Genomic DNA, 57,671 nt, shown 5'->3' on the forward strand with positions numbered 1-57,671 from the left:
GTTGCTACAACAGTTGGAACTAGTGATAATGGAAGTTCTAATAATTCTTCTTCCGCAAGTTCTAATAAATCTAAAACAAGTTCTGACAAAACTACATCAGGCTCAAAGAAAACAGTAAAAGCAAGTGGTAGTAAATCAAAAGCTATTACAGCAGGATATAAATATATTGGTAATTCTACTTATAAATTTGGTGGAGGAAGAACAGCATCTGATGTAGCAAACGGATTATTTGATTGCTCTGGTTTTGTTAGCTGGGCTTATTCACAGGCTGGATATAGTATTCCTGCAAGTACAGATGCTTTGAAAAACGCTGGAACTCGCGTATCTACAAGTGATATGCAGCCAGGCGATCTAGTATTCTTTAACACATATAAAACGGATGGTCATGTTGGAATCTACATTGGTGGAGGCAAGTTCATCGGTTCTCAAAGCTCTACTGGTGTTGCAATAGCATCTATGGACAGTGGATATTGGAAAACTGTATTTAATGGAAGAGTTGTTCGATTCTAATATTTTAGTTTTTATAAAGCATTACTTGATGAAATTTCATCAAGTAATGCTTTTTATTCTGATTCATTATATTTAATATATACCCCAGTATTTAAAATTTATGCATCATATCATAATTTTATTATGAATATTAGCAGAATAATAATAAGGCTGATTAATCATTGGAATCCTTATAATAATGGGGGAAATCGGGTATATAAGAAGTAATTCTTGACCAATAAACAATTTTATTATAAAATTTTTAATCGGAATCGTTTGGATTTATATTGACACTCAACAAGGAAAAGTCTATTATTAAGTGTCATGTATTATAGAAGGAAAGAAATGAAAACTGTTTATCTAGTGTTTAAATTATAATTTTTTCTATTTGAACAAATATTTTAGCCTTTAAATCGTAATGAGTACGAAATGACTGTTTTTGCATGAAACATTCCGAGAATGAAATATATCAATAAATCAAGAATAGATTGCCACAAATCGCAAAAGTTATTAAAGCTAGATAAATGAAGAAATAACAAATAAGTGCTTTGATAAAAATATTTCAAAAAAACTAACCTATCTTTATTTAAAACAGAATTTAAAGAGAAACGATTATAGAGGCGTTATGGATAAGGAAGATTATAAATAAACAAATGGAGAGGAGTAATTACTATATGAAACTAGCGACAGTATCAAAAATTACATTTGGTTATGAACATGTTCCTGCTCTTGAGGATGTATCATTTGAATTAGAATATGGGGAGTTTGTTGGGATTACAGGACCTAATGGCGCAAGTAAATCTACCTTATTAAAGTTATTATTGGGTCTACTAAAGCCATGGTCAGGAGAAGTGAATATAAGTAAGTTAAATGCGAGTGGAAAAAAATTAACAGTAGGTTATGTTCCTCAACAAATTTCTTCTTTTAATGTTGGCTTCCCAAGTACTGTAATAGAACTTGTTCGATCAGGCAGATATCAACGTAAGAAATGGTATGAAAGATTAAAGGAAGTAGATCATGAAGCAGTCAAGAAATCATTAGAAATGGTTGGAATGTGGGATTATCGAAATAAGAAAATTGGAGAGTTATCAGGAGGACAAAAGCAAAAGATTGTAATTGCACGTATTCTAGCGTCTGAACCTGATTTGCTGGTTTTAGATGAACCGACTACAGGAATGGATGCAGATAGCAGGAAAGGCTTTTATGAATTTATGAAGCATCAAGTAAATGAGCATAATAGAACAGTTGTTATGGTAACACATGATCAAGATGAAGTAGAAGATTATTTAGATAAAATTATTCATATTGAGAAAGGAGAAAAAGGCGGATGGAGATGTTTGAGCTTGAATTCATGCAAAGAGCATTTTGGGCAGGTGGGCTCATTGCAATAATTGCACCAATCATTGGAATTTATTTAGTCCTGCGGAGACAAGCATTGATGGCAGATACATTGTCACATATATCATTAGCAGGTGTGGCAATTGGTTTTTTCTTTCAAACGAATGTAACAATTTCTAGTCTCCTCGTTGTAATGGCTGGAGCAATTGGAATTGAATATATGCGACGAGCATATCATACTTATTCAGAAGTATCGATTGCCATTCTAATGGCTGCTGGATTATCGTTCGCTTTATTTCTCATGAGTTTATCTAGTGGCGGAATGACGACAAGCATGGATCAGTATTTATTCGGAAGTATTATTACGATTAGCAAACAGCAAGTAAATATATTAGCAATTGTTACTGGAATTATTCTTCTATTTTTTGTTTTCTTTACGCGACAGATGTATATTATGACTTTTGATCAAGATACGGCAACAACTAGCGGCATTAATACCAATATGTTATCCATAGCATTTAGTATTTTAACTGGTATCGCTATTTCAGTAATTATCCCAACAATCGGCGTGCTATTGGTTTCTGCTTTGTTAGTATTACCATCTGCCTTTTCCATCAAATTAGTAAAAGGCTTTAAATGGGTATTTATCGTGGCTATTTTAGTAGCAGCTGTTAGTATCTTTACAGGATTGTTTTCATCTTATCATTTAGGAACGCCTCCTGGTGCAACCATTACTCTATTATTAGTAGTTATTTTGCTAGTAGGCTTTTTAAGTCAAAGGATTTATATGATGGTTCGCCGTGCGACAAGTCAGAAGAATTATAAAAAGGTTGGATGATAAAAAGAGGAGTGCTTTTTAAGCGAACTCCTCTTTTTATATTTAGGATTAATAACCTTTTTGGTAATCCACAACATTAATTGCTAGATCTTTTTCTTTTAAATAATGCTTTGCATTAAGAAGGAAAATGTCTTCTATTACTCTGCTATTGTAATGTTCTGTAGAGCCCGAAGTGTGGGGAGTTATAATAACATTTTCCAAATCCCATAGTGGACTTGTCTGCTGCAATGGTTCATTTTCAAAAACATCTAAGCCCGCACCTAAAATTTCTCCGTTTTTTAAAGCGATGACCAAATCATCCTCTTTGACTATTTCTCCACGTCCAATGTTAATAAAAAAGGCGGAGTTTTTCATGTGTTGAAATTGCTCTTTTTGGAATAGTTGATATGTATCGTCTGTTAACGGCAGTGTGACTACTACATAATCACAGAGAGGAAGGACGTCGTTTAGCTCTTCAGATGTATATAACGCATCTACATAATCGGTTGGCTTACGTGAATTTCTTACTCCGATAACATGCATATCAAATGCCTTGGCAATTTTAGCTGTTTCTAGCCCAATTGCTCCTAAACCGATAATACCGATCGTTTTTTTGTGTGCTTCCAATTTAATGTCGGTTCCATCCCATTTTCTTTCAAGCTGATTTCGTACATATGTATGAATATTTCTTGTTAGACCAAGTAGGAGCGCAAAAATTGTTTCTGAAATAGGGTAGCCATGTACGCCATTTGCACTTGTAATAACGATATTCTTTTTTCTTAACTGTTCTAAAGGAAGGGAATTCACACCTGCACTCCAAGTTTGAATCCATTTGAGCTGGTCGTTGTCCATAATAGTTTTTAAATCAAAACTACTTCTCCAACCAAGAATGATTTCAGAATCAATCAAATGCTTTTGCCAATCATCTTGTTTTAATGCTTGAATGATTTCCCATTCAGAAAATGTGGACTGTATCTTTTTCAGAAGGGAAGAATGGAGAGAATGGGTAAGTAATAATTTTCTTTTTTTCATTTTGGAGAACACTCCTTTATTTTTAAAATTTATTATTCTATTGTAACAAATATATTGATAATTTGTACTATTTTGTTATTTACTACAATAAACACACATCAAAGAATGCTGATGTGTGTTTATTTGAAATATACTTTTTTTTCTAGGCAATCTTTCTTCTTAGAAATCCACTTATTATATCAATTATGGTTACCATGACAATAATCCCTAATAGGATGATACCAACTCGATCCCAATCTCTTGTACTGAGTGCGAAAATAAGTGGTGTTCCAATCCCTCCTGCACCGATAACACCTAAAATGGCAGCAGAACGAATATTTATCTCAAATCGATATAAGGTATAGGATAAAAAACCAGGTAGAACCTGCGGCAATACTGCAAACCATAAGACTTGCAATCTTGTACCACCGGCTGCTAGCAAGCTCTCTGTTGGTCCCATATCTAGATTTTCAATTTCTTCTGAAAATAATTTTCCTAACATCCCTATGGAATGTAGCCCTAATGCTAGTATTCCAGCAAATGATCCAGGACCAACTGCTTTAATAAATAAAATAGCCATGATAATTTCAGGAAATGTCCGTACGAAACTTAATACAAACTTCCCTGTGCTCGCGATTGTTTTTCCTTTGCTCATATTATTAGCAGCCCAGAATGCAAAGGGAATACAAAGAAATGCTGATATAAAGGTACCTAATATGGCAATTGCTAATGTATCAAGCAGACCACGTAATAAATCCTCGCCATCTGGCAAATATACATATTCCCAATCTGGATGAAAAATGCCTGTGAAGATGGCCTGAGAAATCTGTGCTGAACTATCCTTAATGGAAGTAACCGGTATATCAGAAAAAGCCCATATATATATAAGGATTAACAAGACGAATAGGGTAATATTTCTAAAAGATTTCTTTTTTGGCTTTGTGATTGTTTTTATTGTTTCACTCATAACAGTTTCTCCCGTAGTTTTGTACTACAATAATCGATAATTAAAACAACTAGTAAAGTAAGAATGATAATAGAAGAAGCTCTATCATATTGTAAAAAATTAAGTGTGCGATCATAATATTCACCAATTCCACCGGCACCAACTAATCCTAGTATTGCTGCTGCACGTACATTTACCTCAAATGTATATAATACATAGGAAGTAAAAGAAGCAGTAACCTGAGGAACAATACCAAAAAAAATCCATTGTATTTTGTTAGCACCTACAGCAGTCATTCCTTCTAGGGGGCCAGAATCAATAGATTCAATCGCTTCATATAAAAGCTTTGCGATCAACCCAATAGAGAAAATAATTAGTGCGATAATTCCTGGCAATGATCCAATCCCGAATATAGCAACAAAGATGGAAGCAAGTAATAGGTCCGGAATAGTTCTAATCAAATTTAAGATCATTCGAAATGGATAAAAAATAAATGCGGAGCGTACAATATTACTAGCGCAAAAAATAGCAAGAGGAATGGCTATTATAGCGCCAAAAGTAGTTCCGATTACGGCCATTCGTATTGTCACTAATAATGGTTCCATAATTTTTTGGAAATATTTCCAATCTGGTGGAACCATTTGTAAGAGTACATCAAATATATTGGGAAAGCCTTGAATTAATTCGGTAAGGCTCGCATCTGTTTTATAAGCGCTCCACCATAATAAAACAAGAAGAAGCAAGATGGTTAGTATCAATTTGTTTTTCGCTGGAGGAGTGGGCCTATTTAATAAGGGTTGTTTTATTGCTTTCTCATTCATATCGATTCCCCTAGTAATTCATCTTTTTTTATTTCACGTCCATATATTATTTTAAACACTTCATCGGTCGCCTCTTCTACGGGGCCGTCAAATACTACCTCACCTGCACGAAGACCAATAATTCGTGTCGCATATTGCCGAGCAAGGTCAATGAAGTGCAAATTGACGATGGTTGTAATACCATCTTCTACATTAATTCGTTTCAAATCATCCATAACTTGTTTAGTAGTTAAAGGATCAAGAGAAGCTACTGGCTCGTCTGCTAAGATGATTTCTGCTTCTTGTGCTAATGCGCGTGCAATTGAAACACGCTGCTGCTGGCCTCCAGAGAGTTCATCTGCACGCGAATATACCTTTTCCAATATATTGACTCGATCTAATGCCAGAAGACAAAGATCTATATCCTGTTTCGGGAAAAAGCCTAGAATAGTTCTTAAGGTACCGTGATAACCAACCCGGCCGGATAGTACATTGCGAAGAACAGTTGAACGCTTGATAAGATTAAAATTTTGAAAAATCATTCCGATATTTCTACGTATTTTTCTTAATTCAGAACCCTTCGCTGCGGTAATAGATTGACCATTAATGACAATATTTCCTGCGCTTATTTCATGAAGCCGGTTAATGGAGCGGAGGAAAGTAGATTTTCCTGCGCCAGAAAGACCAACAATGACAACAAATTCTCCTTTGTTAATCGTAATATTAATGTCATTTAATCCTTTAGTTCCATTTGGATAAATTTTAGTTACTTTTTTAAACTCTATCAATTTTTTACCAACTTTCTAATAAAAATTGAAAAAGAAATCAGATTTATATAGAGAGACTTCTTTTTTCTAGTAAAAGTCGGAATAAAGATATAATAATCCGACACTTACTAGAAAAAAGTCAACCATTTAAAATTTAAATGGTTGGCAAAAAATATTATTCTGCTACTTTTTCGTTATATTCACGGACGATATCAAATTTACTATCATCTGATACGACATATCCTTCATGTGTATAGATATCTCGAATGATTTGATGTCCTTCCTCACTTTTTCCTATTGCAATGAAAGCTTCTTGAAGTTTCTTTCTCCATTTATCACTCATATCAGAGCGAACAGAGATTGTGTCATTTGGAATATCTTCTGTATACTCAAGTACTTTTGTATCTTCAAAAACAGTTGGGTAATCTGCTTTCACAATATTACGAGCATCTTGGAAGATGACAGCCGCATCAACATCACCATTTAATAGAGCAATAACGGCTTGGTCATGTCCTTTGACCGTAACTGTTTCAACATCTCCAGGAACATTAATATCATTTTCCATTAGTTTACCAACAGGCCAAACATAACCAGCAGATGAGGTAACATCTTGCGTTGCGATTTTTTTCCCTTTTAAATCAGCTACTGTTTTAATATCAGAATCTGCCTTCACAATAAAAAGGCTTTTATAAAAATCTACTAATTCATCATTTTCACTGCCATCGTCGTTAATTCCAAAGCGTTGTGCTTGCAGAATAACATCAGCAGAACCTTTATCATGGGCAAGGACATATGCTGTAGGAGGTAAAAAACCAACATCAATTTTCTGTGAATCCATTGCTTCGATAATCGTGTTATAGTTAGTAGAAACACTCACTTTAACAGGTATCCCTAGCTCTTTAGATAGTAAACCTTCCAACGGTTTAGCTTTTGCTTCTAAAGTATCTGCATTAGAAGATGGCACGAATTGTACTGTTAATTCCTTTGGGTCATATCCATCTGTATTGCTTGTAGTTTTTTCTTCCGATCCACAAGCTGATAGTATCCCTGCAGTTAAAGCAAGGGAAAGTCCGAGCGTAGCAAATTTTTTTAACATTTTTAGACCTCCGAAGTTATTAATGTGTTACTTGTAAAAATATATAATAGATTTGTCATAATTAAAGTGGGAATAATGTTAAGAATTGCAAATTTATTGTAAAGAAGTACTAAAAAACTTTTAATAGGTTTAAGAAAAAGAGAGTTAGAGGAGAAAGAAAAGAAATTATAGGTAGTTAAGGTAGAATGAACTTGTTATAATGAACTTGCTTAATGGAGGAATAAAACGCAGCTTCGATTATACTACTTTATTCGTAAAAATTGGAAATTTAGATACTGGAGATGAAATCTTGAATACAGAAGTAACTATATTATTAACAAGTGATGTACATGGAAATGTTTTTCCATTGAATTATGGGAATAATGCCCCTGCAGATGTTGGTCTTGGTAAAATTGCTTCTATAATAAGGAATGAAAGAGCAAAGAATGTACATACCATTGTAATTGATAATGGTGATTTAATACAGGGCACGCCGTTAACCTACCATTATGCGAATTTTTTAGCAGATAAAAAAAATCCAATGATAACGATATTAAATGAATTAAAGTATGATGCAGCTGTTATTGGAAATCATGAATTTAATTATGGCTTAGATATTTTAAAATCCGCAGTAAAGGAATCAAATTTCCCTTGGTTGTCTGCAAATATTGTCGATGTAAAAACGAAAACACCATTTTTAGGAATTCCTTATGTAATTAAGAGAATAAATGGTTTTAAGATTGCTATTCTAGGTATAACAACCCATTACATTCCCAATTGGGAAAATCCTCAGAATATCAGAGGACTGCAATTTAATGATGCATATGACAGTGCAAAAGAATGGGTAGAGCTGATTAAGAAGGAAGAGCAGCCAGATGTTCTTGTTATCTCTTATCATGGAGGATTTGAAAGGGATCCTGAAACTGGTGAGCCATCCGAAGTATTGACTAGAGAGAATCAAGGATATACCATTTGTAAACAAATTGACGGGGTAGATGTACTTTTAACAGGGCATCAACATAGAGAATTAACCGGTAATATCAATGGAACAGAAATTATTCAACCAAGCAATAATGGAAAGTATGTAGGAAAAATAACATTATTACTAGATGATAAAGGCGAAGTAATCGAGAAAAGCTCTGAACTATTATCTGTTGCTGAAGTAGAAGCTGATGAGGATATTCTATTATTAGTAAAGGAAAATGAGGAATGGACACAGGAATGGTTAGATACGCCGATTGGCTATATTGATGGGGAAATGTTAGTAACAGATCCGATGCAAATTCGCTTAAAGGACAGCGCGCTTATCGAATTTATTAATAAAGTACAAATGGATGCAGCGCAAGTGAAAATCAGTAATACTGCACTTTTTAATAACGAATCACCGGGATTTAAGCCCAATGTAACAATGAGAGATATTGTATCCAATTATATTTATCCTAATACATTTAAAGTGCTTGCTCTAACTGGAAAGGATATTCGTCGTGCGCTCGAACAAAGTGCAAAATATTTTGCTTTAAATGACGAGGGAGAGCCGATTGTCAATCCTTCGTTTGTTTATCCTAAACCCCAGCACTACAACTACGATATGTGGGAAGGAATTGAATACACACTCGATCTAACTAAGCCAATTGGACAGAGAGTTGTTCAGTTAGATTTTGAGGGGGCGCCAATAGACGAGGAAGGTGTATATGAAGTAGTAATGAATAATTATCGAGCAGGAGGCGGTGGAGATTTCTTTATGTTCAAAAATAAGCCTGTTATCCGTGAAATTCAATTTGACGCTTCTGAATTAATAGCTAATTATATTATGGAGAGAAAGGTCGTACCTGCGACTTGTAATCATAATTGGAAAGTCATTTGGTAAGAGGAAGATACTATTTACACTTATAACAATAACATAAACGATAAAAACAGCTAAAACGGTAGACCGATGATCGTTATGTAGCTGTTTTTTCTGCTTTTATTTATAGAAAGTTAATTGACAAGCTCTTTTATTTCCTTTTTAATATTGTTAATATTGAAAAAATTAAATAGTGTCAGGGGATGGAGAGCGTTGAGTAAACCGGTAATAGGGATAACAGGTGCATACGTATTTAAAAATAAATTTATGGAAGGCACATATGTGCATCATGATTATCAAAAATCCGTTGCAGTCAATGGAGGATTGCCAGTTATCTTGCCGTTTGTAGAGGAGGACCTGGCAAGAGAAATGGTGGATCTTTGTGATGCTGTGATTTTGAGTGGAGGAGAGGATGTAGATCCGAGTTTATTTGGAGAAGATCCACATCAAAATATAGGGGACACCATTATTTTGCGTGATAAAGTGGAAATACAAATAATTAAAAGGGCGATGGAAACGAATAAACCAATACTTGCAATTTGTAGAGGAATTCAAATTTTAAATGTTGCTTTAGGAGGAACATTAATACAAGATATTCCTTCGCAAATAAAAGATAGTATTAAACATACTCAATCTGTGAATAGAAATTTAGACACCCATTTTATTTCTATTGAAGAAAAAAGTAAGTTAGCAAATATAATTGGCGAAACAAAAACAAGAGTAAATAGCCTTCATCATCAAGCTATTGATGGTTTAGCAGCAGGCTTAGAAATAGTTGCCACTAGTAGCGATGGTGTAATAGAAGCTGTTGAGCATAAGAGCTATCCTAACTTTTTACTAGGGATTCAATGGCATCCAGAATCAATGGCGTCTACTAATGATAAAATGAATCAGATTTTTAGAGAATTCATAAAAAGTGTAAAAAAGCAGAGGGTAATGGGGTAGAAAATTTGTCTAATAAATGAAAAAATATCGAGAGTTACACAAATAGAAAGCTTAAAACTGAAAAAGATGAAAAAAAAAGTTAGTATTAAGTCCTAAAATCAGCTAAAATAGTAGGGTAAGACAATTTTTTCTTTGGAGGTATAACAATGAGCGAAAAAACATTTACAGTAATTGATGAAACTGGTATTCATGCAAGACCAGCAACATTATTAGTTAGCACTGCTAGCAAGTTCAAATCAGATATGCAAATCTCTTTCAAAGGGAAATCTGTGAACTTAAAGTCTATTATGGGCGTAATGTCACTAGGTGTACCTAAAGGTGGAGAAATTACTATTTCTGCAACTGGTGAAGATGAAGTAGAAGCAGTTGATGGTGTAGAAGCTGTCCTTAAAAAAGAAGGATTAGTTGGTTAATTTTTTACCTATGACCCTCATTTATGAGGGTCTATCTCCAGTTATTTTTTTGTCATCAAATTAAAGCGTTTACACCTTCGGTGGTAACTGAATATGGGGTTATTAATTTAATGTATGTACCACATAAAGATTTGACCCTTAATCAGAATGAAATCTATTTTGATTAAGGGTCAAGTCTTTTTCATTATCTTTCTTCTTTGTAATATGAGCAATGAAAAATACAAATTTCTTTGATTCCTCATTCTGTACAAATTATATGAATTTTTAGTAAAATGTAGAGGAGATAGGGGGATTAGTATGGTTGTTAAAATAGAAGAGGTTGGCTTAAAAAGAAATGGTCAGTGGATACTGAAAAATATTAATTGGGAGATTAAAAAAGGAGAAAATTGGATTCTGTATGGTCTAAATGGGGCCGGAAAGACAGCTTTGTTAAATATGATTTGTGCGTATTATCATCCGACAGTTGGGAAAATGGAAGTATTAGGAAAAGAGTTTGGGAAGTCAGAGTTAGGAGGAGCGCTAAGGCGAAAGATTGGACTAGTATCCAACCGGCTACAACAAAATTTATATGCGTCAGATAGCGCATTTGAAATTGTACTTAGCGGCGCATATGCTTCGATTGGATTATATGAGTCACCAACAACGGAAATTAGAAACAGGGCAATTGAAATAATGGAGAAGCTAGGTAGCTTGGATTATGCAGATAGACCATATAGTAGTTTATCACAAGGAGAGAGACAAAGAGTATTAATCGGAAGAGCGCTAATGGTAAATCCCGAACTAATTATTTTAGATGAACCTGCTACAGGCTTAGATTTTTTAGCAAGAGAACAATTATTAGATACCATTTCTAGTTTGGTATCTGAAAATAGTAGCATCATTTACGTTACACATCATGTTGAGGAAATATTACCAGTGTTTTCCCATACCTTTCTGTTGAAAAAGGGAGGGGAATTTATCTCAGGATATACAAAGGAAGTATTAACCAGCAAGAACATGAGCAGCTTTTTTTCGTTACCGGTAGAAGTCATTTGGAATAATGAAAGACCACTATTAGCCAGAAGTAGCTCATTAATAAAGAAATAATAAAGGAGAAAGAATTTTGGCATATAAAATTGTATTTATTGATATTGATGGTACATTAGTAAATGAAGAGAAACAAATTCCTAGTGACGCGAAAGCAGCCATTAAGGAATTAAAGAAGCGGAATATCCCAATTGTTTTAGCAACTGGAAGAGCACCTTATTTCTTTTCTCATATTTTAGAGGAGCTTGGTTTATCGTCTTTTATTTCTTTTAATGGCTCATATGTTGTCCATGAAAAAGAGGAAGTTTATAAAAAACCAATCCCAATGGAGACACTAGAAATGCTAGAAAATACTGCCTTAAAAAATAATCATCCAATCGTTTTTCAAGGGAGCAAGGAAGGCTGCGCTAATCATAAGGAGCATGCACATATTATTGAATCATTTCAATCATTAAAATTAAAGGCACCTTCTTATCGAAAAGATTTTTGGAAGGAAGCTGATATCTATCAATGCTTGCTTTTTTGTGAGGAAAGCGAAGAAAAGGTATATGAAGAAGCGTTTTCCAATATACATTTTGTTCGTTGGCATCCTTTATCCATGGATGTTATTCCAACAGGTGGGTCAAAAGCAGCTGGGATTGCACAAATTTTAAACATACTAAATATCGATCCAAAGGAAGCTGTAGCATTTGGAGATGGATTAAATGATAAAGAAATGCTTTCGTATGTAGGAATGGGAATAGCTATGGGGAATGCCCATAAAGATATTAAGCCATATGCAAAATTTGTTACAAAGCATGTAGATGATGGGGGACTAGCTTACGGATTACAAAAAATAAGCCTCCTTTAACTTTTGATCAGAAAAAAGAGAAGATACATATATAAAGAAGCTGCCAAATATTGATCATTTTTTTTGGCAGCTTTTTAGTACTATCCTATTTGGTTGTAAGAGAGAGATTGATGACGATATTCCATAAAAATAAGTTTGATTAGTCTTCCCAGTTTTCATAGACAACAACTCCTCCTGATAAATCGATTGTATTACGTTCTCCTTTATAAAGAAGTTTGCCATCCTCTTCTACAATTAGATTTTCATAAGTAAATACTTTTTTTCCGTTTGGCAAGGTAATGACTACTTTGTCTCCATATTCTTCTGTTCCTGTTTTGGGCTCACTAGCAAAATATCTATCTGAAAATATATAACCTCCGAAAATTGTGGTAAGCAGTAAGATAGAGCCTAAAAAATACATCACTTTTTTACCTATCCTATTTTTATTTTCAATTTCCTCATGTTTATCTGTACGTTTCATATGCTCTTCCACAATATCACCTTTTCATAAAGTTTTATTGCTCAAACGGTAACAATGGTATATACAAAATATTTCGTTGATATAGATGAAATTCCCCTTAAACTATGATATGAAACAAATTCTTAAAGATGACGAAATATTAATGGAAGAATGATTTTTTTGCATGCTTGATAAGCTGATGCTAAAAAAGGGTATTAGTTCTTTATTTCTGTATGCCAGTTCATACAATATAAGTATAATTTAGATTTTTTCTAAAAATTCCTGAAACCTTTCTTCGTCTAAGTCGTATGTATGGTAAGTACTAAAATGAAGGAGGTCTGATTTTAGTGAATACATAACAAAATTAAATTTTTAGAAAGTGAATGATGTGTATGGAATTATTCGGCTTTGATCTTCCCTCCATTTATTTAACTGTTTTAATTGGTTCGGGAATATGTGTCATATTAACCTTATTACTATCAGACTTATTTGGTGGAGACGTGGGTGTATTTAATCCTACTTTAATCCTTGCTTTTTTTACGATATTATCAGCAAGTGGTTATCTTATGGAGAAGTATTCTTCTATCAATAGCTTCATTATTCTTTCCATTTCAGCAATAATCGCACTTATTATTTCTAGCTGCTTACACTTTTTTGTTTTTATTCCTCTTGCTAATGCAGAAGAATCATTAGTTTATAGCGATGAATCACTTAAGGGAAGAATTGGCAAAGTCATTACAGCAATTCCGCAGGATGGCTATGGAGAAATATTGATCGAAAGCATCAGTGGAAATATCTCAAAAACTGCAGCAAGCTTTTATAACGAAGAAATTGGATTTGGCGAAGAAACGGTTATAGTAGAAATTAAAGAAAATGTTGCTTATGTTGTTCGCAAGGATGGCATATAGTAAAGCAAACAAAAGGAGGAAAAATGAATGGCAATTGAGATTTATATTGTAATAGGAATTGTAGCATTTTTATTAATCGCACTTATTAGTATTTTTATGGCGAAATATAAGACTGCAGGACCAGATGAAGCACTAATTGTAACAGGTAGTTATTTAGGTTCTAAAAATGTTCATGTCGATGAATCAGGAAATAAAATTAAAATTATTAGGGGCGGAGGGACATTTATTCTCCCGGTTTTCCAGCAATCAGAACCTCTGAGTTTATTATCTAGTAAATTAGATGTTTCAACACCAGAAGTATATACAGAACAAGGCGTTCCAGTTATGGCAGACGGCACAGCTATTATTAAAATTGGTGGTTCTATTGGTGAAATTGCCACTGCAGCTGAACAGTTTCTAGGAAAAACAAAACAAGATCGTGAAAATGAAGCAAGAGAAGTATTAGAAGGCCATTTACGCTCTATTTTAGGTAGTATGACAGTCGAAGAAATTTATAAAAATCGAGATAAGTTTTCGCAAGAGGTCCAAAGGGTTGCTTCTCATGACTTAGCAAAAATGGGTCTAGTCATTGTATCCTTCACGATTAAAGATGTCAGAGATAAAAACGGATACTTAGAATCGCTTGGTAAACCAAGAATTGCCCAAGTTAAACGCGATGCAGATATCGCAACAGCTGAGGCAGATAAAGAAACAAGAATCAAAAAAGCCGAAGCAGATAAAGATGCTAAAAAGGCAGAATTAGAAAGAGCAACAGAGATTGCCGAAGCAGAAAAAGAAAATCAAATGAAAATTGCTGATTATAGAAGAGAGCAAGATGTTGCAAAAGCACGTGCTGACCAAGCATATGATTTAGAAAGCGCTCGATCTAAGCAAGAAGTTACTGAGCAAGAAATGCAAATTAAGATCATTGAAAGACAGAAACAAATTGAGTTGGAAGAAAAAGAGATTTTAAGAAGAGAAAAGCAGTATGATTCAGAGGTTAAAAAGAAAGCAGATGCAGATCGTTATGCAATGGAGCAGGCTGCCGAAGCGAATAAACGCCGTGAAATTGCCGAAGCGGATGCGAACCAATATCGAATTGAATCACAAGCAAAAGCGGAAGCAGAAAAAGTGCGAGTAGATGGTTTAGCAAAAGCGGAAGCAGAAAAAGCAAAAGGGGAAACAGAAGCAGAAATTATCCGCTTAAAAGGTTTGGCTGAAGCGGAAGCAAAACGCAAAATTGCCGAAGCATATGCACAATATGGTCAAGCGGCAATCTTGGATATGGTACTTGATATGTTACCTGAATACGCAAAACAAGTGGCTAGTCCATTAGCTAATATCGATAAGATTACGGTTGTGGATACTGGAAGTGATGGCAGCAACGGTGGAGCAAATAAAGTGACAGGCTATGCAACAAACTTAATGTCAACAATGCAAGAATCATTAAAGGCATCTGCTGGAATCGATGTAAAAGAATTACTTGAAAATTTATCAGGCAAAGGAAATATTCGTCAGAGTATTAATGAGTTAAATGATAATTTAAGTAATAAAACAGAATAAAGAAAAAAAGACTCATCTGAAATAAATTTCAGATGAGTCTTTTGGTGTTACTCTTTTTCTTTTAAATCTTCAATTGAATTAATATCTTTCATATAGCTTGGTACAACAAGACCTAGTTTTGTTCCTTCTAAGTTAGGTCCTAGGTCTTCGAATTGACCTTTGAATTTGTTTGCATAATCTTCATGCGTAATTGGTAACCAACCTGCAATATGTGCATCTAGGCTGCCATCTGCTACACCAGTCCACATTGGACCTGCTTCAACTTGACTTAATGTTACCTTATAACCTAAATCTGTTAAAACTTTGCCGATAACATTGGTACTTGCAATTTCACTATCCCATGCTACATAACCGATTTTAATTTTGTCTCCGTCTACTTTGCTCACGCCTTTTGTCCATTCACTAACTTTATCAGCGTTATCTTTTATCCATTTTTCAGCGGCTTTTTCAGGATCTTCGCCATCATAGATATCCATCATAACAACACCCATGTCATCTGTTGTCCAGTGGAAATTATCTAGTACCTGATATGCTTCAGGCATATCTTCTTTTAATCCGTTACGCGCAATGGAATGAATATTCTCATTTTCACCAAAAGAGCCCTTTGGATCTTCCAAGTATTTTAAATCATATGCAGTGAACATCCAATGTGGAGTCCAGCCTGTTATGATAATTGGTTCTTTTTTGTCATACGCTTTTTTTAGAGTAGCCGTCATTGCTGCGCTTGAACCTTCTACCAATTTCCAATCCTTTAAGTCATAGTCGCTAATCGCCTTATTAGCTGCTTTCATTATACCTGCACCAGGATCGATACCGATAATTTCATAATCAACTTTTTCACCAATTGTGGCATTCGGATCGTCTGCGCTGTTAGAACCACAGGCAGCTAACCCTAAGGTAAGAGTGATTGCTCCTAATAAACTAGTCATTTTTTTCATATTATTTTGCCCCCTTTTTCTTTGTTCCCACATTTTGGGTAATTCTATCTAAAATGATCGCAAGTACTACAATAGATATACCAGCTTCAAATCCACGTCCAATTTGAATTTGAGTTACAGCACGATATACATCAGCACCAAGTCCTGGTGCACCAACCATTGCAGCAATAACTACCATTGATAGTGCAAGCATAATACTTTGGTTAATACCAGCTAGTATTGTTGGCATAGCAAGTGGTAATTCAACCTTTAATAATTTTTGGCTAGTTGTACTACCGAAGCTTTCTGTCGCTTCTCTAATATCGCTAGGAACCTGTTGGATACCAAGAATAGTCAAACGAATAGTAGGTGGCATAGCAAATATTACTGATGCTACCACTCCAGGTACGACCCCGATACTAAAGAAGAAGATAGCAGGAATAAGATAAACAAAGGCTGGCATTGTTTGCATAAAGTCTAATATTGGGATAACAATATTGCGGACAGTGCTATTTTGTGAAGCCCATATTCCTAGTGGAACACCAATTATTATGGAGATAAATACAGCAGAGAGTACAAGAGCTAGTGTATCAATCATTGGTTCCCAGTAGCCTAAATTATCTACTAGTAATAATCCGATAAGAGTAAAGAGTGCAATCTTCTTATTCGCTAATTTCCATGCAAGTAATGTAAGTAAAATAATTAATAAAATAGGAGGAATAAACCCAAAGAAGCCTACTAAAATATTTACAACAAATTCTAATACAGCAGTGATTCCATCAAATAATACTTCGAAGGTAGTTGTCAACCAGGCGACAAAGGAATCAATCCAATCTGCAACTGGTAATTTAGGAATTAGATTATTCATTATTCATTCCCCCCAACTAATACTGATTCTTCTGTTGGTGGAGTATTAATAAGCTCGTTGTTACCAGCAAGGGCTCCAATAACTGCACCTCTAACGAGAATCCCTTTTAATCTCTTCTGCTCATCTATTACTGCAACTGGAATGATTGCAGTTGATACCTTATCAAAGAGATCAGCTAATAATGTGTCACCTGTAACCGTAATTACATCTTTTTGTAAAATGGTTTCAATGCCTTCATTGTTTTCGGCAGCTGCACGGGCATCGTCAGCTGTAATTGCTCCGAGTAATTCTCTTTTCTTGTTCACGACATAAATGCTGGAAATTCCAAGTTTCTTCATCATTTGTAACGCGACACGAGGACCTTTTTCAATCGTGACTGCTTCTGCGCGTTTCATTATATGATTGGCAGTTAATACTTTCGATAAATCTACATCTTCGACAAATCGTTCCACATAATCATTGGAAGGATTCATTAATATTTCTTCTGGTGTTCCGACTTGAACAATGGTTCCATCTTTCATTAGCGCTATACGATCGCCAATACGAAGTGCTTCGTCTAAATCATGTGTAATAAAAATGATTGTTTTTTCCATATTTGATTGCAAGTCTAATAATTCGTCTTGCATATCTTTTCGAATGAGGGGATCAAGGGCACTAAATGCTTCATCCATTAGAAGAATATCAGGGTCATTAGCTAAAGCGCGAGCAAGACCGACTCTTTGCTGCATTCCACCACTCAATTGGTCTGGATATTGGGATTCATACCCTGATAATCCAACTAATTTAAGTGATTCAAGTGCACGTTCTTTTCTTGATGCTTTATCAATCCCTTGAATTTCTAAACCATATTCTGCATTTTCCAATATTGTTCGATGAGGGAGTAGAGCGAATTTTTGGAAGACCATACTTATTTTTTCTCTGCGTACTTTACGTAAATCTTCTTTTGACATTTTTACGATGTCTTTCCCATCAATATAAATGTTCCCGATTGTAGGATCAATCAGACGATTAAACATACGTACTAATGTTGATTTACCACTACCGGATAGTCCCATGATAACAAATATCTCACCAGGATTTACTTCAAAACTAGCCTTGTTTACACCGACTGTTGCTCCTGTTTTTTTGAGGATATCTTTTTTTGATTCACCACTATTTAATAGTTGAATTGCTTTTTTTGCGTTTTTGCCGAAAATCTTTGTGACATTTTCGACTTTTAATTTTGCCATACTTTCCATTCTTTCACCTCTTTAATTCTAAACGCTCTGTAAAGCGAGCCTACATATATTATAGAAGATAATCAACAGACACTTCAAACTGTATAATCAGTTAAAATGATTCATTCTGAACGTACAGAAAAAACTGAATGAACCGTAGGATGTATATTCTTAATAATGCGCTCAAATGCTTCCATATACTATCTAGGTTGTTACTTTACATTTTTTTTATTCATGTTAATCTATAAACAGAAAAAGCATTTAAGTACTTGATTATTGATTCACCTTGATTATTGAAATAATCATTATTACAATGTATAAGTAAACATATAATATGGATGTGAATGATAAATGACGGATAGGGAGCAGTTAAATATTGCTCGAGAGAGAGTGATTGATTCCGTAGCCCAAAACATGGATTTATATGGAGTGACTGAATCGATTGGTAGATTATATGGGATGCTATTATTCCAGAAAAATCCGATGACGCTTGACGAAATGAAAGAAGAGCTAGGAATGAGTAAAACTAGTATGAGTACTTCGGTTAGAACCTTGCTTGAATTGAAAATGGTGGACAAAGTATGGCGAAAAGGTGTTCGAAAAGATTTATATAGAGCAGAAGAAGATTGGTATCAAACATTTATCGATTATTTCACGATTAAATGGCGGTTAGCAATTACTGAAAATATATATGCAATTGAGAAATCAATGAATGAAATAAAAGTATTAATGAATAAAGAAGGAATATCTGAAGATGTTATAAAAGATGCAACCAATGATTTAGAGAAAATGAAATATGCGCTTGATTATTATGATTGGCTTGAACGTTTTGTAGATAGTTTAGAATCACATGAAATTTTTAATTTCATTCCCAAAAATAAAGAATAAAAGAATAGTTAAAGGTGCTATCTTCTAAGCTTTTTATTAAAAAACTTAGAAGATAGCACCTTTTTGTAGTCTAAATAGATGTATGAAGAAAATTTGACAATCAAATATGAAACGAAAAAAATATCACAATAGCCTAAGGATAACTGGTTAAAAAACCTAAAAAATGTGCATTTGTCTATCGCACATTTTCAATTCTTGAATAGGATATATGGAATCAAAAAAAGGAGGTTTTTATTCATGGGTGAAGTTGGAGTAGGTTACGGCGGAGGTTTCGCTCTTTTAGTAGTATTGTTTATTTTATTGGTGATTATTGGTGCTTCTTGGGGTTACGGCGGATTTTATTAATCCGTAACGAAACAGATATTAAAAGGAGGAAATAGAATGTACGGATATGGTTGTGGATATCCTGGCTATGGTTATGGCTATGGTGGTGCAGGTTACGGCGGAGGTTTCGCTTTAATCGTTGTTTTATTCATTCTTTTAATCATTGTGGGTGCAGCTTGCTTTAAATGGTAAAATAATGAAAAAAAGAAGGCTGATTCGATGAGTCAGTCTTCTTTTAATGGTAATAAGTAAAGCGAATAAAGTACATATTATTATATTTGAGGAGTCTTAACTATTTGCTAAAATAAAGAGAGAAGATGTGTGTTAGGGGGAAATGAATAGATGGATTCCTTAGTTTCATTAATAAAGTCTGCTAATTATTTTGTTATATTTACTGGTGCTGGGATGTCAACAGAGAGCGGATTGCCTGATTTTAGATCTGCTAATAAAGGATTATGGACTGCTGAAAAGAAACAATATCTTTCCAGTACGAGTGCCTTAAATAATCATGTGCAAGAATTTATTGAGTTTTATCGAAATCGAGTTCAAGGCATTCATGAATTTAAGCCGCATAATGGCTATTACATACTAAGTGATTGGGAAAGAAAAGGCTATTTAAAACAAATCATCACACAAAATGTGGATGGGTTTCACGAAGAAGCTGGAAATGAGAAAGTTGCTGAATTGCATGGAACATTAAAAAAGGTTCATTGTGAAACGTGTGGAAAGAATTATCCTAGTGATGAATATTTACATGACAATTATTTATGCAGTTGTGGAGGGATACTAAGACCTTCCATTGTCCTTTTTGGAGAAATGCTCCCAGAACAGCCATTTTTTACAGCGGAAGAGGCAGCCATAAATTCAGACGTCTTTTTAGTTTTAGGGTCATCTTTATCCGTTTCACCAGCAAATCAATTTCCATTACTTGCAAAGCAAACAGGTGCTAAACTAATCATTATCAATAAAGAGCCAACCCAAATGGATGGTATTGCTGACATTGTCATTCATGAATCAATTGGAAAGGTATTAGAAGAAATTAATCTTAAGCTATAATGTCCGTCAAGCGGTTGAAAATAAATAAGATGGATGGATTCTCATGAAATAAAAGAAAAATAGTAAAAATAAAAGTAGCCGAATACATTTAAATCCATTGCAAACTTTGATATATCGAGATAATATAAGGGAATGGACTAAATTTGAATGCGTAAAAGAGAGGAAAGTAACATGTCAAAGAATTTTAAACAGGATGTACTATCTCGTCGCACCTTTGCGATTATTTCCCATCCAGATGCTGGAAAAACAACGTTAACGGAAAAGTTATTATTATTTGGCGGAGCAATTAGAGATGCTGGAACAGTAAAAGGGAAGAAAACAGGAAAATATGCGACAAGTGACTGGATGGAAATAGAAAAGCAAAGAGGAATTTCTGTTACATCAAGTGTGATGCAATTTGACTACAAAAATGCACGAGTAAATATTTTGGATACACCTGGACACCAAGACTTTAGTGAAGATACTTATCGTACTCTTACAGCTGTGGATAGTGCTGTTATGATAATTGATTCGGCAAAAGGAATAGAGGAACAAACGTTAAAGTTATTTAAAGTGTGTAAGATGAGAGGTATTCCTATTTTTACATTTATTAATAAATTAGATCGCCAAGGGAAGCCGCCTCTTGAATTACTTGCGGAATTAGAAGAAGTAATGGGGATTGAGTCTTATCCAATGAATTGGCCGATCGGAATGGGTAAAGAATTTTTAGGTATATATGATCGTTTTTACAATCGAATTGAGCAGTTCCGTGTAGAAGATAAAGAACGATATGTTGATCTAAATGAAGATGGAGAGATTGAAGGGGATCATCCAATTAAACAGGATTCTTTATATGATCAAACATTAGAAGAAATCATGCTTTTAAATGAAGCGGGGAATGAGTTTTCGGAAGAGAAAATTAATAATGGTGATTTAACACCTGTATTTTTTGGTAGTGCATTAAGCAACTTTGGGGTACAAACATTTTTAGAAACATATTTGCAATTTGCACCGTCTCCACAAGCTAGAAAATCTACCATTGGAGAGATCGATCCTTTATCAGAAGAGTTTTCAGGGTTCATTTTTAAAATTCAAGCGAATATGAATCCGGCTCACCGTGATCGTATCGCGTTTTTACGTATTTGTTCTGGGAAATTTGAAAGAGGAATGATGGTTAATTTACCAAGAACAGGGAAGCAAGTAAAGTTAGCGCAATCTACACAATTTATGGCAGATGATCGAAGTACCGTTAATGAGGCGGTTAGTGGAGATATTATTGGGTTGTATGATCCAGGTTTTTATCAAATTGGCGATACGTTAACGGTTAGCAAGAATGCTTACCAATATGAAAAACTACCTCAATTTACACCAGAACTTTTTGTAAAGGTAACGGCAAAGAATGTAATGAAACAAAAACATTTCCATAAAGGCATTCAGCAGCTCGTACAAGAAGGTGCAATTCAGTTATATAAGACTGTCAAAACAGAAGATTATTTGCTGGGAGCAGTTGGTCAGCTACAATTTGAAGTATTTGAGCATCGAATGAGAAATGAGTACAATGTAGAAGTAATTATGGAGCATGTAGGTTCGAAAATTGCCCGTTGGTTAGTGGATGAAGAGGTAAATGAAAATCTTTCTAGTGGAAGAAGTCTGCTAGTAGAGGATCGCTACGGCAAAAAAGCATTTTTATTTGAAAATGAATTTGCATTAAGATGGTTCCAAGATAAAAATCCAGAAGTAAAATTATATAATCCGATGGATGAACAAGAATAATTAAGTAAAAGAAGAGATTATTGCAAAAGGATTCTACCTGTTTTAAATGGAGATTCTTTTGTAAATAGTCTCTTTTTTGATGTAATGGAAAATAGCTCTATGTTGAAATCATGTCAGATTTTCGAACATAAGAAAAAGGGAAGGAAGGAGAAGGGACAAGTGTTTATTATAAAAATTCAACTTTTTGTTATTCTGAAATAATTTTATTTGATGGGAAGTAGATATATACTATCTTTTTTCTGAAATAAAAGCGGGTGGATGGTTTTTGTAGCGAGTAAAAAAGAAAGTCTTTCGGTATACGAATTACTGATATATAAGGTTTTTGTAAATATAAATAAAAACGAAAATGTTTAAAATGTTTTCATAATTAAAAGTTTTCGAAAAACTATTTGTAATTCTAATAAAAATAGGTATAATAAAAACATGATGTTATAAAAGTTAACAAACAATTGTTAATGAGTTGGCTTTTTAACATCTAATAGGGCTGATACTAACATTCGATGTGATAAGAGTATTCTTGTAAGATAAATAGATTGAATATTCTTTTAATTAGAGTTTGCTAGTATCATAAAAACAAGATATAGGGGGATATATTGTATGAAGAAAAGTTTGTCGCTTACTTTTAGTATTTTATTAGTGCTTGTTCTAGCTTTAGCTGGCTGCTCAAGTAAGTCAGGATCAGATGGGGAAAGTACTAATGGTGCAAAAACAAGTTCTTCTAAAAGTTTACTTGAAACCATAAAAGAAAGAGGGACATTAAAAGCAGGTGTTAATGATGCTCTTCCTGGTTTTGGCTACATAGGTTCAGATGGGAAAAATACTGGTTTTGATGTTGATTTTGCAAGAGCGATTGCAGCGGGAGTTCTTGGAGATCCTTCTAAAATTGAATTTAGACCTCTATCAGCTACAGACCGCTTTACGGCAGTTCAATCTGGTGAAGTAGATGTGTTAATTCGTAATACAACTTGGACAACAAACCGTGATGCTGAAGTGGGGCTAAGTTTTGCTCCAGTTACTTTCTATGATGGTCAAGGAATTATGGTTCCAAAGGATAGTGGAATCAAAACACTAAAAGATTTAGAGGGTAAAACAATTGGGGTAGAAACGGGAACAACAACCGAATTAAACTTAGCTGATCAGATGAAAGCAGCAGGTGTTAACTATACAGCACAAACATTTGATAATGCAGATGCTGTAATTGCTGCATATGAACAGGGTTCTATTGATGCTTGGACAACAGATAAATCGGGATTAGTTTCTCGCCAGTCTACTTTGCAGGACCCAGATGCTCATATTATTTTAGAAGAAACATTATCAAAAGAACCACTAGCTCCAGCAGTTAAAGATGGCGACGAAAAGTGGGCAGATGCAGTATCATGGATTGTATTTGCAACCATTCAAGCGGAAGAATTCGGTATTACCTCTCAAAACGTAGATGATTTCTTAACCAGTGAAAACCCAGAGATTAAGCGTCTTTTAGGAGTGGAAGGCAATCTAGGAGAACAGCTAGGATTAGCCAATGATTTTGCCTACCAAGTAATTAAACAAGTTGGTAACTATGGTGAAATTTACGAGCGGAATTTAGGTCCTGACACAGTGTTCAAATTAGAGCGTGCACAAAATGCGTTATATACTGATGGGGGATTATTGTACTCTATTCCATTCCGTTAATAGGTAATAACAGATAAAAATATGGGGGGTCTCAAAAACCAAAGTGTCTAATCTATTTGAGATACCCCCTATTCTTTTAAGTGAGAGGTGAGAAATAGTGGAAATGAAAAAAACAACATCGACTCCTCTTTGGAGAAATAGAAAAGTGGTCCCGATAATTAGTCAAATTATTTTTGTTCTAATCGTAGGAATAGTAATTGCCTTTATGGTGAGAAATGTAATATCAGGTCTCGAACAAATAGGTTTAGTATTAGGATTAGACTACTTAAATCTAAAAGCATCTTTCCCTATAGCAGAATCTATTATTAGTTATACACCTGACGATCCTTATACACGTGCTTTATTAGTAGGATTATTAAATACACTTAAGGTTTCCGTTTTTGGGATTATCCTTGCAACTATTATTGGAGTCATTGTAGGAGTTGCAAGATTATCGAACAACTGGTTAGTCCGTAAAGTGGCAACAGTATATGTTGAAGTTTTTAGGAATACACCATTATTGGTTCAAATTTTCATTTGGAATTTTGCTGTTTTTTTACCAATGCCGAAAATTCAAGATGCTATATCGGTTGGGCCGTTTTATTTTTCAAATAGAGGTGCCTCTATTCCGTGGTTTACCTTACAGGATAATACGCTGATCTGGCTTGTCATTCTAATTTTTTTAATCGCAGGAAGCATAATTTTATTCAAAAAATTAACAAAAGTATCGATAGAATCAGGTAAGTCTACATATCCGTTCATTTCAAGTGTGGGATTAATAGTAATTGGAACGATAATTATCTATATTATTTTAGGAAATGGACCACTTGGTTTTTCTGTTCCTGTATTTAATGGCAATTCATTTGAAGGAGGAACGTCATTATCCATCGGGTTTATGTCTGTTTTAGTTGCCTTAACAATCTATACATCAACCTATATTTCGGAAATTGTTCGTGCAGGAATAATGGGGGTTCCAAAAGGGCAGACAGAAGCTGCTAAAGCGCTTGGGTTTAAAAGTCATACAGCACTTCGTTTAATTATTTTTCCGCAAGCAATTAGAATCATTATCCCGCCATTAACAAGCCAATATTTAAATTTAATAAAAAACTCAAGTTTAGCAATGGCTGTAGCATACCAAGATATTGTTGGAATCGGAAATACAATTATTAATCAGACAGGACATACATTAGAAACTTTATTAATTGTTATTTCTGTGTATTTATTATTTAGCTTAACTACATCACTGTTAATGAATATTTTTAACAAAAAATTCCAGCTGGTAGAAAGGTAGGGAGGTAAATGGATAATATACAACTTAATACGGAACCAGTTATGGAAACGAAAAAATTGGCTAATCAAAAGAAATTACAATTATGGCTGAAAAATAACTTATTTAAGGATTGGAAAAATGCTATTTTAACGATTGTCACATTAATGTTTACTATTTATTTGCTTACTAGAATAGGTAAGTTTTTATTCGCAAGTGAATGGGGAGTTGTTACTGACAATTTAAGGCTCCTCTTTGTCGGACAATTTCCACTAGAAGAAATATGGAGATTGTGGGTATCTCTTCTGTTACTATCAGTATTTTTAGGAACTACTTGGGGAGCGTGGAGAGGGATTATCGGACATGTTGCCATTAGTCTCAGTGTTCTTCTAGTTATATTTGGAGTAATTCCTTATACAGAAATGGAATCGAAAGTATATTTATTTACGAGTGCGGCTGTGATATTCCTTTTTTACTTTATCGGAAAATATGTTCCGAAGTTAAAAATCCCCCTCCTTCTATTATGGATTTTATATATACCGATTACCCTTTCTATTATTAATGGGTTTGGTGTACTTGAGCCAGTAAAAACAAATATTTGGGGAGGATTTTTATTAACGCTTGTTATCGCTTCGGTTGCAATTATTTGCTCTTTCCCATTAGGTTTACTCCTAGCAGTGGGGAGACGAAGTAAACTGCCTATAATCAAATATTGCTGTATTCTTTATATAGAATTAATTCGAGGAATGCCGCTGATTATGGTGTTATTTATTGCCCAATTATTGCTGCCGATGTTCCTTGGGGGAATCGAACTAGATAATGTAGTCCGGGCAATGATAGCATTCACTTTATTCAGTGCGGCCTATTTAGCAGAAAATATTCGCGGAGGCCTGCAATCAATACCGAGAGGACAATTTGAAGCAGCGCAAGCTCTAGGATTAAATAATTTTAAGGTAATGTTTTTTGTCATATTGCCACAGGCTTTAAAAGCAGTTATCCCAGCTATGGTTGGTCAATTTATTTCCATCTTTAAAGATACATCTCTAGTTGCGGTTATTGGATTAGCCGATTTTCTTGGAATGGGAAAAAAAATTGCTGCAAATCCGGAATATTTAGGAAAATATATGGAGTTATATATTGTGATTGCTTTTATATACTTCATCTTTTGTTTCTTAATGTCGCATGTAAGTAAGCATATAGAAAAATCACTTGGTGTAGGGACGAGATAGAAAGGAGAATGAGAGGATGGAAAGTGTCTTTGGTATAAATAAATTATCGACACCTCTAGATGAGAGAGAGGATATTATTAAGGTTACTAAATTGAATAAATGGTATGGAGATCACCATGTATTAAAAGATGTAAATCTTACAGTAAAGCAAGGGGAGGTAATTGTCATTCTAGGACCATCAGGTTCTGGTAAGTCAACCTTTATTCGTACGATAAATGCTTTAGAGGAATTTCAAAAGGGGCATATAACGGTTGATAATATTGCATTAACAGATGATTTGAAAAACATTGAAGAAATTCGGAAAGAAACGGGAATGGTGTTTCAGTCATTTAATTTATTTCCTCATATGACTATCCTGAAGAATATCTCTTTAGCACCAATGTGGGTGAGAAAGTGGAAAAAAGCAAAGGCAGAACAAATTGCCAAAGAATTACTTGAAAGAGTTGGTATTCCAGAACAAGCAAATAAGTATCCAGGACAATTGTCAGGTGGACAACAGCAACGTGTTGCAATTGCACGGGCATTAGCGATGCAACCGAAGATTATGCTGTTTGATGAACCTACTTCTGCCCTGGATCCTGAGATGGTAAAGGAAGTATTAGATGTTATGAAAACTTTAGCAGAGTCAGGAATGACCATGTTGGTGGTAACACATGAAATGGGTTTTGCAAGACAAGTGGCAGATCGCATTATCCTTTTTGATAAAGGAGAAATTGTAGAAACGGGAAAACCAGAAGAACTATTTGATCATCCGAAGCATGAACGGACAAAAGCATTTTTATCTCAGATATTATAAAAAGAGCCCTAGGGCTCTTTTTTAGTGGTCCAATCATATTTGATATGGATTGCTTATAAGCAGTATTTCCATTTAATATTTTGTTTTGTAAAAATATAACAATTTATTTTGTATAAAATATCAAGATTTCGCTAAAAATGTAATAGTAGGTATAGAAAAATAGATGGTGATACCAATGAAGGGCCTAAGTAGATTGGAAGCAATTATGTGGAGTATAGCTCTACCTGGTTTTAGTCAGTTATTATTGAAAAAATATTGGAAAGGAACACTGTTAGTTATCTTAGAATTTATTATAAATGCGCAAAGTAATTTTAATTTAGCCATTATGCTGAGTTTTTGCGGCAATATCCAAGAGGCAATAGAGATTATCGACTTTCAATGGATATTGTTTTATCCGTGTTTATATATGTTCGCAATGTGGGATGCCTATAAGGAAGTTATGGAAACAGACAATGAATATGCTTTTTTACCATTTGTATTTTGCGCATATTTTGTTACCGTAGGTGTTTTTTATTCGACACAAATGAAGTTATTTGGAGTGTTGTTAGGTCCTGTATTTTTGCCGATGGTATTCTTGATACCGGGAATCATTAGTGGTTTTGTAGTTAAGTATTGCTTAATTTATTTTAGGAAAAAGAAACATTCTTAAAGTGATAAATGATGATTGGCTAAGGAAAAACGATAAAAGAAATACAGATAAAATAAAATTATCAGTAAAATTAAAAAATATGTAAAAAACCATTGGCAAATAGTTCAATATTGTATATAATTAATACATATTAATATTTGTATACTACTCAAAGGGGAGTAGCTTTTAGGTTTAATACCTAAAACAAAGTCGTCAGTTCATGGCATATGCCATCGGCTTTGTTGGCATATTAGTGCTTAGCAAGACCTTTGCCTATTTGGCAAAGGTCTTTTTTTGCGCACTTTTGTACATAATAACGAAAGTCGTAGCAAAACCTGCTAATAGGAGTATACAAATAAAAACCTAAAGGGGGAAATTTTATTGGATGCAAGCATGTTACTAGAGTATGGGTGGGTTTTACTGATTCTTGTTGTTTTAGAGGGGTTACTGGCTGCTGATAACGCGGTTGTAATGGCTGTTATGGTCAAGCATTTGCCAGTAGAACAACAAAAAAAGGCGCTTTTCTACGGATTATTAGGTGCTTTTGTATTTCGTTTTGCTACTTTATTTATGATTTCTTATTTAGTGGATGTTTGGCAAGTTCAAGCAATAGGGGCGCTTTATCTTCTCTTTATTGCAGTGCATAATATTTATGGAAAGTATGCGAAGAAGAATGAAGCCGATAAAGACAAGAAGCCGAAGAAACAATCTGGTTTCTGGATGACTGTTTTTAAAGTAGAGTTAGCAGACATTGCTTTTGCGATTGATTCCATGTTAGCAGCGGTTGCACTTGCGATTACATTACCAAAAACAAATTGGTTTACGCTAGGTGGCATTGATGGAGGGCAATTCTTAGTTATGTTTCTTGGGGGATTAATTGGATTGATCATCATGCGTTTTGCTGCAAACTGGTTTGTGAAGTTACTTCATTCTCGTCCTTCTCTAGAAACAGCAGCCTTTTTAATTGTAGGATGGGTTGGGGTGAAATTAGCCGTATTTACGTTAGCACATCCATCGGTAGGATTCTTAGATGAACATTTCCCAGAATCGAAACTATGGAAAGGAATCTTCTGGTTTGTGCTAGTAGCTATTGCGGTTGGTGGATATCTCTTCTCCAATAAAGAAGCAGTTAAAGCAAAAGAAAGTAATGCATAAATATGATGAAAAAGCCATCCATTTGGAGTGGCTTTTTCTTTTTGATCAGGACTTTAGTTCAGCAGATTTAACTTATTGCGTTTTTCCAGATAACTCAGCCTGTGCTTGTTGGACAAGTCTTTTTGTTATTTCTCCCCCAACAGAACCATTGGCACGTGAAACAGTATCAGATCCTAAATTCACACCAAATTCTTGGGCAATTTCATACTTAACACTATCTAGGTATTGTTCAATTCCTGGAACTAATAATTTATTTCGAGAAGCCATTTTTGTTTCCTCCTTATCCAATATATAGTACAGTGATTATTTATCAATTAATTGTTTCCAAAATAGGAATGATAAATGATTCTGTATTTATAATATGTGGATTTATTTTAAGTTCATTAGTGGTAAAGTTTGTGTATAGGGGAGAAAATAGGATTTATTGTTGTTTATAGGTTAGCCTAGCCTATTGGTAAACCTCCATTACTTCATTAATTGATAGTACTTAAAAATATTCAAGCTAATCTTAAAAGTTTCCTAAACATTTAAGATTAGCTTGAACGTCGAGGGATAGATAACTTATACTGTTTAATATCTATGATAATAAGGCATCATTATATAGGATATATGGGTAGCTTTAAAGAAAGGAATTGTTTTTTAATGGGCAAGAAGTTTAAGTTAGTCCTTCAAAATTTAACTCCTGCGCAGATGATAACCAGTTATTATGGTTTAGCTGTTAGCATATCGGTTTTATTATTAAGTTTACCAGGAGTACATAAAGAAGGAGTAACAGTTTCCTTTATGGATACATTGTTTACTGCCGTAACGGCAGTAAGTGTAACAGGACTTACTGTTATTAATATCGCTGAAACGTATAGTACATTTGGAATAATAATATTAATGTTTGTTCTTCAATTTGGCGGTATTGGAGTAATGGCAATAGGTACATTCTTTTGGATGATTCTTCGTAAGAAGATTGGTTTAAGAGAAAGACAGTTAATAATGATTGACCACAATCAATCTAATCTTTCCGGTCTCGTCAATTTAATAAGAGAAATTATCAAAATCATTCTTATTATTGAAGTATTGGGTGCTATTATACTCTCAATGCAATTTCATAATTATTATCCTACCTGGGGGGATTCGATCCTACATGGCACTTTTGCATCTGTTAGTGCCACAACAAATGGAGGATTAGATTTAACAGGAGAATCACTTACTCCATTTAAGGATGATTATTTTGTCCAACTTGTTAATATTATTTTAATTACATTAGGAGCGATTGGATTTCCAGTACTTATCGAAGTGAAAAATTACCTTTTTCCAAAAGAAGGAAAAAATCATCTGAAGTTTTCATTATTCACTAAGTTAACAACGATTACTTTTGGTTTTCTTTTACTATTTGGAACGATTATGATTATTATTTTAGAATGGGGTAATTATTATGCGGGAATGAGCTGGCATCAAATATTCTTCAATGCCTTTTTTCATTCTACCTCCACTCGAAGTGGTGGTTTAGCAACAATGGAATTAAACGAGTTTTCTATGACAACTTTACTTATCTTTTGTTTTCTTATGTTTATCGGTGCTTCCCCAAGTTCTGTTGGAGGAGGTATCAGAACAACAACCTTTGCATTGAATGTCTTATTTATTTATCATTATGCAAATGGAAACAGATATATTAAAATATTTAAACGAGAAATTCATGAAGAGGATATTATAAAATCATTGGTTGTAACGATATTTGCGATTGGTATATGTCTCGTCGCTGTCATTGCTTTATCTATTTCTGAAAAGGCGTCCCTTATTGTGATCCTTTTCGAAGTTTGTTCTGCATTTGGAACAACAGGACTTTCTCTAGGATTAACACCAGAATTATCTACCTTTGGTAAATGTGTAATTATGCTGCTTATGTTCATCGGAAGAATAGGGTTGACTTCTTTCATCTATATTATTGGAGGAAAAGAGAAAAAAGATAACTTCCATTATCCAAAAGAACGAATTATTATCGGATAAGGATAAGGAAGATGTGAATGGAGCTGGCTATTTTGCCAGCTCCATTTTTTTATGAGTGCTTGACAAAAGTAGGAAAGCATATCTTTTATTCACATGCGGATAATAATGATGTAATGGAAAGGAGAGATCATAATGGCTAAAAGAAAAGCTGAAGTTAACAGTCTAGAAAAATACAGCAAAACGCCAAAGAAAAATACGCAGGAAACAGAATTTTCCGCTGAATTTAGTAGGGGCGAAAACCCAATCAAAGGTGCCAATCGTAATGCAAAGCATGGAAGAGAGGGACAATAAATGGCGAAAAAAATAAAAAAACGACAACAAACAGAGGCTTCAAATATAGAATTTGGCCAAGAGTTTGGTGATGTTAATGCAAGTAAATTCTATGATACAGGAGCTTTAACAAAAGATAAAACAAAGAGTGCTACTAGAAGAAAATAAAAAAATTTCCCATCAGTAAATTCCTTCACTGATGGGAACAAGTTATCTATTTGTTTGAAGAGAGCGCTGTACTCTTGAAAAAAGCTTTTTTAATTTAGAACTTTTTAATTCAATAATAGGCTGTGTAAAGGAAATAATTATATTGCTTGAAAGCAGTACTGTAATTAAGAATGATACAATTACAATCATAACATAGGACCTAGGTGATTCAAAAATAGCGGGTAAGTCACTTTGTCTAAAAAGACGGATAAAAAAGCCATGCAGTAAATATACATATAATGTTGATTTTCCAAGCTTAGTAAAGAAATATTCCTTTTTTGGTACACAAGCAAAAAAACAAAAAATCATCAGAAAACTTAATAGATAGAAAAATAATCGAATAGCCATTCCTATAAAATAACCTTCTCCAAGGGCTTCATAAGATTTTGAGCCGAATAGCCATTGATAATTAACGGTAGGGAATAGGTGAAATCCTATAAAAACAATCGTGAAAATAACAATAGCAAGGATGGTTGCTTTTCTTGTTTTTACTAAAGCAAAATGTTCTTTTTTCATATAAAATCCTATTAAGAATAGAGGGAAGAACACAAAGGTTCTCGTTAAGCTTAAATAGCTAGACGTCCAATCGACCATTCCAATCGCTAATCCTAGTACAAAGGAAAGTAAAATTCCATGTATAGGCTTTAACTTTACAAACACTAATAAAAAGATGTTCCAAAAAAACAAACTAATTAAAAACCATAAGGACCAATGTGGGGTCAACGGTTCAATGGCAAAAGTTGATTTACCATATAGAAAATAATAAAAAATGCTATATACAAGTTGGAAGATAAGGTAGGGAATGATTAATTTTTTTGCATATTTTTTTATATATCCCTTTTCTGCTATACCTTTGGCAAAAAATCCTGAAATAAGAATAAATGCTGGCATATGGAAAGTGTAAATTACTTTATATAACGTATAAATATTTTGATTGTCATTTATGAATGATTGGATAAAATGACCGAAGACAACGAAAAAAATCAAAATAAATTTTGCATTATCAAAATAGTAATCCCGTTGTTTCATAAGCTCATCCTTTCATGAACGGAAATATCGTATAGTTCATTTCACTAACTATATATAACACAAATTCGATTGTTTTAATCCCCTGTCGTTAATCTGTTAACTAAATAACTTTTGTTTATTACATAATTGAAATGTACGTTAGACGAAAGAAAAATAAAAATCCTTATTAATAATAGGGAAGGCTTAATTTTTTGTTTGAATTTTAAGGGGAAATAAAGGGAGAGGTAGATATTAAAATGAATATACTTGCGATCAGAAATACATCGGTTGCTATATTGAGGGAGGGACATAAATATTTTAATCAAATATAAACCCGAACAATAATTAATTTTTAAGAAAGATGGAACGATTGATTTCACCACTAAATTAGAGATTGTTTGTCCTTATCCGTTATATATTTTATTTTCTCAGCAGTTGACTAATCTTAGTATGTTTTTTTCTTTAAATTCTTCAGAAGGAAAGGAAATTCAAGAATAATGTAGAATTATGTAATCACTACGTTTGAAAAGGGGGGTATCCATAAAGATGGATAGTATATCCTATTCTGAAGAATATCGACAATTACAAAATAAACTGAGGGAATTGGAAAGAGAGAATACCCTTCTAAAGGAAGAATTAGAAGAAAATAAACTTGTCCGGGATAGGAGATTCATTGCTTTCCAAACAATAAATGTAGGGATGGTTATATTTGATAATAATGGAGTGATTCGAGATATTAATCCATGTCTTTGTGATTATTTTAACGTGAATATGAATCAAGTAGTTGATAGGAATATAACGCATTTTGTGAAGCAGGAAGAACGTTCGGTGATAAGGGAGCATATGGAAGCTATAAAAACCAAATCAGGTACTTTTCAAAGCGTATTCCTATTAACTATTAATGGGCGAAAACGCTATTTTGAAACGCAAACTAGTCGCTTGCCCGATGAGCTGGGATTTATAACAATTATTGAAAAGATAACAGAGGAATTTGAAAGAGAAAAAGAGAAAGAAGAAGCACAAAAGCTGTATAATGATTTTTTTACAGAAGCACTCGATGGTATTGTTCTTTGGAAAGAAACAGGGCAAATTATTGCAGCTAATGAATCAGCTTTAAAAATTTTTGAAAGTTCTGAAGAAAAGTTACTAAAATCAAGGATTAGTGATTTTATTTATAAAAAAGATAAACGCTACGTGGATATGATTACAAATCTCTATTATAAGAAATCTAATCGAGAAGAATTGATGTTTTTGATGCCAAATGGACAGAAAAAAATACTAGAATTTACAACCAAACTTCATTCGGTAGAAGGGTTAAACATGAGTATTTTCCGTAATATTACGGAACGTTATAAAATGGAAGAAGAATTACGTGAAAGTAAGGCGATGTTTGAGAATACTTTTGAAGAAGTTTTTGACGGTATTATCATTTGGGATCAAAACTATCAAATAATTGATATGAACAAAGCGGCTGAACGTCTTCTTCATAAAAGTAAAGAGGGTTTAATCGGTGCAGATTTAATATCCTTTTTCCCTCCTGCAAAAACAATTGGAGAAGATATAAAGCCAAAATTATTAAATGTGGACAAAGATGGACAAAATAGGGGGCTTTATACAGTAAAGTTTCCTAATAATAGAGAATATACGCAGCTTGAATATCGTAATAAATTTAATATTTATTCAGGACTAAGTATTACTACATTACGTGATGTTACAGAAAATGCCTTGTTGGAAGAACAGCTGAGAAAGTCATCTACTTTAAATGTAGTAGGAGAATTGGCAGCGGGAATAGCTCATGAAATTCGAAATCCAATGACAGCTTTAAAGGGATTTATTCAATTGTTAGAAGATGGAGTTGCCTCAAAGGAAAATGAAATGTATTTTTCTGTGATAAAAACAGAGCTTACTAGGATTGAATCCATTATTAATGAATTTTTATTACTTGCTAAACCACAAGCTGTTCAATATGTAAAACGAGATATAAGACAAATTATGAATGATACAATCGAATTGCTGTATGCACAAGCGGTGCTACAAAATGTTCAAATTATAAAAATGTATGCAGAAGATATGCCGATTATCTATTGTGAACCAAATCAAATGAAACAGGTATTTATAAATATTATAAAAAATGCAATAGAGGCATTAGAAGACGGTGGGGAAATAGCTGTTTCCATTGAATGTAAGCAGGATTACTTTCAAATAGCAATCCGTGATAACGGAAGAGGAATGGGCAAGGAAATACTTGCAAGAATTGGGGAACCTTTTTATACGACCAAAGAAAAAGGAACAGGCTTAGGTTTACTAGTATCGTATCAAATTATTGAAGAGCATCAAGGGAAAGTGACAGTTGAGTCAGAGCTAGGGGTTGGTACGACGTTCTACATTGTACTTCCAGTCAAACTAAATGAATGATCATTAGACCTGGTAGAGTAACTTTTAAGGAATGGGCTTATATTAGGCCCTTTTTATTTTTGGTTGTTTTGAATTGTTAGAGGAGTAGATAGAGGGAAACTCAGAAGGATTTGTCTAGTGGTCTTCTCAACGGAAAATGTAGACTTAGAAAATATTATACCATATCTTGACATCATCACCTACTTTGATTATTATCTAATTAGATGATAATCAAAGTAGGTGATCGAATGCAATTAGATAAAATGGTTGCATTTCATAAAACCATGGGGGATCCCACCAGAATTAAAATAATTTCCTTGTTAGCAAACAAACCATGGAATGGTCAAGCAATCGCAGAAAAACTGGGTCTATCTGCTCCAACCATTACTCATCATTTAAAGAAATTGCGTGACATAAATGTTGTGTATGAACGCAGAGATAAAAATACGATTTATTTTTTCTTGAATAAATCAGTCATTTTACAACAAAACGAGTCTTTAAGAAAATTAACAAATGGAATGGAGGAGAGTATTATGACTGTTACTAAAGAGGAACAAGCAAAAATCATTGAGAACTTTTTTACTAAAGAGGGGAGACTTAAAAATATTCCTTCGCAAAGAAAGAAAAAGTTAATAGTGCTCAAATACATGCTTGAGGGGCTGGTTTTTGGCAGAAAATATGAAGAAAAAGAAATAAATGCTTATATTCAACAATATTTTGATGACTACGCGACAATAAGAAGAGAATTTATTATTAATCACTTTATGTATCGAGAAAAAAGTATATATGAACTCAACCCTGAGGAAATGTGGGCGAAGTGAAGAAAAAGGACTGTTTATCACTTATCTGATATAAACAGTCCTAGGTTAATATGTATAAAAATCACGTATAATATGCTGGTTTTCGATCAGCAAATATTGGGATGGTTTTACGTACCTCTGTTACTTTATCTAAATTAATCGCAGCTGTTAGAATTTCTTCCTTCTCCCCGGCTTCTGCAATAATTTCTCCCCATGGGTCAATAATCATGCTATGCCCAGCAAAGATATTATTTGGGTCATTTCCGACACGATTACAAGCAATTACATAACATTGATTTTCAATGGCTCGTGCAATAAGCAGGCTTCTCCAGTGTGCCAATCTTGGTTTTGGCCATTCAGCCACTACAAAGATGGCTTCAGCTCCTTTTGTTGTATGTGCTCTTATCCACTCTGGAAAACGAATATCGTAGCAAATCATACTAGCAAAATTTCTATCCTCTAAAGAAAAAAGGCCATTAGATGTCCCGCTCTTTAAATATAAATGTTCATCCATCAGCTGAAAAAGATGAAGCTTATCATACGTATGTACCACATCACCAGATTTATTTATCACAATAAGTGTATTATAAACCCCTTTTTCTTTATTATTAGCAATAGATCCGCCAATGATATGAACATTATATTTGGAGGCTAATTTACTTAAAAAAGAAATAGTATTTTGAGCTTGTTTATCAGCAATCGCAGCTAATCTTGTTAAATCATAGCCGGTTGACCATAACTCTGGCAGTACAATGATATCACTATTATCCTTACACGCAGCAATTTTTTTCTCTACCTGTTTAAAATTCTCTTCAGGCCTGCCAAATGCGATATCCATTTGAATTAAACTAATCTGAAATTTCAAATGATTACACCTCTATTCATCTTCGTTAAATTCCGTTATAATGTTAACCAACAAAAAAATTCAATTATTATATTAATTTCGTTATATCATAAAAAAGCGAATTATTAAACGATTATTTCTATTTTAATCGCTTATGGAATGTTTATAATCGAATTTTCTAATAGAAGTTTATCCAATAATAATTGGAAGGTTTTATCATTGAAGAAGGTGTGAGTACATGAAGAAATATGATCAATCTCAATTATTAAAGAATTTACCAGAGCAGTTTTTTGCTTCATTAGTTAGTAAAGTTAATAGCTATATTGAAAAAGGATATGATGTGATTAATTTAGGGCAAGGAAATCCAGACCAACCGACACCTTCTCACATTATCAAGAGCTTGCAGATGGCTGCCGAACAGCCTAAGAATCATAAATATTCTCCATTTCGAGGATATAAACATTTAAAGGAAGCTATTAGTGAATTTTATAAAAAAGAATACGATGTTGACTTAGATCCTGAATCAGAGGTGGCGATATTATTTGGAGGAAAGGCCGGCCTTGTAGAGATACCCATATGTTTATTAAATCCAGGCGAAACAGTAATGGTTCCAGACCCTGGTTATCCGGACTATTTATCTGGGATTGCTTTAGCGAATGCAGAGACGGTTTTCATGCCATTGCGTGAAGAAAATAACTTTTTACCAAACTACAAGGAAGTGAGAAAGGAAGAGTTAGAAAAAGCACAGTTAATGTTCTTAAATTATCCTAACAATCCTACTGGAGCAATAGCAACAAAAGAATTTTTCGCTGAAACAATTTCTTTAAGTAAACAGCATGATATATGTGTTGTCCACGATTTTGCATATGGAGCGATTGGGTTTGATGGAAAAAAACCGCTTAGCTTTTTACAAGTAGAAGGTGCCAAAGACATTGGTGTTGAAATTTATACTTTATCTAAGACATTTAATATGGCAGGTTGGCGAGTTGCCTTTGCAGTTGGAAATCAAAGTGTCATTTCCGCTATAAATCTTTATCAAGATCATTTATATGTTAGTTTATTTGGAGCGATTCAAGAAGCTGCCTATACGGCATTAACAGAATCTTTAGCGTGTATTAGAGATATGAATCAGCTTTACGAACAAAGACGTAATATCTTCATAAATGGACTTAAAAAAATTGGATGGGAAGTCAATGCGCCTGAAGGTTCATTCTTTGCATGGTTAAAAGTACCAGATGGATTTACTTCACAAGAATTTAGTGATTATTTATTAGAAACGGTACATATTGCAATGGCTCCAGGCTCAGGATTTGGTGCATTTGGGGAGGGATATGTCCGAGTTGGTCTATTGACAGAAGAAGAGAGATTGCAAGAGGCGGTTGATAGATTAAAAACACTCTCGATATTTAAGTAATTCCTCGATAATGGATAAGAATTCAGTCGAAAAAAGGCAAAGAATCATGGGAAACAACAACTTCATATGATTCTTTGCCTTTTTGCTCTTAATAAACTAATTTCCAGAAGGGTTGATGCTCCTTCATACTAAGATGTTTTCTATTAGGCGAAAGTGACTAAAAAGAAAACGCTTTCTATTATTGCGAGTTGTTTTCGACTCTTTTCATCAGTGGTTTTGTCGAAAAAAAGAAGCGGAATCAAGAAAAAATAAGTACAAATACCTATTTTGACTTAGAAAAATGTCTAATATTGCGAATCTATTTACTTTTATTTGTTTTATTGTAATAATTCATCAAGTAAACAAATAATGCATTGTTTGTAAGTAAGGAATTTGATTAGGAGGAAGTAAGGTGTATTGTAAGAAAACAGAATTATTATTTGAAATTCAAGATAAAAGGGAGGTAATGATTAAAACAGCGAAAGAGCGTGGAACTATTGATGAAGAGACCATTAGATTGAGTCAAGAACTCGATAAATTAATCTATGAATATCAGCTTGTATTTCGCTATGAAAGTGAGAAAAGAAAACAAATAAAAAGACTATATAAAAACACGCGAATTTTTTGGTCCAATGCTAACCGATATAAGCGGAAAAATTATTCCGAGGTTGTATATAGATAACTAAATATGGCGAAGGGTAATGGCAGTGATTACCTTAATAATATTTCATCCAAATCAATGCCCTTCTTTAAAGAAAGATGTGACCTCCATTAAATTACTTATCCTATTATCCACCAATATTTTGACAAAATAAAAAACGCTTCTTTTGTTCAAAAGCTACTATTCTTCTTTTAAGAAGAATAATAGAAAATGAACAGCGTTTATGATGCAAGAAGCGAATAGATAAATAATTATTCCATAATAGGTAAGATTATATTTACCTTTGTGCCTTTCTTTTCCCTACTGGATATATGGATTTCACCATCGAATGATTCAACGATTCTTTTACATACAACGAGCCCCAAGCCAGTCCCTGTTTCCTTCGAAGTATTAAATGGCTCAAATATTTTCTTTAACTGTTGATTGGACATGCCAATGCCATTATCGGTGATTGTAATGATTACGTTTGACTTAACGGAACGTATGGAAAGTTCTAACTGCCCGCCCTTTTCCATCGCTTCAAGCGCATTTTTGGTTAAATTAAGTAATACTTGTTTCATTTGATCGGCGATTCCGAGAATATAAATGTCTTGGTCAGATATCTTTTCTGTATATTTTACATTATATAAATTTGCTTCCGAAACGATAAGCGGATTAAGTTCTGCGATGATTAATTTTAAGTTTATTTTTTGCTTATTTTGTGCAGTTGGCTTTCCTAAGATAAGGAATTGACTTACGATTTCATTTATCCGTACAATTTCTTTTTGGATAATAGAAAAATAAAGCTGGTCTTGCTGATCATGATATTTCTCACTTAATAATTGAATGAGACCTTTGATACCAGTTAGAGGATTCCTAATTTCATGTGCAGAACTAGCGGCTAAATTGCCGACAAGTTCTAATTTTTGAATTTCGTTTTGTTTTGCTTCTTCTTCTCTTATTTTACGATGATAGTAAAGAATTAAAAGCATATAAAAGAAATGGAAAATCACCATAAAAAAAAGAAGGACCCATATTTTCGATTTTACGATGTTCCAAATATGTGGTTTTTCTAATTCCACAATGATGGTCCAAGGCAGGCGATCAATGGGCATACTTATAACTTCTTTTTTATTTATTGATGCACCATCATTTATATAAAAAATGCGTTCTTTTTGTTCATTCATAATGGCGATGTTTTCCTCTGAGGATAGCATTTTCGTGATATTTATTAAGTGATCGACACGGAGATAAGCAGTTATAATTGAATTTAATTGATTATGGTCACTGATAATAGGCATGGCAATACCGATTACTTTCTGACCGTTGCTTAATACTTCCTCTCTATTAGAAATCACTAAGTCCTTTGAATTAATAACTTCCATTATATAATCCTCTTCAGAGATATCAATCGAATCATACGTATCATTAACCCCAGCAATTGTTTTACCTGAACTATCAAGTAAGAATATACCACCATAAATATGCTCATTCGTAAACACTTTTTTTAATAGGTTATTAATTTCTTCTGCTGAATCGGTATTAGTTTGAATGGAGAGACTTAGAATATTTAAAGAAGAGACGATTTTGTTTATATAAGAGTCCCATTGTCTTTGGTGAATAGAGGCCACCCATTCTGCATGAGCCTTATTTTTTGCTTCTTCTCTATTTACTTGGTAATAAAAAAATAGAATAGTTGTAATAAGGATCGGAATAACGACAATTGCAAAATATAAAAGCTTTTTTTGTGTGTTTATTTTCATCAATAGATTCTCCATAGGGTAATTCCAATATATAGATATAATTATAACATGAAATAGAGAAAGCTCAATGAAGGGGAAGGTTTTCATCTGGAAATTGACAAAAGACCTAGGGAATAATATAATTTATCTGAATTCGAGATAGTGAATTATATACTAATAAGGGAAGTTTATAAATGGCAAAAAAAGATATCGATCAATCATTAAAGTTATATATTGTATTATCACGTGCTTATCGAGCAATAAATGAAAATGTTAATAAGGCAATCACGGCAAACGGCTTGAATCCGACAGAGTTTGCAGTCCTGGAATTGCTGTATCATAAAGGCGATCAGCCGCTACAGCAAATTGGGGGAAAGATTTTGTTAGCAAGTGGGAGTATCACTTATGTGGTAGATAAATTAGAGGAAAAAGGATATTTAAAAAGGGTTGCCTGCCCAACTGATAGACGAGTTACATTTGCACAAATTACTGATAATGGTAAGGGATTAATAGAGAGTATTTTCCCAAATCATGAGCAAAGAATTCATGAAATCATGTCTGAATTGACACCAGATGAAAAAGATACTGCAATTGAATTAATAAAAAGACTTGGATTATCTGTTGGGGATAAATAGGACAAGAAAAACTTATTATAAGCGAGTATTTCAGAAGGAAGATTTATTTTGATAGGAAATAAATCTTCCATTATGAATATTCGCTTTTTTGTATTGGTCTTCCTAGATTTCATGTATAATTAGAGAAGCTAGTTAAAAATGGAGGGATATAAAAGAATGAAGTTTTCGGAATTTACATACAAAAGACCAGATATAAATGAATTTACAATTAGAATGGACGAATTATTAGTACAGTTTAATCAGGCAGAGCATTTAGATCAACAAATGGCAGCAATGGAAAAAATAAATGAGCTTAGAAATGACATTTCTACTATGTTTAATTTATGCTATATTCGCCATTCTGTTGATACAAATGATGAGTTTTACCAGCAAGAACAAGATTATATCGATGAGATATCACCAAAGGTAGAAGGGCTTATTACAAAGTATTATCAAGCGCTTGTTCAATCTAAATTTAAACCAGAATTAGAAGAAAAATGGGGCAAGCAATTATTTGCATTAGCAGAAGCGCAACTAAAAGTATTCTCAGAGGATATCGTTGAATTACTTCAGCAAGAAAATAAACTCTCTACTGAATATACTAAGCTTGTTGCCTCTGCCAAGATTTTGTTTGAAGGGGAAGAAAGAACACTGGCACAATTACAGCCATTTACAGAATCAAAAAATCGCGAGACGAGAAAGGCAGCAAGTGAAGCCCGGTTTGCTTTTTTCCGTGAACATGAAGAGCAGTTAGATAGAATATACGATGATATGGTGAAGGTTCGGACAGAAATTGCTAATAAGCTAGGCTATAAAAACTTCGTCGAGTTAGGTTATGATCGTATGTATCGCACAGATTATAATGCAGATATGGTTGCGGCTTTTAGAAAACAAGTTGAAGACTATATCGTCCCCCTTGCAACTAAATTAAAAGAAAGACAAAGGGAGAGAATCGGAGTTGACTCCTTAAAATTTTATGATGAACCATTCGAATTTGTAACTGGAAATGCAGCTCCTAAAGGAGATTCAGAGTGGATCGTTGAAAATGGGCAAAAGATGTATAATGAATTATCAAAAGAAACGGGTGATTTCTTCTCTTATATGAGAGAAACAGAATTAATGGATTTGGTCGCTAAAAAGGGAAAAGCTGGTGGTGGCTATTGTACTTTTATCGAAAATTATAAAGCACCATTTATTTTCTCAAACTTTAATGGTACATCAGGCGATATTGATGTCTTAACCCATGAAGCGGGTCATGCATTTCAAGTGTATTCTAGCGGCGGCTTTGCTATCCCAGAATACTATTGGCCAACATATGAAGCAGCAGAAATTCATTCCATGAGTATGGAGTTTTTCACATGGCCATGGATGGATTTATTCTTTAAAGAAGATGTAGAAAAATATAAGTTTTCTCATTTAAGTTCTGCCCTGCTATTCCTTCCGTATGGAGTATCAGTTGATGAATTTCAGCATTGGGTTTACGAAAACCCGACGGCTACTCCATCAGAAAGGAAGCAAGCATGGAGAAAGATAGAAAGAAAATATAGTCCTCATCTTGATTATGATGGAAATGAATATCTGGAAAATGGAGGTTTCTGGCAAAAACAAGGACATATTTATAATTCTCCATTCTATTATATTGATTATACATTAGCACAAATATGTGCCTTCCAATTTTGGAAACGTTCAAGAGAGAATAAAGAAGAAGCTTGGGAAGATTATGTCGAGCTTTGCGGCTTGGGAGGCAGTATGCCATTTACAGAATTAGTCAAAGCAGCTAATTTAATTTCTCCTTTTGAAGAAGGCTGTGTGGAATCTGTAGTAGGGGAAATCGATGAATGGTTAAATTCAGTAGATGACCGTAATTTATAAAAATAAAAACCGTGGGAATAATTCCTCCCACGGTTTTAGCTATTTATTTTTATGATAATGTTTTAGAGAGAACTGGTTTTATTTTAATTTGGTCATCCTCTAGAACAGCTGTTAATTCTGTTACAGATGGATCATCAAGAATAACATCTGCCAGTTGATCTTCTAAATGTTCTTGAATCACTCTTCTTAAAGGACGAGCTCCGAAGCTTGGATGGGTACCGAGTTCAACAATTTTCTCTTTTGCAGTGTCCTCTACATGTAAAGTAATATTCTGTTCTTGCAAGTTTTGAGCAAGTTCTTGTATCAATAAATCAGTAATGCGAAGTAAGTGTTCTTTTTCCAGTGTTTTAAACTCAATAATCGCATCAAAGCGGTTAAGAAATTCAGGTTTAAAGAAGTTTCCTAATGTTTGTAATAAATTACTTTCTTCAATGGCATCATTATTTCCAAAGCCAACCACTTTGTGCTTATGACCAACACTAGCATTACTTGTCATGATAATAACAGAATCTTTGAAGCTTACTGTACGTCCTTGACTATCTGTTAAACGTCCATCTTCTAAAATTTGCAGGAAGATAGATTGGATATCAGGATGTGCTTTTTCGATTTCATCTAGCAGGATAATGCTATATGGATTTCTTCTTACTTTTTCCGTTAATTGTCCTGCTTCTTCATGACCGACATAGCCTGGAGGAGAACCAATTATTTTACTAATACTATGTTTCTCCATATATTCACTCATATCTAATCGAATCATGCTGTCTTTGTTGCCAAATAATTCTTCTGCAAGTGTTTTAGTAAGTTCCGTTTTTCCGACCCCAGTTGGACCGACAAATAAGAAGCTTCCGATTGGTCTTGTTTTTGATTTTAGTCCTGCTCTACTACGCTTAATAGCTTTCGCCACTTTGCGGACTGCCTCGTCCTGGCCAATCACTTTTGCAGCTAAACGTTCACTCAAAAACTTCATTTTTTGTTGCTCATCTTCCTGTAATTTTCCAACAGGAATCCCCGTTTTCTTTTCGATAAGTTGTTGAATAAGGGTAACATCGACAATCGGTTTTTCTTCTATATTTGGTTCGTTTATAGCTTTTTCAAGCTGTTGCTCTTCTTTACGTAATTCTGCTGCTTTCTCGTAATTTTCTTCTTTCAATGCTTGTTCTTTTTCTTTTGCTATCATAGCAAGACGATTTTCAATTTCTTCTGTGTTTTGATAAGTAGAAGAAAGATTCATTTTAGAACCAGCCTCATCCATTAAATCAATTGCTTTATCTGGTAAAAAGCGATCTTGGATATAACGATGAGAGAGCTCTGCACATGCTTTAATCGCATCCTCAGTATAAGTAACTTCATGGAACTTTTCATACTTATCCTTAATACCATTTAAGATGGAAAGAGTTGCCTCAACAGATGGCTCACTTACCTGTACCGGCTGGAATCTTCGCTCTAATGCAGCATCTTTTTCGATTTGACGGTATTCTTTTAAGGTAGTTGCCCCAATGATATGCAATTCGCCACGAGCGAGTGCTGGTTTTAGAATATTACCTGCATCCATTGATCCTTCTGCAGAACCTGCCCCAACTAACTGGTGAATTTCATCGATAAAGACGATTACATTCTTTCGAGCTTGTACTTCTTGAATTACTTGCTTCATTTTTTCTTCAAATTGTCCTCGAATTCCAGTATTCGAAACAAGGGAAGCAACATCCAATAAATAAATTTCTTTGTTTTGTAATTTTTTTGGAACATTACCTTCTATAATTTTTAATGCTAAGCCTTCCGCTATTGCTGTTTTTCCGACACCAGGTTCGCCAATTAGCACAGGATTGTTTTTATTTCTACGATTTAAGATTTCAATAACACGTTCGATTTCATTTTCTCTGCCGATAACGGGATCAATCAAACCAGCGTTCGCCATTTGATTTAAATTTTTTCCGTGTTTATCAAGAATACCTGCTTTTTTATGGTTGTTAGTAAAAGGAGCTTCCTTTGAAGTACTAGCTCCCCCTAATGGATTTGATTGGTTAAATGATTGAAATAACTCATCAAAAGGGGAAGGTTGGAAAAACATTGGGCCACTTTGTGCTGTCATTTTTTGCTTTTCTTTTTGATAGCATGCATGACATAGATTCATTGTGCTTTCCATATTGTTAAAAACAAATCGTAAACTGATTGTTGCATTATTTTGTTGGCACATTTCACATTTCATTATAAATATCCTCCTTTTGAATTTGACTAATATTGACCTTTTGTAATTATGATTATACTTTGACCTTTTTTGACTTTCAAGTATTTTGCTTCAAAATAAAATTTAGAAATTTATGTATATAGGAAATTTCTTTGTGTCTATACCAATTTTCCTATTTTAAAAGGGTTAAACGTCATGGATAAAATAAATTTTTAATAGGCTAAAATGCTCGTCATTGTTTGTCCATTTCTACATATAGTTGATGTAAGGAGGGAAATATGTGAAAAATAAATGGAGTGCTGCAATTCAGCTTGCGGCAGTTTATGTAGGCACTGTAGTTGGTGCTGGCTTTGCGACAGGGAGAGAAATAGTGGTGTTCTTTTCACAATATGGATTTATCGGCTTTTTAGGGATACTGTTAAGCGGGATTATTTTTGCCTATTTCGGAGCAAAATTAATGAGGATATCTGTCAAAATAAAGGCATCTTCCTATCAAGAATTTACCATTTACTTGTTTGGTAACATTGTTGGAAACATGATTAACTTTCTATTATTATTAATGCTTTTAGGTGTTTGCGCCGTGATGTTTTCAGGAGCGGGTGCTGTATTTGAAGAGCAGCTTGGGCTGAATAAAAGCACTGGTGTCATCTTTACTATTATTCTTTCCTTACTTGTTATGAGAGTTGGTACAAAGGGATTGTTTGCTGTAAACACTTTTGTTGTACCTATTATGATTACTTTTAGTTTTATTTTATTTCTACTTTCTATATCTTTGCCTGGGTTTTTTGGTGAGATATTTCAGATGGAGAATATTTCATGGAAAACGATCAGTTCTCCATTTTCGTATACTGCTTTAAATTTAGCTTTGGCCATTGCGGTTCTAGTACCTGCTGCCTCTGAAATCGGCGATGAAGAAGTGGCAAAATGGGGAGGGATATTAGGTGGAATCGCTTTAATGCTTATTTTAATATCTAGTCATTTTTCTCTTATTATGCTATCAGATGTTTACCGGTATTCCATTCCGATGGCTGTCATTATGAAAAATTTGGCTCCTCAGCTTTCATGGGTATATATATTAGTGATTTATGGAGAAATTTTCAGTTCTGTTATTGGGAATATCTATGGATTAGAGAGGCAGTTGCGCAGTTTTATTCCTTTACCAAGCATGGTTATAATTGGAGGAATTATTTTAATTTCTTATCTAATTAGTTACGTCCAATATGGTACGCTATTATCCTTTTTATATCCTATATTTGGATATATAAGTTTAGTTTTCTTACTATTCTTATGGAGAAAGCCCATACCAAAATGATGAATAGCAAGACAAGAAGTTCCCTATTGCTCAGGAAAAGATAGGGATACTTCTTGTCCAGTATATAATACTAATTAATTAAAGCTTGTAGAGGAGATGGAATACGTCCACCACGATTAATTAATTTATCAGAGCTATATAGATTGACACCCATAACAGGTGCTCGACCTAATAATCCGCCGAATTCAACGATTTCTCCTTCTTTTTTCCCTGGAACAGGAATAACGCGAACAGCTGTTGTTTTTTTATTAATCATCCCAATGGCTGCTTCATCGGCAATTATGGCAGATAAAGTAGCAGCTGTAACATCTCCAGTAAGAGCAATCATGTCAAGGCCAACAGAGCAGACACATGTCATTGCCTCTAATTTAGACAGGGTTAAGCTATTGTCTAAAATTCCTTTAATCATTCCATTGTCTTCGCTCACTGGAATAAAGGCTCCGCTTAATCCGCCCACATAGCTGCTTGCCATTGCACCACCTTTTTTTACTGCATCATTCATTAAGGCGAGGGCAGCAATAGTGCCATGAGTTCCAACTCGTTCTAAGCCGATTTCTTCTAATATCTCTGCAACACTATCGTTAATAGCGTTTGTTGGAGCAAGAGATAGGTCCATAATACCGAAAGGCACGTTTAATCGTTCCGCAACGACACGACCTATTAATTCACCAGCACGAGTAATTTTAAAGGTTGTTTTTTTGATGATATCTGATACTTCGCCTAAATCTGCTGCAGGATATTTTTTTAGTGCACTTAAAACGACTCCAGGACCACTAACCCCTACATTGATAACAACTTCTCCTTCACCAGCTCCATGGAAAGCACCTGCCATGAAGGGATTATCCTCCACAGGATTACAGAAGACAACGAGCTTAGCGCAAGCTAAACCATTTGTATCTTTCGTATTTTCTGCTGCTTTTTTGATAATTTCTCCCATTTGTTTGACAGCATCCATATTAATTCCTGTTCTTGTCGTAGCAACAGAGACAGAAGAACAAACACGTTCCGTAACAGAAAGTGCTTCTGGGAGAGCGTCTAATAATGTTTGATCCCCTTTAGAAATCCCTTTATGAACAAGAGCAGAATATCCACCAATGAAATCTACATTTAAATCTTTTGCTGCTTTGTCTAGGGTTTTGGCAAGCGTTACAGCCTGTTCTACTGAACTATTTCCAAGTATTTCGGCAATAGGGGTGATGGAAATCCGCTTATTAATAATAGGAATTCCATACTCCTTTTCTACCGCATTTGCTACTTCTGTTAATTTGCTTGCATAAGTTGTAATTTTTTTGTATACAGAATCATTTAATTTTTGGAAATCAGAATCAGCACAATCATAAAGACTGATTCCCATTGTCACAGTACGAATATCAAGATTCTCCATCTGTACCATGTTGATTGTTTCCATCATTTCATTTAATGCAATTTTCATTATTGGACCCTCTTTTCTTAAACGCGGTGCATAGATTGGAAGATTTCTTCTAATTGGATATTTATTTTTAAATGAAGTTGCTCGCTTAGTTCGTCAAACTGTTTTGTTAAGTTATCTAAGTTTTCTTTATCAGTGATATCTACGAGCATCATCATCGTAAAGAAATCCTGGAGAATGGTTTGACTTATATCTAGGATATTGATGTGATTATTAGAAAGGATTGTTGTAACCTTACTGATAATCCCGATTTGATCTTTTCCAATTACGCTGACAACTGCGCGACGTTGTTGAACCATCATTTCACCTCATAATTTCCTATTGTTTTACATCTTAAATAAAAGAGTAGGGAAGAATGTATGAAAAAAACAGATTGGAGACACCAATCTGTTTAAAAGGATAAGAAGAACCAGGACATGATAACTTTAAGTATGTATTGGTTGATCTTCTGTCCTTTTACCTGAGATTGTGAATCCTTCGGTGCCGTTTTTTTACAGAACGGTCTCTCCAGAAGCTGCTCCTGTTATAGTTTGATCCATAACATTCATAGCATGCAATTATTTAAGAAATATAATGTGATGTTAACAGTTTTTTATCAAGTGGTCAACAGAATATTTGCAAACATAGTGTCATTTAGATGGGGGAGAATAAGTCTTAAAACGTTAAGAAAGAAATGGATAAAAAACGAAATACTGTTCATGATAAAACGGAAAGGATGGAGGTGAGAAAAGTGTCAAAAGCGCAGAGCGAAAAAGAAAGAGAATGGACTGTACGTAAGCAGAAACAAAAGCCGCATGGAAAAGTAAAAACGAAAAAGGAATTAGCAGTAGAGTAGTCTCTTCTTTATAATATAGAAGTTAGGTGTAAAGCGCATACAAAAAAGAAGTCAATAAGTGGGGAAATTCCCAATCTGACTTCTTTTTTAGGTTTCTTGATTATTTTATGATACGATAATTTTTATGGTTAACAACAGTTCTTTGCTCTAGCTCTAAATCGCGATAATTACTCATATAAGTCAAATCAACAATAACTGAATTTTCATTTACTTTTTCTACAATGCCTTGCAAGCCTCTAAATTCAATAATATTTCCAACCTCAGCTATTTTCACGCACAATCTCTCCTTATCATTCCAAAATTTATATAAATTCTGAATATAGTTTTCACTACTTCGAACTTATTCGTAAACATATAAGTATATAAACTTACTAAATATATACTATGAAAATATGAATAAAATGTGTGTTACTAACTTTTTTGAAATAGGTTTAATGCTTGTTACTAAATAATTAATTCTCCTTCATTAATAGGGAAACGCTGGTTTATCGAAAAATTATGTATTTTATGTGAAAAGAAAGTGGTATAAGGAACCATTTTCTCGAATAACCGATTATTCGACTATCCTTGATGATTAAAATGCATACACTTTTCTGATATTAGATGATATTATAACATAATTAGTAGAATTATACATAATAATATCAGAAATAGTTCCATAAAAAGGAATTATGCAGAATTCTTTACTTAAAGTCAAAAAGTAATTTAAAATATGGTCAAAAAAATAATGGAAAGGTTAATTGGTGAAATGGATGAATAAAGAAATAGTCGAAGAAATTTTAGATAAGTTAATGAAGAGAGAAATAGAAAGCTATCGAGTGAAAAAAGAAGATTTTCTTGCATTCCGATCAGAATTAGTAAAGAGGGAAGATTTCAAACATTTTAAAGGAATTGCCGAAATAGGAGGAGATGTTACATATAAATATATGGATGAACCGAGAAGTTAAACTGTTGAAATAAATCGTTTCTATAGTATACATAGTGCATACAAACAAACCTCGCTTTTTTATAAGCGGGGTTTGTCAATAGATGTAAACGAAAATCTATTACTTGTGCTATTGAGGTGTATCTTCGTTCTCTATTCGTGAAAGTTCCTTCAGTCCCCTGATGATCTGCTGCTTGGCTTCCGGAGTTCCTGTCCCTTCAAAGCCATATTCATATAGGTTCCCGATCTTTTTCTTCCACGATATATGACCAGGCATTACTATTTCCCTTCCATTTAGAGGGAACTGTAGTTGTAAAAGTAATCGTGTATCATCAGCTGGTAAGTCATATTCTGTTCGAAAACGTAACCCATTGGGGCTTATATTATTTATAGAAGCATGACCTTTACTAGAAAGAGTAGCTTCGTCAACTTTTACAGTAAATGTAGCATCTATAAAATCAGTTAATTGATATCGAAAAGATTCTTTCCGGTTGTATCTCATAATTCTCCTCACTTTAGTCCATGATCCAGTTAAAGCATTAATGTTTGTAGAAAAATGGCATTAATCTTGATAACGATTTAGTTTCCATTCTAAGTACATCTTAATAATGTTTACATAGAATTTACGTAACATGAAAGTTTTAATAATATTTAAGCTTGTTTAAGGAGATAATGCAATATATTTTTCAGTTTATATTGGTTTCTATGCAAATCCGTAACTGAATAAAAGTTTATAATATGGGGATTTTATAAAACAGGAATTAATCCCAAAATGGACTAATTCCCCTAAAATTCCCCATAAAGTTAACTATTTTTTGTCGTTTAGTAAATTTTGATTGTCTATATAACAAAGAAATGCTATTCTTTCATTTGAGATGTCTTTTTCAAAAACTTAAATTACCTGCCTATTTTGAACACTATCTTACATGTTCTCATCTTTTTAGAAGATGCTATAAATGGTTGTAAAGAAAGTTTGTGTGCATAGACAATTAATTTTTTTTCGACAAAATACATAGCTTTCAGTTTACAATTGTAATATATAAATTATATATTATTTATGATAAACAATTGTTGGTTTATAATTAAGGTTGTTTAAGTTTGAAAAGTTTAGCTTATGTTAACATCTTATAACTTAATCGATAAAGGAGAATGATTTTATTATGGTAGAAAAACAATTTAAAGTTATTGCAGATACAGGAATTCATGCTAGACCGGCGACTCTTTTAGTACAAGCTGCTAGCAAGTTTGATTCAGATATTCAATTAGAATATAAAGAGAAAAAAGTGAATCTTAAATCGATTATGGGTGTTATGTCATTAGGTATTGCTCAAGGTGCTGATATTAAAATTATTGCTGAAGGTAACGACGAACAAGAAGCAATTAATGGATTACAAGAAACTTTAAATAAAGAAGGTTTGGCAGAATAATGAGTTTTTTACAAGGAATTGCTGCATCTAGTGGAATAGCCATTGCTAAAGCTTATCGCCTAGTTGAACCAGATCTTTCTTTTGAAAAGACTAGTGTGGAAAATGCAGAAAGTGAAATTTCTCGTTTTCAAGAAGCTTTAAATAAAGCGAAATCAGAATTAGAAGCTATTCGTGAAAAAGCTAATAAAGAGCTTGGTGCAGATAAAGCTGCTATTTTTGAAGCGCATTTATTAGTATTAAGTGATCCAGAATTAATTGCACCTATTGAAGACAAAATTAAAACAGATCTAGTAAACGCAGAATTTGCATTAAAAGAAACAACAGACATGTTTATTACGATGTTTGAATCAATGGATAACGAGTATATGCAAGAAAGAGCTGCAGATATTCGTGATGTAACAAAACGTGTAATGTCTCACCTTTTAGGCGTACATTTAGCAAATCCAAGTATGATTTCTGAAGAAGTAGTTGTAGTTGCAGAAGATTTAACACCATCTGATACTGCACAACTTAACCGTCAATTTGTTAAGGGATTCACAACAGATATTGGTGGAAGAACATCTCACTCAGCTATCATGGCTCGTTCTTTAGAAATTCCTGCTGTTGTAGGGACAAAAAAAGCAACAGAAGAAATTAATAATGGCGATTTAGTCATTGTTGATGGATTAAAAGGAGAAATCCATGTTAATCCAACACCTGAAGTAGTCGAAAGCTATAAAAAAGTTGCTGAGCAATATGAACAGCAAAAAGCAGAATGGGCTAAGTTAGTGAATGAACAAACAGTAAGCTCTGACGGTGTTCATGTTGAACTTGCAGCAAATATCGGTACACCTAATGATTTAGAAGGGGTAACGAATAACGGTGCAGAAGCTGTCGGTTTATATCGTACAGAATTCTTATACATGGGAAGAGATCAGCTTCCAACAGAAGATGAGCAATTTGAGTCTTATAAAGCTGTTCTTGAAGGCATGAAAGGGAAGCCAGTTGTTGTTCGTACATTAGATATTGGTGGAGATAAAGAATTACCTTATTTAGATCTGCCAAAAGAAATGAACCCATTCTTAGGTTTCCGTGCAATTCGTCTTTGCTTAGAGGAGAAAGATATTTTCCGTACGCAATTAAGAGCATTGCTGCGTGCAAGCTCATATGGAAATCTAAAAATCATGTTCCCAATGATTGCTACATTAAATGAATTCCGCGCAGCTAAAGCTCTTTTAGAAGAAGAAAAGGCTAATTTAGTGTCTGAAGGCGTTAAAGTTGCAGACAAAATCGAACTAGGAATCATGGTGGAAATTCCTTCTACAGCAGTGCTTGCAGATCAATTTGCGAAAGAAGTTGACTTCTTTAGCATTGGAACAAATGATTTAATCCAATATACAATGGCTGCAGACCGTATGAACGAACGCGTTTCATACCTTTACCAACCATACAATCCTTCTATTCTGCGTCTTGTTAAAATGGTTATTGATGCAGCACATAAAGAAGGTAAATGGGCAGGTATGTGTGGAGAGATGGCAGGAGATGAAACGGCTATTCCTTTATTATTAGGATTAGGCTTAGATGAATTCTCTATGAGTGCTACATCCATCTTAAAAGCAAGATCACAAATTCTAAATCTTTCTAAAGCAGAAATGGAAGAGTTAGCAGAAAAAGCATTACAAATGTCTACAACGGAAGAAGTTATGGAAGCAGTTAAAGCTGCTGCAAAACTTTCTTAAATAAACAGGTTTATCCTTAAAAATAGTGGGTATAAATAAAAATAGCATAAGCTCTTTTTACAAGTTAGCTTAACGCTATTCTCATTTTCCCCTTATTTGAACTGACTAGATGACTCTAGTCAGTTTTTTTTTTGCCTATCTTTAACGTTTCATCCATACATGAAAAGGAAAGACGGAGGCAAAATACAAATATTCTATTGTTTTTTTAGACAGGTTTATAGAAATTAAATAATGGGAAGGGGTTTTAAATAGAAGTATGCCACTATACATATGAACAGAGAACAGTTTATTTGTTCCATTTCATCATTGTCAAAAAAGGAGTTAATAAGGCGGAACAATAAGGAGTTGAATAAAGTCACGTGGAATTTTATCAAAAGGATAAAGAAGCAGTATTAAAAAATTTACAGTCATCTGAACAAGGACTATCAACAGACAAAGTAAAAGAAATTTTGGAAAATGAGGGTTACAATGAGCTTCAAGATAAAGAAAAAGTACCAACTTGGAAGCTCTTTTTAGAAACATTTAAAGACCCAATGGTTATTGTCTTATTACTAGTAATTATTATCCAATTAATCATGGGTAAATTTGTAGAATCTCTTATTATCTTTTTAGTGTTATTGCTAAATTCTGTTATTAGTGTGATTCAAACAAAAAAGGCAGAAAGTTCTTTAGATGCTTTGCGTAATATGAGCGCACCGGAGGCAAAAGTAAGGCGAGATAATACCAATATCACCATTCCTGCACGGGAGTTAGTTCCAGGAGATATCGTCTTTCTAGAAGCTGGTGATTTTATCCCCGCAGATGGACGTATTTTAGAAAGTGGTTCTCTGAAAGTAAACGAAGGAATGTTAACAGGGGAATCAGAAGCTATTGAAAAACAAGAAAAAGTAATAGACGAGGAAGCAGCACTTGGCGACCGGATTAATATGGTATACAGTAGTTCACTAGTCGTTTATGGCCGAGGGATCTTTGTTGTAACCGGCACTGGGGAAAAAACGGAAATTGGTAAAATTGCTGATATGCTTAATAAAGCAGAGGAAAAGCAAACACCATTACAACAGAAGCTTGCAGAATTTAGTAAAAAATTAGGAGTAGGAATACTTCTCTTATCTATTCTTATTTTTGCTATTCAAGCATTAAGGATATGGTTAGGAGATGGAAATGTTGATGTTACAACTTCTATTCTTAATGCGTTACTATTTGCCGTAGCCGTAGCCGTAGCGGCTATTCCAGAAGCTTTATCATCTATTGTAACCATTGTCTTGTCGGTTGGAACCAATAAAATGGCAAAACAGAGTGCTATTATACGAAAATTGCCTGCAGTCGAGACGCTAGGTTCTACCAGTGTGATATGTACAGATAAAACTGGAACACTGACACAAAATAAAATGACTGTAACCGATTATTTTATACCGGAAGGAGAAAGAGAACATTTACCACCAGATCCTTCCCAATGGAATCATTCAGAAACTTTTTTACTAAATATAGCTGTATTATGTAATGATTCGTACATTAATAAAGAAAATAGAGAAGTGGGAGATCCCACAGAAGTAGCGCTTATTAACTTTTATAATGATGGTAAAAGAAATTATGAACAAATTCGCTCTAGATATCCGAGAGAAGCAGAATTACCGTTTGATTCGGATCGCAAACTAATGTCTACGATTCATACCATTGATAATAAACGTTTCATGCTTGTAAAAGGTGGCCCAGATGTTATGTTTAACCGGGCGACAAAAATATTAGTAAATGAAAGGGAAGAACCTTTTACAAATGAATGGTTAAAGAAACTGCAGGAGGCTAATGAGGATTTTTCCAATCAAGCTTTAAGAGTTCTTGCATATGGATATAAGCATGTACTTGAAGATAAGACAATTATAACGGAAGAAGATGAATCGGAACTCATCCTTGTTGGTTTAACGGCGATGATGGATCCACCACGTGAAGCTGTTTATGGATCGATTGAGCAAACAAAAGATGCGGGGATTCGAACAGTAATGATTACAGGAGATCATAAAACTACCGCACAAGCCATTGGTCGTAAAATCGGCTTGATGGAGGATAATGATATTGCTTTAACGGGCCAAGAATTAGATGCATTATCAGAAGAAGAACTGAATCAAAAATTAGAACAAATTTCTGTCTATGCACGTGTTTCTCCAGAAAATAAAATTCGCATTGTGCGAGCTTGGCAAAAGAAAAATCGAATTGTTGCTATGACAGGTGATGGTGTTAATGATGCGCCAGCATTAAAACAGGCAGACATCGGTATTGCAATGGGAAGCGGGACAGATGTTGCCAAAGATTCAGCTGACATGATTCTTACGGATGATAACTTTGTTTCGATTGTAAATGCTGTAGGAGTAGGAAGAACTGTTTTTGACAATATCAAAAAATCAATTGGCTATTTGTTTGCAGGGAACTTCGGCGCTATTATAGCGATCTTGTTTGCAGTGATTGCAGGATGGGCAAATCCCTTTACAGCATTACAATTATTATTTATAAACTTAGTAAATGACTCCTTACCAGCCATTGCTCTTGGAATGGAGAAATCAGAGCCTGGTGTAATGAAGCGAAAACCTCGAGACGTCAAAGAAGGAATTTTTGCAGGTGGGACGCTTCGGGCGGTTGTTGTAAGAGGGGTATTAATTGGGATTGCGGTAATTATCTCTCATTATATTGGTTTACAGCATTCAGATGAATTAGGAGTAGCGATGGCTTTTACCACGTTAATCCTTTCTCGTTCCTTGCAAACCTTTGCTGCGCGTTCTAGCACCCAAACAATCATTGGAGTCGGATTATTTTCTAATAAATATGTATTAGGAGCAGTAGGTATTTGTTTCTTACTTTATTTAGTTACTATCCTGCCTTTTGCTAGAGAAGTGTTCGCCATTCCTGATTCCTTTGGCTTAAATGAATGGTTAATTGCAGCTGGATTGGCCATCGGAGCAGTAATAGCAATGGAAATAATGAAAATGCTTCTTGTGCGGGTATTACGTAATAAGTAAAAGAAAAAACTACCTAGTATTATCCAATTGGTTTAGAAAGATTGGGATATTGGGTAGTTTTTTTCTATTAGCAGTTTTCAATCTTATATAGAAGAATTATACATGCTTTCATGATACTATTAGAAAAAGAAAGTTATTTGCCAAAAAAGGGAGAGGATCGGATGTTGGCGAAAGAAACAACTATAATTGGTTTTATTGGTACTGGTGTAATGGGAAAAAGTATGGCAAGCCATTTATTGCATGCAGGATATCCTGTTATGGTGTATAACCGTACGAAAGCAAAGGCAGACGAACTAGTAGCTGCTGGAGCAGAATGGGCAGACAGTCCCTATGAAATTGCTTTAAAAGCAAATGTCATTATTACAATTATTGGTTATCCAAAAGATGTAGAGGAAATATATTTAGGAGAACTAGGATTAATTAACAATGCCAAAGAAAATACATATTTAATCGATATGACCACCTCCACTCCTAGTCTTGCTAAGAAAATATATGAAGAGGCGAAAAAGAAAAATATATATGCAGTAGATGCCCCTGTAAGTGGTGGAGATGTAGGGGCAAGAGAAGGAAAGTTATCCATTATGGTAGGTGGGGAAGAAGCGGTTTTCCAACAGCTTCTGCCTCTATTCGAGATACTGGGCACTAATATTGTCTATCAAGGGTCTGCAGGTTCTGGTCAACATACGAAAATGTGTAATCAAATTGCCATTGCTTCTACAATGATTGGTGTAAGTGAAGCTATCGTTTATGCGCAAAAAGCGGGACTAGATCCTGAAAAAGTATTGCAGAGTATCTCAAGCGGAGCCGCGGGGAGCTTTTCCTTAAGTAATTTAGCACCTAGAATGATAAAAGGGGATTTTGAACCAGGATTTTATATCAAGCATTTTATAAAAGATATGAGAATTGCCCTTAAAGAAGCAGAGGAAATGCAAATGGAAACACCAGGATTATCTCTTGCGGAAACATTGTACAGCCGCTTGTCAGCAAAAGGAGAAGATGAGAGCGGAACACAAGCTTTATATAAATATTGGGATTGAAAAAACAGCTTCTAATCGGTGAAAGCCAAGATTAGAAGCTGTTTTTTATTTTGCTAGATGTAGTTTTATATATTCCTCTAATCGATTACATGCCTCTTCCAATGTTTCCATAGAATAGGCAAAGGAAATTCGAAAATATCCTTCCCCTAATTCAGAAAAAGCACTTCCAGGAACAACCGCTAGATTTACTTTATCGACTAGATCAAGGCAAAAATCAAAAGAATTCAATTTAGTTGTTGGAACTTTTATGAAGAAGTAAAACGCCCCATCTGGCATGACTACATCCAATCCGATAGAGGACAAGCGATCATACACATATTTTCTTCTTCTTTGATAATCTTCTCTCATAGGTGCTGCATCATTAATACCAACAGTTAAAGCTTCTAATGCCGCTTTTTGCGAGATTGAAGAGGCACAAGTTACATTATATTGATGGACTTTAAGGATTTGTTGACAAAGATAGGAAGGAGCAAATAATAGACCAACTCTCCATCCAGTCATGCTATGTGATTTAGAAAGACCATTAATCACAATAGTTTGTTCGCGTAGATATTGAGCAATGGATACATGCTCTTGATCATATAATAATTCACTGTATATTTCATCGGCTAAAATAAAGATATCTTTTCCTTTAATTAGGGCTGCAATCTCCTTGATTTCTTCTTTTGTTAGGCTGACACCTGTTGGATTTGATGGATAGGGTAAGACGATACATCTTGTTCTTTCCGTGATATATTTTTTTATGACCTCAGCTGTAAAGCGGAAAGACGTATGACGAATATCAGCATGCACAGGAATCGCACCACATAAACGAATAATTGGTTCGTATCCAGGATATACAGGTCCTGGCAGGATGACCTCCACTCCATCGTCGAGAATCGTTCGAAATGTAACATCAATAGCTTCGCTAGCTCCCACGGTAACAATCACTTCTTTGGAAGGATCATAAGAAAGATTATATTTTGTATTTACAAATTGAGATGCCGCTTCCCGTAACGCAAGGTCTCCAGCATTATGTGTATAGGAAGTATAGTTTTCATCAATGGAGGTTTTTGCT

The 57,671-nt window shown here is 34.1% G+C and carries 56 protein-coding genes and 2 riboswitches (2 of these 58 only partly in view); of the genes, 37 read left to right on the forward strand and 19 right to left on the reverse strand.

Annotated elements, in window-relative coordinates; translation table 11 throughout:
• The 3 genes from NX902_RS08650 to NX902_RS08660 all read left to right on the forward strand — a co-directional run.
• Window positions 1-510, forward strand: partial view of a C40 family peptidase gene (locus tag NX902_RS08650; protein ID WP_163188206.1) — the end only. 777 nt of this gene lie to the left of the window's left edge; 510 of the gene's 1,287 nt are visible here — the last part of the coding sequence; its start codon lies beyond the left edge, outside the window; it ends in the stop codon at window positions 508-510.
• A 653-nt stretch (window positions 511-1,163) separates the two neighbouring features.
• Complete coding sequence (locus NX902_RS08655; protein ID WP_047942923.1) at window positions 1,164-1,880, forward strand: metal ABC transporter ATP-binding protein; 717 nt, start codon at window positions 1,164-1,166, stop codon at window positions 1,878-1,880.
• Window positions 1,817-2,665: a metal ABC transporter permease gene (locus NX902_RS08660; RefSeq protein ID WP_163188204.1), complete on the forward strand. Its 849-nt coding sequence runs from the start codon at window positions 1,817-1,819 to the stop codon at window positions 2,663-2,665. Before NX902_RS08655 ends, NX902_RS08660 begins: the two co-directional genes overlap by 64 nt.
• A gap of 48 nt (window positions 2,666-2,713) precedes the next feature.
• Here the strand turns inward: NX902_RS08660 and NX902_RS08665 are convergent, their stop codons facing one another.
• The 5 genes from NX902_RS08665 to NX902_RS08685 form a co-directional block, all read right to left on the reverse strand.
• The gene (locus tag NX902_RS08665) at window positions 2,714-3,676 is read right to left on the reverse strand and encodes a D-2-hydroxyacid dehydrogenase (protein ID WP_163188201.1); all 963 of its coding nucleotides are present in this window, start codon (window positions 3,674-3,676) and stop codon (window positions 2,714-2,716) included.
• Between the two features lie 142 nt (window positions 3,677-3,818).
• Window positions 3,819-4,622, reverse strand: a complete 804-nt coding sequence (gene phnE / locus NX902_RS08670; protein ID WP_095328986.1) for a phosphonate ABC transporter, permease protein PhnE — start codon at window positions 4,620-4,622, stop codon at window positions 3,819-3,821.
• Window positions 4,619-5,422 carry a phosphonate ABC transporter, permease protein PhnE gene (gene phnE, locus NX902_RS08675; RefSeq protein WP_095328987.1) on the reverse strand — a complete coding sequence of 268 codons (804 nt, stop codon included), beginning with the start codon at window positions 5,420-5,422 and terminating at the stop codon, window positions 4,619-4,621. The genes phnE (NX902_RS08670) and phnE (NX902_RS08675) overlap by 4 nt, the downstream gene beginning before the upstream one ends.
• The gene (phnC, locus tag NX902_RS08680; RefSeq protein WP_095328988.1) at window positions 5,419-6,189 is read right to left on the reverse strand and encodes a phosphonate ABC transporter ATP-binding protein; all 771 of its coding nucleotides are present in this window, start codon (window positions 6,187-6,189) and stop codon (window positions 5,419-5,421) included. The genes phnE (NX902_RS08675) and phnC overlap by 4 nt, the downstream gene beginning before the upstream one ends.
• Window positions 6,190-6,343: 154 nt before the next feature.
• Window positions 6,344-7,264, reverse strand: coding sequence for a phosphate/phosphite/phosphonate ABC transporter substrate-binding protein (locus NX902_RS08685; RefSeq protein WP_123257381.1), 921 nt, complete (start codon window positions 7,262-7,264; stop codon window positions 6,344-6,346).
• Window positions 7,265-7,463: 199 nt separating this feature from the next.
• Between NX902_RS08685 and NX902_RS08690 the strand changes: the two genes are divergently transcribed.
• From NX902_RS08690 to NX902_RS08710, 5 genes are all read left to right on the forward strand, one after another.
• Window positions 7,464-9,110: a bifunctional metallophosphatase/5'-nucleotidase gene (locus NX902_RS08690; RefSeq protein WP_164463604.1), complete on the forward strand. Its 1,647-nt coding sequence runs from the start codon at window positions 7,464-7,466 to the stop codon at window positions 9,108-9,110.
• Between the two features lie 189 nt (window positions 9,111-9,299).
• On the forward strand, window positions 9,300-10,031 hold the full coding sequence (locus NX902_RS08695) for a gamma-glutamyl-gamma-aminobutyrate hydrolase family protein (RefSeq protein WP_095328990.1): 732 nt from the start codon (window positions 9,300-9,302) through the stop codon (window positions 10,029-10,031).
• Between the two features lie 146 nt (window positions 10,032-10,177).
• Window positions 10,178-10,444, forward strand: a complete 267-nt coding sequence (locus NX902_RS08700; RefSeq protein ID WP_016200885.1) for a phosphocarrier protein HPr — start codon at window positions 10,178-10,180, stop codon at window positions 10,442-10,444.
• A gap of 297 nt (window positions 10,445-10,741) precedes the next feature.
• Complete coding sequence (locus NX902_RS08705) at window positions 10,742-11,530, forward strand: ABC transporter ATP-binding protein (protein ID WP_341160687.1); 789 nt, start codon at window positions 10,742-10,744, stop codon at window positions 11,528-11,530.
• 16 nt (window positions 11,531-11,546) lie between these two features.
• Window positions 11,547-12,320: a Cof-type HAD-IIB family hydrolase gene (locus NX902_RS08710; RefSeq protein WP_249878793.1), complete on the forward strand. Its 774-nt coding sequence runs from the start codon at window positions 11,547-11,549 to the stop codon at window positions 12,318-12,320.
• A gap of 139 nt (window positions 12,321-12,459) precedes the next feature.
• Here NX902_RS08710 and NX902_RS08715 read toward each other — a convergent pair whose 3' ends face one another.
• The gene (locus tag NX902_RS08715; protein ID WP_095329003.1) at window positions 12,460-12,780 is read right to left on the reverse strand and encodes a hypothetical protein; all 321 of its coding nucleotides are present in this window, start codon (window positions 12,778-12,780) and stop codon (window positions 12,460-12,462) included.
• Window positions 12,781-13,145: 365 nt separating this feature from the next.
• Here NX902_RS08715 and NX902_RS08720 point away from each other — a divergent pair, with 365 nt between their 5' ends.
• Both NX902_RS08720 and NX902_RS08725 read left to right on the forward strand, forming a co-directional pair.
• Window positions 13,146-13,667, forward strand: coding sequence for a hypothetical protein (locus NX902_RS08720; protein ID WP_341160688.1), 522 nt, complete (start codon window positions 13,146-13,148; stop codon window positions 13,665-13,667).
• 27 nt (window positions 13,668-13,694) lie between these two features.
• Window positions 13,695-15,209, forward strand: coding sequence for a flotillin family protein (locus NX902_RS08725; RefSeq protein ID WP_095328994.1), 1,515 nt, complete (start codon window positions 13,695-13,697; stop codon window positions 15,207-15,209).
• A 47-nt stretch (window positions 15,210-15,256) separates the two neighbouring features.
• Here the strand turns inward: NX902_RS08725 and NX902_RS08730 are convergent, their stop codons facing one another.
• From NX902_RS08730 to proV, 3 genes are read right to left on the reverse strand one after another with little or no spacing between them, the layout of a single operon-like run.
• On the reverse strand, window positions 15,257-16,147 hold the full coding sequence (locus tag NX902_RS08730; protein WP_095328995.1) for a glycine betaine ABC transporter substrate-binding protein: 891 nt from the start codon (window positions 16,145-16,147) through the stop codon (window positions 15,257-15,259).
• Between the two features lies 1 nt (window position 16,148).
• Entirely contained in the window at window positions 16,149-16,994 is an 846-nt protein-coding gene (locus tag NX902_RS08735; RefSeq protein WP_095328996.1) for an ABC transporter permease, read from the reverse strand.
• Window positions 16,994-18,232 (reverse strand): glycine betaine/L-proline ABC transporter ATP-binding protein ProV, encoded by a 1,239-nt coding sequence (gene proV, locus NX902_RS08740; protein ID WP_095328997.1) that lies wholly within the window; start codon window positions 18,230-18,232, stop codon window positions 16,994-16,996. The genes NX902_RS08735 and proV overlap by 1 nt, the downstream gene beginning before the upstream one ends.
• Window positions 18,233-18,562: 330 nt before the next feature.
• Here proV and NX902_RS08745 point away from each other — a divergent pair, with 330 nt between their 5' ends.
• The 11 genes from NX902_RS08745 to NX902_RS08795 all read left to right on the forward strand — a co-directional run bounded on the left by NX902_RS08745 (window position 18,563) and on the right by NX902_RS08795 (window position 28,956).
• A complete protein-coding gene (locus NX902_RS08745) occupies window positions 18,563-19,099 on the forward strand; it encodes a GbsR/MarR family transcriptional regulator (RefSeq protein WP_095328998.1) in 537 nt (178 codons plus the stop codon).
• A gap of 237 nt (window positions 19,100-19,336) precedes the next feature.
• Entirely contained in the window at window positions 19,337-19,444 is a 108-nt protein-coding gene (locus NX902_RS08750; RefSeq protein WP_082138357.1) for a YjcZ family sporulation protein, read from the forward strand.
• Window positions 19,445-19,480: 36 nt separating this feature from the next.
• The gene (locus tag NX902_RS08755; protein ID WP_082809995.1) at window positions 19,481-19,615 is read left to right on the forward strand and encodes a YjcZ family sporulation protein; all 135 of its coding nucleotides are present in this window, start codon (window positions 19,481-19,483) and stop codon (window positions 19,613-19,615) included.
• Between the two features lie 150 nt (window positions 19,616-19,765).
• Window positions 19,766-20,479 (forward strand): NAD-dependent deacylase, encoded by a 714-nt coding sequence (locus NX902_RS08760; RefSeq protein ID WP_095328999.1) that lies wholly within the window; start codon window positions 19,766-19,768, stop codon window positions 20,477-20,479.
• 171 nt (window positions 20,480-20,650) lie between these two features.
• Window positions 20,651-22,231, forward strand: a complete 1,581-nt coding sequence (locus NX902_RS08765) for a peptide chain release factor 3 (protein ID WP_095329000.1) — start codon at window positions 20,651-20,653, stop codon at window positions 22,229-22,231.
• Between the two features lie 597 nt (window positions 22,232-22,828).
• On the forward strand, window positions 22,829-23,902 hold the full coding sequence (locus NX902_RS08770; RefSeq protein ID WP_095329004.1) for an amino acid ABC transporter substrate-binding protein: 1,074 nt from the start codon (window positions 22,829-22,831) through the stop codon (window positions 23,900-23,902).
• A 103-nt stretch (window positions 23,903-24,005) separates the two neighbouring features.
• A complete protein-coding gene (locus NX902_RS08775; protein WP_171510304.1) occupies window positions 24,006-25,172 on the forward strand; it encodes an amino acid ABC transporter permease in 1,167 nt (388 codons plus the stop codon).
• A gap of 8 nt (window positions 25,173-25,180) precedes the next feature.
• Complete coding sequence (locus NX902_RS08780; protein WP_095329006.1) at window positions 25,181-26,377, forward strand: amino acid ABC transporter permease; 1,197 nt, start codon at window positions 25,181-25,183, stop codon at window positions 26,375-26,377.
• A 16-nt stretch (window positions 26,378-26,393) separates the two neighbouring features.
• A complete protein-coding gene (locus NX902_RS08785) occupies window positions 26,394-27,173 on the forward strand; it encodes an amino acid ABC transporter ATP-binding protein (protein WP_095329007.1) in 780 nt (259 codons plus the stop codon).
• Between the two features lie 193 nt (window positions 27,174-27,366).
• The gene (locus NX902_RS08790; RefSeq protein ID WP_445668888.1) at window positions 27,367-27,822 is read left to right on the forward strand and encodes a hypothetical protein; all 456 of its coding nucleotides are present in this window, start codon (window positions 27,367-27,369) and stop codon (window positions 27,820-27,822) included.
• A gap of 141 nt (window positions 27,823-27,963) precedes the next feature.
• A riboswitch (yybP-ykoY riboswitch) is annotated at window positions 27,964-28,060 on the forward strand.
• Window positions 28,061-28,182: 122 nt separating this feature from the next.
• On the forward strand, window positions 28,183-28,956 hold the full coding sequence (locus NX902_RS08795) for a TerC family protein (protein ID WP_095329009.1): 774 nt from the start codon (window positions 28,183-28,185) through the stop codon (window positions 28,954-28,956).
• 72 nt (window positions 28,957-29,028) lie between these two features.
• On the opposite strand, the gene NX902_RS08800 is transcribed toward NX902_RS08795, so the two are convergent.
• Window positions 29,029-29,223 (reverse strand): alpha/beta-type small acid-soluble spore protein, encoded by a 195-nt coding sequence (locus NX902_RS08800; RefSeq protein WP_047942948.1) that lies wholly within the window; start codon window positions 29,221-29,223, stop codon window positions 29,029-29,031.
• Window positions 29,224-29,598: 375 nt separating this feature from the next.
• Here NX902_RS08800 and NX902_RS08805 point away from each other — a divergent pair, with 375 nt between their 5' ends.
• The 3 genes from NX902_RS08805 (at window position 29,599) to NX902_RS08815 (ending at window position 31,392) form a co-directional block, all read left to right on the forward strand.
• Window positions 29,599-30,954 carry a TrkH family potassium uptake protein gene (locus NX902_RS08805; protein WP_095329010.1) on the forward strand — a complete coding sequence of 452 codons (1,356 nt, stop codon included), beginning with the start codon at window positions 29,599-29,601 and terminating at the stop codon, window positions 30,952-30,954.
• 132 nt (window positions 30,955-31,086) lie between these two features.
• Complete coding sequence (locus tag NX902_RS08810; protein WP_171509506.1) at window positions 31,087-31,245, forward strand: hypothetical protein; 159 nt, start codon at window positions 31,087-31,089, stop codon at window positions 31,243-31,245.
• Entirely contained in the window at window positions 31,246-31,392 is a 147-nt protein-coding gene (locus tag NX902_RS08815; protein WP_171509507.1) for a hypothetical protein, read from the forward strand.
• Window positions 31,393-31,434: 42 nt separating this feature from the next.
• On the opposite strand, the gene NX902_RS08820 is transcribed toward NX902_RS08815, so the two are convergent.
• Window positions 31,435-32,460: an acyltransferase family protein gene (locus NX902_RS08820; RefSeq protein WP_095329011.1), complete on the reverse strand. Its 1,026-nt coding sequence runs from the start codon at window positions 32,458-32,460 to the stop codon at window positions 31,435-31,437.
• A gap of 525 nt (window positions 32,461-32,985) precedes the next feature.
• Between NX902_RS08820 and NX902_RS08825 the strand changes: the two genes are divergently transcribed.
• Both NX902_RS08825 and NX902_RS08830 read left to right on the forward strand, forming a co-directional pair.
• Complete coding sequence (locus tag NX902_RS08825; protein ID WP_095329012.1) at window positions 32,986-34,854, forward strand: PAS domain S-box protein; 1,869 nt, start codon at window positions 32,986-32,988, stop codon at window positions 34,852-34,854.
• Between the two features lie 227 nt (window positions 34,855-35,081).
• Window positions 35,082-35,654, forward strand: coding sequence for a DUF2087 domain-containing protein (locus NX902_RS08830; RefSeq protein WP_095329013.1), 573 nt, complete (start codon window positions 35,082-35,084; stop codon window positions 35,652-35,654).
• A 61-nt stretch (window positions 35,655-35,715) separates the two neighbouring features.
• Here the strand turns inward: NX902_RS08830 and NX902_RS08835 are convergent, their stop codons facing one another.
• Window positions 35,716-36,498 carry a carbon-nitrogen family hydrolase gene (locus tag NX902_RS08835; protein WP_095329014.1) on the reverse strand — a complete coding sequence of 261 codons (783 nt, stop codon included), beginning with the start codon at window positions 36,496-36,498 and terminating at the stop codon, window positions 35,716-35,718.
• A 217-nt stretch (window positions 36,499-36,715) separates the two neighbouring features.
• On the opposite strand from NX902_RS08835, the gene NX902_RS08840 reads away from it, so the two are divergent.
• Together NX902_RS08840 and NX902_RS08845 are read left to right on the forward strand one after the other, a co-directional pair.
• Complete coding sequence (locus NX902_RS08840) at window positions 36,716-37,891, forward strand: pyridoxal phosphate-dependent aminotransferase (protein ID WP_095329015.1); 1,176 nt, start codon at window positions 36,716-36,718, stop codon at window positions 37,889-37,891.
• A gap of 391 nt (window positions 37,892-38,282) precedes the next feature.
• Window positions 38,283-38,552 carry an aspartyl-phosphate phosphatase Spo0E family protein gene (locus tag NX902_RS08845; protein ID WP_095329016.1) on the forward strand — a complete coding sequence of 90 codons (270 nt, stop codon included), beginning with the start codon at window positions 38,283-38,285 and terminating at the stop codon, window positions 38,550-38,552.
• A gap of 230 nt (window positions 38,553-38,782) precedes the next feature.
• Here NX902_RS08845 and NX902_RS08850 read toward each other — a convergent pair whose 3' ends face one another.
• The gene (locus NX902_RS08850; RefSeq protein WP_341160689.1) at window positions 38,783-40,273 is read right to left on the reverse strand and encodes an ATP-binding protein; all 1,491 of its coding nucleotides are present in this window, start codon (window positions 40,271-40,273) and stop codon (window positions 38,783-38,785) included.
• Between the two features lie 173 nt (window positions 40,274-40,446).
• Here NX902_RS08850 and NX902_RS08855 point away from each other — a divergent pair, with 173 nt between their 5' ends.
• Both NX902_RS08855 and NX902_RS08860 read left to right on the forward strand, forming a co-directional pair.
• Window positions 40,447-40,887, forward strand: a complete 441-nt coding sequence (locus NX902_RS08855) for a MarR family winged helix-turn-helix transcriptional regulator (protein WP_095329018.1) — start codon at window positions 40,447-40,449, stop codon at window positions 40,885-40,887.
• Between the two features lie 156 nt (window positions 40,888-41,043).
• On the forward strand, window positions 41,044-42,738 hold the full coding sequence (locus NX902_RS08860) for a M3 family oligoendopeptidase (RefSeq protein ID WP_095329019.1): 1,695 nt from the start codon (window positions 41,044-41,046) through the stop codon (window positions 42,736-42,738).
• Between the two features lie 49 nt (window positions 42,739-42,787).
• On the opposite strand, the gene NX902_RS08865 is transcribed toward NX902_RS08860, so the two are convergent.
• Window positions 42,788-44,944 (reverse strand): ATP-dependent Clp protease ATP-binding subunit, encoded by a 2,157-nt coding sequence (locus NX902_RS08865; protein WP_095329020.1) that lies wholly within the window; start codon window positions 44,942-44,944, stop codon window positions 42,788-42,790.
• Window positions 44,945-45,203: 259 nt separating this feature from the next.
• On the opposite strand from NX902_RS08865, the gene NX902_RS08870 reads away from it, so the two are divergent.
• Window positions 45,204-46,235, forward strand: coding sequence for a YkvI family membrane protein (locus NX902_RS08870; RefSeq protein ID WP_095329021.1), 1,032 nt, complete (start codon window positions 45,204-45,206; stop codon window positions 46,233-46,235).
• 70 nt (window positions 46,236-46,305) lie between these two features.
• Here NX902_RS08870 and NX902_RS08875 read toward each other — a convergent pair whose 3' ends face one another.
• Together NX902_RS08875 and NX902_RS08880 are read right to left on the reverse strand one after the other, a co-directional pair.
• Window positions 46,306-47,667 (reverse strand): PFL family protein, encoded by a 1,362-nt coding sequence (locus NX902_RS08875; RefSeq protein ID WP_163188195.1) that lies wholly within the window; start codon window positions 47,665-47,667, stop codon window positions 46,306-46,308.
• A 17-nt stretch (window positions 47,668-47,684) separates the two neighbouring features.
• Window positions 47,685-47,963: an ACT domain-containing protein gene (locus NX902_RS08880; RefSeq protein WP_031534154.1), complete on the reverse strand. Its 279-nt coding sequence runs from the start codon at window positions 47,961-47,963 to the stop codon at window positions 47,685-47,687.
• Between the two features lie 139 nt (window positions 47,964-48,102).
• Window positions 48,103-48,185: riboswitch (glycine riboswitch) on the reverse strand.
• 152 nt (window positions 48,186-48,337) lie between these two features.
• Here NX902_RS08880 and NX902_RS08885 point away from each other — a divergent pair.
• The gene (locus NX902_RS08885; RefSeq protein WP_204259935.1) at window positions 48,338-48,499 is read left to right on the forward strand and encodes a DUF6254 family protein; all 162 of its coding nucleotides are present in this window, start codon (window positions 48,338-48,340) and stop codon (window positions 48,497-48,499) included.
• 100 nt (window positions 48,500-48,599) lie between these two features.
• Here NX902_RS08885 and NX902_RS08890 read toward each other — a convergent pair whose 3' ends face one another.
• Complete coding sequence (locus NX902_RS08890) at window positions 48,600-48,773, reverse strand: YkvS family protein (RefSeq protein WP_095329023.1); 174 nt, start codon at window positions 48,771-48,773, stop codon at window positions 48,600-48,602.
• A gap of 478 nt (window positions 48,774-49,251) precedes the next feature.
• Here NX902_RS08890 and NX902_RS08895 point away from each other — a divergent pair, with 478 nt between their 5' ends.
• Complete coding sequence (locus tag NX902_RS08895) at window positions 49,252-49,446, forward strand: hypothetical protein (RefSeq protein WP_095329024.1); 195 nt, start codon at window positions 49,252-49,254, stop codon at window positions 49,444-49,446.
• Between the two features lie 108 nt (window positions 49,447-49,554).
• Here NX902_RS08895 and NX902_RS08900 read toward each other — a convergent pair whose 3' ends face one another.
• The gene (locus NX902_RS08900) at window positions 49,555-49,926 is read right to left on the reverse strand and encodes a PilZ domain-containing protein (protein ID WP_123259640.1); all 372 of its coding nucleotides are present in this window, start codon (window positions 49,924-49,926) and stop codon (window positions 49,555-49,557) included.
• A 658-nt stretch (window positions 49,927-50,584) separates the two neighbouring features.
• Between NX902_RS08900 and NX902_RS08905 the strand changes: the two genes are divergently transcribed.
• The 4 genes from NX902_RS08905 to NX902_RS08920 all read left to right on the forward strand — a co-directional run bounded on the left by NX902_RS08905 (window position 50,585) and on the right by NX902_RS08920 (window position 56,614).
• Window positions 50,585-50,851 (forward strand): phosphocarrier protein HPr, encoded by a 267-nt coding sequence (locus tag NX902_RS08905; protein ID WP_016200927.1) that lies wholly within the window; start codon window positions 50,585-50,587, stop codon window positions 50,849-50,851.
• Window positions 50,851-52,569: a phosphoenolpyruvate--protein phosphotransferase gene (ptsP, locus tag NX902_RS08910; protein ID WP_095329026.1), complete on the forward strand. Its 1,719-nt coding sequence runs from the start codon at window positions 50,851-50,853 to the stop codon at window positions 52,567-52,569. Before NX902_RS08905 ends, ptsP begins: the two co-directional genes overlap by 1 nt.
• A 359-nt stretch (window positions 52,570-52,928) precedes the next feature.
• Window positions 52,929-55,577, forward strand: coding sequence for a cation-translocating P-type ATPase (locus NX902_RS08915; protein WP_341160690.1), 2,649 nt, complete (start codon window positions 52,929-52,931; stop codon window positions 55,575-55,577).
• A 161-nt stretch (window positions 55,578-55,738) separates the two neighbouring features.
• Entirely contained in the window at window positions 55,739-56,614 is an 876-nt protein-coding gene (locus NX902_RS08920; protein WP_095329050.1) for an NAD(P)-dependent oxidoreductase, read from the forward strand.
• Between the two features lie 45 nt (window positions 56,615-56,659).
• Here NX902_RS08920 and NX902_RS08925 read toward each other — a convergent pair whose 3' ends face one another.
• Window positions 56,660-57,671, reverse strand: partial view of an aminotransferase A gene (locus NX902_RS08925; protein ID WP_123257398.1) — the 3' portion only. The gene runs 146 nt beyond the window's last position; only the last 1,012 of its 1,158 coding nucleotides appear in the window; the start codon falls outside the window, past its right edge; the stop codon is at window positions 56,660-56,662.

Origin of the sequence: Niallia sp. FSL W8-0954 (assembly GCF_038005605.1) — a bacterium.
GTDB classification, from domain to species: Bacteria; Bacillota; Bacilli; order Bacillales; family Cytobacillaceae; genus Niallia; species Niallia circulans_A.

Bases quoted from the DNA above. Each gene is read 5' to 3' on its own strand.
- NX902_RS08655 (WP_047942923.1), top strand. From the start codon at position 1,164: ATGAAACTAGCGACAGTATCAAAAATTACATTTGGTTATGAACATGTT.
- NX902_RS08660 (WP_163188204.1), top strand. From the start codon at position 1,817: ATGGAGATGTTTGAGCTTGAATTCATGCAAAGAGCATTTTGGGCAGGT.
- NX902_RS08665 (WP_163188201.1), bottom strand. From the start codon at position 3,676: ATGAAAAAAAGAAAATTATTACTTACCCATTCTCTCCATTCTTCCCTT.
- phnE (WP_095328986.1), bottom strand. From the start codon at position 4,622: ATGAGTGAAACAATAAAAACAATCACAAAGCCAAAAAAGAAATCTTTT.
- phnE (WP_095328987.1), bottom strand. From the start codon at position 5,422: ATGAATGAGAAAGCAATAAAACAACCCTTATTAAATAGGCCCACTCCT.
- NX902_RS08685 (WP_123257381.1), bottom strand. From the start codon at position 7,264: ATGTTAAAAAAATTTGCTACGCTCGGACTTTCCCTTGCTTTAACTGCA.
- NX902_RS08690 (WP_164463604.1), top strand. From the start codon at position 7,464: ATGAACTTGCTTAATGGAGGAATAAAACGCAGCTTCGATTATACTACT.
- NX902_RS08700 (WP_016200885.1), top strand. From the start codon at position 10,178: ATGAGCGAAAAAACATTTACAGTAATTGATGAAACTGGTATTCATGCA.
- NX902_RS08705 (WP_341160687.1), top strand. From the start codon at position 10,742: ATGGTTGTTAAAATAGAAGAGGTTGGCTTAAAAAGAAATGGTCAGTGG.
- NX902_RS08715 (WP_095329003.1), bottom strand. From the start codon at position 12,780: ATGAAACGTACAGATAAACATGAGGAAATTGAAAATAAAAATAGGATA.
- NX902_RS08720 (WP_341160688.1), top strand. From the start codon at position 13,146: ATGTGTATGGAATTATTCGGCTTTGATCTTCCCTCCATTTATTTAACT.
- NX902_RS08725 (WP_095328994.1), top strand. From the start codon at position 13,695: ATGGCAATTGAGATTTATATTGTAATAGGAATTGTAGCATTTTTATTA.
- NX902_RS08730 (WP_095328995.1), bottom strand. From the start codon at position 16,147: ATGAAAAAAATGACTAGTTTATTAGGAGCAATCACTCTTACCTTAGGG.
- NX902_RS08735 (WP_095328996.1), bottom strand. From the start codon at position 16,994: ATGAATAATCTAATTCCTAAATTACCAGTTGCAGATTGGATTGATTCC.
- proV (WP_095328997.1), bottom strand. From the start codon at position 18,232: ATGGAAAGTATGGCAAAATTAAAAGTCGAAAATGTCACAAAGATTTTC.
- NX902_RS08745 (WP_095328998.1), top strand. From the start codon at position 18,563: ATGACGGATAGGGAGCAGTTAAATATTGCTCGAGAGAGAGTGATTGAT.
- NX902_RS08750 (WP_082138357.1), top strand. From the start codon at position 19,337: ATGGGTGAAGTTGGAGTAGGTTACGGCGGAGGTTTCGCTCTTTTAGTA.
- NX902_RS08755 (WP_082809995.1), top strand. From the start codon at position 19,481: ATGTACGGATATGGTTGTGGATATCCTGGCTATGGTTATGGCTATGGT.
- NX902_RS08760 (WP_095328999.1), top strand. From the start codon at position 19,766: ATGGATTCCTTAGTTTCATTAATAAAGTCTGCTAATTATTTTGTTATA.
- NX902_RS08765 (WP_095329000.1), top strand. From the start codon at position 20,651: ATGTCAAAGAATTTTAAACAGGATGTACTATCTCGTCGCACCTTTGCG.
- NX902_RS08770 (WP_095329004.1), top strand. From the start codon at position 22,829: ATGAAGAAAAGTTTGTCGCTTACTTTTAGTATTTTATTAGTGCTTGTT.
- NX902_RS08775 (WP_171510304.1), top strand. From the start codon at position 24,006: ATGAAAAAAACAACATCGACTCCTCTTTGGAGAAATAGAAAAGTGGTC.
- NX902_RS08780 (WP_095329006.1), top strand. From the start codon at position 25,181: ATGGATAATATACAACTTAATACGGAACCAGTTATGGAAACGAAAAAA.
- NX902_RS08785 (WP_095329007.1), top strand. From the start codon at position 26,394: ATGGAAAGTGTCTTTGGTATAAATAAATTATCGACACCTCTAGATGAG.
- NX902_RS08800 (WP_047942948.1), bottom strand. From the start codon at position 29,223: ATGGCTTCTCGAAATAAATTATTAGTTCCAGGAATTGAACAATACCTA.
- NX902_RS08805 (WP_095329010.1), top strand. From the start codon at position 29,599: ATGGGCAAGAAGTTTAAGTTAGTCCTTCAAAATTTAACTCCTGCGCAG.
- NX902_RS08810 (WP_171509506.1), top strand. From the start codon at position 31,087: ATGGCTAAAAGAAAAGCTGAAGTTAACAGTCTAGAAAAATACAGCAAA.
- NX902_RS08815 (WP_171509507.1), top strand. From the start codon at position 31,246: ATGGCGAAAAAAATAAAAAAACGACAACAAACAGAGGCTTCAAATATA.
- NX902_RS08820 (WP_095329011.1), bottom strand. From the start codon at position 32,460: ATGAAACAACGGGATTACTATTTTGATAATGCAAAATTTATTTTGATT.
- NX902_RS08825 (WP_095329012.1), top strand. From the start codon at position 32,986: ATGGATAGTATATCCTATTCTGAAGAATATCGACAATTACAAAATAAA.
- NX902_RS08830 (WP_095329013.1), top strand. From the start codon at position 35,082: ATGCAATTAGATAAAATGGTTGCATTTCATAAAACCATGGGGGATCCC.
- NX902_RS08840 (WP_095329015.1), top strand. From the start codon at position 36,716: ATGAAGAAATATGATCAATCTCAATTATTAAAGAATTTACCAGAGCAG.
- NX902_RS08850 (WP_341160689.1), bottom strand. From the start codon at position 40,273: ATGAAAATAAACACACAAAAAAAGCTTTTATATTTTGCAATTGTCGTT.
- NX902_RS08855 (WP_095329018.1), top strand. From the start codon at position 40,447: ATGGCAAAAAAAGATATCGATCAATCATTAAAGTTATATATTGTATTA.
- NX902_RS08860 (WP_095329019.1), top strand. From the start codon at position 41,044: ATGAAGTTTTCGGAATTTACATACAAAAGACCAGATATAAATGAATTT.
- NX902_RS08865 (WP_095329020.1), bottom strand. From the start codon at position 44,944: ATGAAATGTGAAATGTGCCAACAAAATAATGCAACAATCAGTTTACGA.
- NX902_RS08875 (WP_163188195.1), bottom strand. From the start codon at position 47,667: ATGAAAATTGCATTAAATGAAATGATGGAAACAATCAACATGGTACAG.
- NX902_RS08880 (WP_031534154.1), bottom strand. From the start codon at position 47,963: ATGGTTCAACAACGTCGCGCAGTTGTCAGCGTAATTGGAAAAGATCAA.
- NX902_RS08885 (WP_204259935.1), top strand. From the start codon at position 48,338: ATGGATAAAAAACGAAATACTGTTCATGATAAAACGGAAAGGATGGAG.
- NX902_RS08895 (WP_095329024.1), top strand. From the start codon at position 49,252: ATGAATAAAGAAATAGTCGAAGAAATTTTAGATAAGTTAATGAAGAGA.
- NX902_RS08900 (WP_123259640.1), bottom strand. From the start codon at position 49,926: ATGAGATACAACCGGAAAGAATCTTTTCGATATCAATTAACTGATTTT.
- NX902_RS08905 (WP_016200927.1), top strand. From the start codon at position 50,585: ATGGTAGAAAAACAATTTAAAGTTATTGCAGATACAGGAATTCATGCT.
- ptsP (WP_095329026.1), top strand. From the start codon at position 50,851: ATGAGTTTTTTACAAGGAATTGCTGCATCTAGTGGAATAGCCATTGCT.
- NX902_RS08920 (WP_095329050.1), top strand. From the start codon at position 55,739: ATGTTGGCGAAAGAAACAACTATAATTGGTTTTATTGGTACTGGTGTA.